Annotated in this window: 48 protein-coding genes (1 of these 48 running past the window's edge); 23 read left to right on the top strand and 25 right to left on the bottom strand. The window is 68.6% G+C overall.

The window, feature by feature from the left end:
- Positions 1–404: the 3' portion of a PP2C family protein-serine/threonine phosphatase gene (locus Q9G87_RS07260; protein WP_305915424.1), read on the top strand. The gene continues 703 nt to the left of window position 1, outside the view; only the last 404 of its 1,107 coding nucleotides appear in the window; the start codon falls outside the window, past its left edge; the stop codon is at positions 402–404.
- Here the strand turns inward: Q9G87_RS07260 and Q9G87_RS07255 are convergent.
- The 4 genes from Q9G87_RS07255 to Q9G87_RS07240 are packed head-to-tail and all read right to left on the bottom strand — an operon-like array spanning position 394 to position 4,643.
- A complete protein-coding gene (locus Q9G87_RS07255) occupies positions 394–1,260 on the bottom strand; it encodes a carbohydrate ABC transporter permease (RefSeq protein ID WP_305915423.1) in 867 nt (288 codons plus the stop codon). The two genes, Q9G87_RS07260 and Q9G87_RS07255, sit on opposite strands and share 11 nt — an antisense overlap.
- Positions 1,257–2,138: a carbohydrate ABC transporter permease gene (locus Q9G87_RS07250; RefSeq protein ID WP_305915422.1), complete on the bottom strand. Its 882-nt coding sequence runs from the start codon at positions 2,136–2,138 to the stop codon at positions 1,257–1,259. Before Q9G87_RS07250 ends, Q9G87_RS07255 begins: the two co-directional genes overlap by 4 nt.
- Positions 2,135–3,379: an ABC transporter substrate-binding protein gene (locus Q9G87_RS07245; RefSeq protein ID WP_305915421.1), complete on the bottom strand. Its 1,245-nt coding sequence runs from the start codon at positions 3,377–3,379 to the stop codon at positions 2,135–2,137. The genes Q9G87_RS07250 and Q9G87_RS07245 overlap by 4 nt, the downstream gene beginning before the upstream one ends.
- A 1-nt stretch (position 3,380) precedes the next feature.
- Entirely contained in the window at positions 3,381–4,643 is a 1,263-nt protein-coding gene (locus Q9G87_RS07240) for a Gfo/Idh/MocA family protein (protein WP_371825743.1), read from the bottom strand.
- 80 nt (positions 4,644–4,723) lie between these two features.
- Here Q9G87_RS07240 and Q9G87_RS07235 point away from each other — a divergent pair, with 80 nt between their 5' ends.
- A complete protein-coding gene (locus Q9G87_RS07235) occupies positions 4,724–5,875 on the top strand; it encodes an ROK family transcriptional regulator (protein ID WP_305915419.1) in 1,152 nt (383 codons plus the stop codon).
- Positions 5,876–5,922: 47 nt separating this feature from the next.
- Here the strand turns inward: Q9G87_RS07235 and Q9G87_RS07230 are convergent, their stop codons facing one another.
- The 3 genes from Q9G87_RS07230 to Q9G87_RS07220 all read right to left on the bottom strand — a co-directional run bounded on the left by Q9G87_RS07230 (position 5,923) and on the right by Q9G87_RS07220 (position 10,862).
- On the bottom strand, positions 5,923–8,847 hold the full coding sequence (locus Q9G87_RS07230) for a glycoside hydrolase domain-containing protein (protein ID WP_305915418.1): 2,925 nt from the start codon (positions 8,845–8,847) through the stop codon (positions 5,923–5,925).
- Positions 8,848–8,997: 150 nt separating this feature from the next.
- Complete coding sequence (locus Q9G87_RS07225; protein WP_305915417.1) at positions 8,998–9,816, bottom strand: ABC transporter permease; 819 nt, start codon at positions 9,814–9,816, stop codon at positions 8,998–9,000.
- A gap of 20 nt (positions 9,817–9,836) precedes the next feature.
- Positions 9,837–10,862: an ABC transporter substrate-binding protein gene (locus Q9G87_RS07220; RefSeq protein ID WP_305915416.1), complete on the bottom strand. Its 1,026-nt coding sequence runs from the start codon at positions 10,860–10,862 to the stop codon at positions 9,837–9,839.
- Positions 10,863–11,113: 251 nt separating this feature from the next.
- On the opposite strand from Q9G87_RS07220, the gene Q9G87_RS07215 reads away from it, so the two are divergent.
- Together Q9G87_RS07215 and Q9G87_RS07210 are read left to right on the top strand one after the other, a co-directional pair.
- Positions 11,114–11,899, top strand: coding sequence for an ABC transporter ATP-binding protein (locus Q9G87_RS07215; RefSeq protein ID WP_371825742.1), 786 nt, complete (start codon positions 11,114–11,116; stop codon positions 11,897–11,899).
- Between the two features lie 2 nt (positions 11,900–11,901).
- Complete coding sequence (locus Q9G87_RS07210; protein ID WP_305915728.1) at positions 11,902–12,873, top strand: LLM class F420-dependent oxidoreductase; 972 nt, start codon at positions 11,902–11,904, stop codon at positions 12,871–12,873.
- 5 nt (positions 12,874–12,878) lie between these two features.
- Here Q9G87_RS07210 and Q9G87_RS07205 read toward each other — a convergent pair whose 3' ends face one another.
- From Q9G87_RS07205 to Q9G87_RS07175, 7 genes are all read right to left on the bottom strand, one after another.
- Positions 12,879–14,036 carry an alkaline phosphatase PhoX gene (locus Q9G87_RS07205; protein ID WP_305915414.1) on the bottom strand — a complete coding sequence of 386 codons (1,158 nt, stop codon included), beginning with the start codon at positions 14,034–14,036 and terminating at the stop codon, positions 12,879–12,881.
- Between the two features lie 184 nt (positions 14,037–14,220).
- Positions 14,221–14,877 carry a YqjF family protein gene (locus Q9G87_RS07200; protein WP_305915413.1) on the bottom strand — a complete coding sequence of 219 codons (657 nt, stop codon included), beginning with the start codon at positions 14,875–14,877 and terminating at the stop codon, positions 14,221–14,223.
- A 62-nt stretch (positions 14,878–14,939) separates the two neighbouring features.
- Entirely contained in the window at positions 14,940–15,233 is a 294-nt protein-coding gene (locus Q9G87_RS07195; protein ID WP_305915412.1) for a Fe-S cluster assembly protein HesB, read from the bottom strand.
- 156 nt (positions 15,234–15,389) lie between these two features.
- Positions 15,390–17,102 (bottom strand): RICIN domain-containing protein, encoded by a 1,713-nt coding sequence (locus Q9G87_RS07190; protein WP_305915411.1) that lies wholly within the window; start codon positions 17,100–17,102, stop codon positions 15,390–15,392.
- A gap of 316 nt (positions 17,103–17,418) precedes the next feature.
- The gene (locus Q9G87_RS07185; RefSeq protein WP_305915410.1) at positions 17,419–19,134 is read right to left on the bottom strand and encodes an ABC transporter ATP-binding protein; all 1,716 of its coding nucleotides are present in this window, start codon (positions 19,132–19,134) and stop codon (positions 17,419–17,421) included.
- Entirely contained in the window at positions 19,131–20,921 is a 1,791-nt protein-coding gene (locus tag Q9G87_RS07180) for an ABC transporter ATP-binding protein (protein ID WP_305915409.1), read from the bottom strand. Before Q9G87_RS07180 ends, Q9G87_RS07185 begins: the two co-directional genes overlap by 4 nt.
- A gap of 8 nt (positions 20,922–20,929) precedes the next feature.
- Positions 20,930–21,826: an alpha/beta hydrolase gene (locus Q9G87_RS07175; RefSeq protein WP_305915408.1), complete on the bottom strand. Its 897-nt coding sequence runs from the start codon at positions 21,824–21,826 to the stop codon at positions 20,930–20,932.
- Positions 21,827–21,922: 96 nt separating this feature from the next.
- Between Q9G87_RS07175 and Q9G87_RS07170 the strand changes: the two genes are divergently transcribed.
- The gene (locus Q9G87_RS07170; RefSeq protein WP_305915407.1) at positions 21,923–22,957 is read left to right on the top strand and encodes a PucR family transcriptional regulator; all 1,035 of its coding nucleotides are present in this window, start codon (positions 21,923–21,925) and stop codon (positions 22,955–22,957) included.
- A 291-nt stretch (positions 22,958–23,248) separates the two neighbouring features.
- On the opposite strand, the gene Q9G87_RS07165 is transcribed toward Q9G87_RS07170, so the two are convergent.
- From Q9G87_RS07165 to Q9G87_RS07130, 8 genes are all read right to left on the bottom strand, one after another.
- On the bottom strand, positions 23,249–24,577 hold the full coding sequence (locus tag Q9G87_RS07165; protein ID WP_305915406.1) for a nucleotide pyrophosphatase/phosphodiesterase family protein: 1,329 nt from the start codon (positions 24,575–24,577) through the stop codon (positions 23,249–23,251).
- Positions 24,577–25,674 (bottom strand): metabolite traffic protein EboE, encoded by a 1,098-nt coding sequence (gene eboE / locus Q9G87_RS07160; protein WP_305915405.1) that lies wholly within the window; start codon positions 25,672–25,674, stop codon positions 24,577–24,579. Before eboE ends, Q9G87_RS07165 begins: the two co-directional genes overlap by 1 nt.
- Positions 25,674–26,516 (bottom strand): TatD family hydrolase, encoded by an 843-nt coding sequence (locus Q9G87_RS07155; RefSeq protein ID WP_305915404.1) that lies wholly within the window; start codon positions 26,514–26,516, stop codon positions 25,674–25,676. The genes eboE and Q9G87_RS07155 overlap by 1 nt, the downstream gene beginning before the upstream one ends.
- A 2-nt stretch (positions 26,517–26,518) precedes the next feature.
- Positions 26,519–27,001, bottom strand: coding sequence for an EboA domain-containing protein (locus tag Q9G87_RS07150; RefSeq protein ID WP_305915403.1), 483 nt, complete (start codon positions 26,999–27,001; stop codon positions 26,519–26,521).
- Positions 26,952–27,809 (bottom strand): sugar phosphate isomerase/epimerase family protein, encoded by an 858-nt coding sequence (locus Q9G87_RS07145; RefSeq protein ID WP_305915402.1) that lies wholly within the window; start codon positions 27,807–27,809, stop codon positions 26,952–26,954. Before Q9G87_RS07145 ends, Q9G87_RS07150 begins: the two co-directional genes overlap by 50 nt.
- Positions 27,806–28,822: an SCO3242 family prenyltransferase gene (locus tag Q9G87_RS07140; protein ID WP_305915401.1), complete on the bottom strand. Its 1,017-nt coding sequence runs from the start codon at positions 28,820–28,822 to the stop codon at positions 27,806–27,808. Before Q9G87_RS07140 ends, Q9G87_RS07145 begins: the two co-directional genes overlap by 4 nt.
- Entirely contained in the window at positions 28,819–29,928 is a 1,110-nt protein-coding gene (locus Q9G87_RS07135) for an inositol-3-phosphate synthase (RefSeq protein ID WP_305915400.1), read from the bottom strand. The genes Q9G87_RS07140 and Q9G87_RS07135 overlap by 4 nt, the downstream gene beginning before the upstream one ends.
- Before the next feature lie 99 nt (positions 29,929–30,027).
- Positions 30,028–31,170 (bottom strand): ROK family protein, encoded by a 1,143-nt coding sequence (locus Q9G87_RS07130; RefSeq protein WP_305915399.1) that lies wholly within the window; start codon positions 31,168–31,170, stop codon positions 30,028–30,030.
- Positions 31,171–31,257: 87 nt separating this feature from the next.
- Here Q9G87_RS07130 and Q9G87_RS07125 point away from each other — a divergent pair, with 87 nt between their 5' ends.
- Genes Q9G87_RS07125 through Q9G87_RS07100 form a run of 6 tightly spaced genes read left to right on the top strand, consistent with a single transcriptional unit; the run spans position 31,258 to position 41,273 of the window.
- Positions 31,258–32,736: a sugar ABC transporter ATP-binding protein gene (locus Q9G87_RS07125; protein ID WP_305915398.1), complete on the top strand. Its 1,479-nt coding sequence runs from the start codon at positions 31,258–31,260 to the stop codon at positions 32,734–32,736.
- A complete protein-coding gene (locus Q9G87_RS07120; RefSeq protein ID WP_305915397.1) occupies positions 32,733–33,755 on the top strand; it encodes an ABC transporter permease in 1,023 nt (340 codons plus the stop codon). The genes Q9G87_RS07125 and Q9G87_RS07120 overlap by 4 nt, the downstream gene beginning before the upstream one ends.
- Positions 33,752–34,690, top strand: a complete 939-nt coding sequence (locus Q9G87_RS07115) for an ABC transporter permease (protein ID WP_305915396.1) — start codon at positions 33,752–33,754, stop codon at positions 34,688–34,690. Before Q9G87_RS07120 ends, Q9G87_RS07115 begins: the two co-directional genes overlap by 4 nt.
- A complete protein-coding gene (locus Q9G87_RS07110; protein ID WP_305915395.1) occupies positions 34,677–35,879 on the top strand; it encodes an ABC transporter substrate-binding protein in 1,203 nt (400 codons plus the stop codon). The genes Q9G87_RS07115 and Q9G87_RS07110 overlap by 14 nt, the downstream gene beginning before the upstream one ends.
- Entirely contained in the window at positions 35,876–36,691 is an 816-nt protein-coding gene (locus tag Q9G87_RS07105) for a sugar phosphate isomerase/epimerase family protein (RefSeq protein ID WP_305915394.1), read from the top strand. Before Q9G87_RS07110 ends, Q9G87_RS07105 begins: the two co-directional genes overlap by 4 nt.
- A gap of 19 nt (positions 36,692–36,710) precedes the next feature.
- Positions 36,711–41,273, top strand: a complete 4,563-nt coding sequence (locus tag Q9G87_RS07100) for a ThuA domain-containing protein (RefSeq protein WP_305915393.1) — start codon at positions 36,711–36,713, stop codon at positions 41,271–41,273.
- Positions 41,274–41,374: 101 nt separating this feature from the next.
- Here Q9G87_RS07100 and Q9G87_RS07095 read toward each other — a convergent pair whose 3' ends face one another.
- Entirely contained in the window at positions 41,375–42,037 is a 663-nt protein-coding gene (locus Q9G87_RS07095) for a DUF2637 domain-containing protein (protein ID WP_305915392.1), read from the bottom strand.
- Between the two features lie 287 nt (positions 42,038–42,324).
- Here Q9G87_RS07095 and Q9G87_RS07090 point away from each other — a divergent pair, with 287 nt between their 5' ends.
- The 4 genes from Q9G87_RS07090 to Q9G87_RS07075 are packed head-to-tail and all read left to right on the top strand — an operon-like array spanning position 42,325 to position 46,067.
- Entirely contained in the window at positions 42,325–44,661 is a 2,337-nt protein-coding gene (locus Q9G87_RS07090; protein WP_305915391.1) for a sensor histidine kinase, read from the top strand.
- Complete coding sequence (locus tag Q9G87_RS07085) at positions 44,661–45,092, top strand: roadblock/LC7 domain-containing protein (RefSeq protein WP_305915727.1); 432 nt, start codon at positions 44,661–44,663, stop codon at positions 45,090–45,092. The genes Q9G87_RS07090 and Q9G87_RS07085 overlap by 1 nt, the downstream gene beginning before the upstream one ends.
- Positions 45,089–45,487 (top strand): DUF742 domain-containing protein, encoded by a 399-nt coding sequence (locus Q9G87_RS07080; RefSeq protein ID WP_305915390.1) that lies wholly within the window; start codon positions 45,089–45,091, stop codon positions 45,485–45,487. The genes Q9G87_RS07085 and Q9G87_RS07080 overlap by 4 nt, the downstream gene beginning before the upstream one ends.
- The gene (locus Q9G87_RS07075; RefSeq protein ID WP_305915389.1) at positions 45,468–46,067 is read left to right on the top strand and encodes a GTP-binding protein; all 600 of its coding nucleotides are present in this window, start codon (positions 45,468–45,470) and stop codon (positions 46,065–46,067) included. Before Q9G87_RS07080 ends, Q9G87_RS07075 begins: the two co-directional genes overlap by 20 nt.
- A gap of 57 nt (positions 46,068–46,124) precedes the next feature.
- Here Q9G87_RS07075 and Q9G87_RS07070 read toward each other — a convergent pair whose 3' ends face one another.
- Complete coding sequence (locus Q9G87_RS07070; protein WP_305915388.1) at positions 46,125–47,078, bottom strand: DUF1838 family protein; 954 nt, start codon at positions 47,076–47,078, stop codon at positions 46,125–46,127.
- A 366-nt stretch (positions 47,079–47,444) separates the two neighbouring features.
- Here Q9G87_RS07070 and Q9G87_RS07065 point away from each other — a divergent pair, with 366 nt between their 5' ends.
- Positions 47,445–48,809, top strand: a complete 1,365-nt coding sequence (locus tag Q9G87_RS07065; protein ID WP_305915387.1) for a cellulase family glycosylhydrolase — start codon at positions 47,445–47,447, stop codon at positions 48,807–48,809.
- 51 nt (positions 48,810–48,860) lie between these two features.
- Positions 48,861–50,921 (top strand): cellulase family glycosylhydrolase, encoded by a 2,061-nt coding sequence (locus tag Q9G87_RS07060; protein WP_305915386.1) that lies wholly within the window; start codon positions 48,861–48,863, stop codon positions 50,919–50,921.
- 61 nt (positions 50,922–50,982) lie between these two features.
- On the opposite strand, the gene Q9G87_RS07055 is transcribed toward Q9G87_RS07060, so the two are convergent.
- Entirely contained in the window at positions 50,983–51,228 is a 246-nt protein-coding gene (locus Q9G87_RS07055; RefSeq protein WP_305915385.1) for a hypothetical protein, read from the bottom strand.
- A 181-nt stretch (positions 51,229–51,409) separates the two neighbouring features.
- On the opposite strand from Q9G87_RS07055, the gene Q9G87_RS07050 reads away from it, so the two are divergent.
- The 6 genes from Q9G87_RS07050 to Q9G87_RS07025 all read left to right on the top strand — a co-directional run bounded on the left by Q9G87_RS07050 (position 51,410) and on the right by Q9G87_RS07025 (position 57,628).
- Positions 51,410–52,381, top strand: a complete 972-nt coding sequence (locus tag Q9G87_RS07050; protein WP_305915384.1) for a LacI family DNA-binding transcriptional regulator — start codon at positions 51,410–51,412, stop codon at positions 52,379–52,381.
- Positions 52,378–53,397, top strand: coding sequence for a LacI family DNA-binding transcriptional regulator (locus tag Q9G87_RS07045; RefSeq protein ID WP_305915383.1), 1,020 nt, complete (start codon positions 52,378–52,380; stop codon positions 53,395–53,397). Before Q9G87_RS07050 ends, Q9G87_RS07045 begins: the two co-directional genes overlap by 4 nt.
- Before the next feature lie 136 nt (positions 53,398–53,533).
- A complete protein-coding gene (locus Q9G87_RS07040) occupies positions 53,534–55,132 on the top strand; it encodes a type 2 periplasmic-binding domain-containing protein (protein ID WP_305915382.1) in 1,599 nt (532 codons plus the stop codon).
- Entirely contained in the window at positions 55,132–56,100 is a 969-nt protein-coding gene (locus Q9G87_RS07035) for an ABC transporter permease (protein ID WP_305915381.1), read from the top strand. The genes Q9G87_RS07040 and Q9G87_RS07035 overlap by 1 nt, the downstream gene beginning before the upstream one ends.
- Entirely contained in the window at positions 56,097–57,020 is a 924-nt protein-coding gene (locus Q9G87_RS07030) for a carbohydrate ABC transporter permease (RefSeq protein WP_305915380.1), read from the top strand. Before Q9G87_RS07035 ends, Q9G87_RS07030 begins: the two co-directional genes overlap by 4 nt.
- On the top strand, positions 57,020–57,628 hold the full coding sequence (locus tag Q9G87_RS07025; RefSeq protein WP_305915379.1) for a YesL family protein: 609 nt from the start codon (positions 57,020–57,022) through the stop codon (positions 57,626–57,628). Before Q9G87_RS07030 ends, Q9G87_RS07025 begins: the two co-directional genes overlap by 1 nt.
- Positions 57,629–57,671: the final 43 nt, after the last annotated feature.

The following is a 57,671-nucleotide window of genomic DNA, read 5'->3' as shown; positions in this document are numbered from 1 at the left end:
ACATCGGGCAGGCGTTGGGGGTGGAGGCGGTCAACTGCGGGCACATCGCGCCGTACGTCATCCACGACGGCGACGCCTACCAGGCGGAGCTCGGCGAGCCGGCCGTCCCCCTCGGCCTGGCGGGGCTGGTGGCCGGGCCGCCCCGCGGCACGCGGTTCTCCTTTCCCGAAGGGGCGACGCTGCTGCTGTGCACGGACGGCGTCACCGAGGCCCGCGATCGCGGCGGCGCGTTCTATCCGCTGGAGGAGCGCCTGCGCGGGTGGGCCCTTGCGCCGCCGGCGGCCGACCTCGCCGAGACGCTGGACGCCGACCTGCGGCACTTCACGGGGGCGGCCCCGCGCGATGACGTCGCGATCCTCACGGTGAGCAGGGCTTCGAACCGCACGCGGCGGGTCATCTGCTGATGCCGGCCGTCATGCCGTCGACGATGCGGCGGCCCAGCCAGACGTAGAGCACGATCATGGGGTAGACCAGGATCACGATGCCCGCGAACATGCCGCCCCAGTCAGAGCTGTATTGCATGCTGCTGTACAAACCGAGGAGGGCGGCAGGCAGGTTGCGTTCCTCGGGGAGGGGGGCGATCAGCAGGGCGAGCAGAGTCTCGTTCCACAGGCCCATGACGTTGAGCACCAGCACGGTGGTCAGGCCCGGCCTGGCCACGGGCATGATGACCTGGACGAACGCGCGGAGTGGGCCGGCGCCGTCGATCTCGGCCGCCTCCTCGATCTCGTGCGGCAGCGAGCGCATATACCCGGTGAGCACGAACACCGCGAAGGGCACCGACAGCGCCACCTGGAAGACCAGCAAGGTGATGCGGTTGTCCCACCAGCCGGTGACCCAGTCCTCCATGAACGTGTAGACCGACAGCTTGACCACGACGATCGGCACCAGGATCGTCTGCAGCGGGATGCTCAGCCCCATCGCGAAATAGCTGATCGTGGGGCCGGCGACACGCCGGCTCGAGCGTGCCAGCACATAGGCGGCGGGGGCGGACACCGCCACGATCAACACGGCGCCGAACCCGGTCAGCATCACGCTGTTCAAGGCCGCGGCGGAGAATTCGGCCGCCTGCCACGCCGAGCTGAAGTTGTCCCATCGCGGGGTCTCCGGCAGCGCGAAGGGATTCAGCCACACGTCCCGCGAGTCCTTCAGCGACTGCATGCCCACCCACCCGATCAGGGCGAGGTTGAAGGCCACCCAGGCCCACAGCGCGACGGCCGTTGCCCGGGGCAGCAGAATGTCCCCGATCAGACGTCTCATGACAGCTCCACTCGCTCACGCCTGGTGATGCGCCGGGTCAGCACGATCAGCACGGCCGTTACGAGCAGCGTCATCACGCCCATGGCCGCCGCGCTTCCGAGGTCCGGCAGGCCGGCGCCCTTCACCACGATGTACTGCTGCACCGCGATCGTCCGGGCGGGGATCGGCGGTGCGGCGGCGGTGCCCGCGGTGGTGAAGGCCAGCACGATGTCGAAGATCTTCAGGCTGCCGACCACCCAGAGCACGGCGGAAACGGCGAAGACGTCCCAGGTCAACGGCAAGGTGATGTGCCAGAACTGCTCCCATTTGGTGGCCCCGATGAGCTGGGCGTCCTCGTACACGTGCGCCGGGATGGCGTCGGCGGCCGACATCATCAGCGCGACGTAGAAGCCGGTGCTCGACCAGACCAGCCCACCCACGATGCAGCGCAGCACCATCTCGGGGCCGAGCCAGGGCTGCGGGTCCAGGCCGAACCACTCGAGCACGGTGTTGACCGCGCCCTCCGGGTTGAGCAGGAAGCCCACCGCCGCGCCGATTGCGATGATCGAGATGACCATCGGCAGGAAGACGACGGCCCGGATGAAGGCCCGCCCCTTGAGCTGCCTGAGCACGACCATGGCGAGAAAGGTGAAGCCGAAGATCAGGGCGCCGCCGACGATGGCCATCACGAAGGTATTGGTGAAGGCCGTGGCGAAGACCTCGTTGTGCAGCAGCGCCACGTAGTTGTCCAGCCCGCGCCAGGTCATCTCCGAGCCGGGTCCCGACCATTTGGTGAGACTGACCCAGATCCCGAACAGCGAGGGCGCGACGAACAGCAGGGTGTAGACGAGGAGAGCGGGCAGTAGGAAGGGCCAGAAGGCCCGTTCGTAGGTCTTCACCCGTTCGCCAGGTGCTCGGCCGTGTGCTTCTTGCCCTCGCGGACGAACGTGGTCGCGTCGATCTTGCCGGAGAGCAGCTTGTCGCTCAGCGGCAGGAACATGTCGCCCCACCAGGTCTTGTCGGCACCCGCGTAGTCGTAGCTCAGGTGCGTCTCCTTGGCCTCCAGCACCGCCTTCTGCACGTCGGCCATGTGCGCGGGCGCGGGCACGTCACCACGCGAGGGGATGTTCAGCGCCACCGTGGAGATCTGCTCCATGTACTTCTTCTGCAGTGCGAACGCCAGGAACTTCTTGGCCGTCTCGACGTTCTTGCCCTTGGCGTTCACGCCCCAGCCGAGGGTTCCCACCTCGATGGATCTCTTGCCGCCTGCGGGGATCTGGAACGAGGCGACCTTGAAGCCGGGAGCCAGCTGGGGCTGGACCTCGCTGGCCAGCCAGGTGCCGTTGAGGTTCAGGTCGTAGGTGCCCTGCGCCCAGGCGTTCTGCGCGGCGGGGAACTTGGTCGCCATGAAGTCCCGCTGGAAGTAGCCGCCCTGGGCGAGCTGCTCGACCTTCTTCGCCGTGTCGAGCACCTGAGGCTTGTCCCAGTTGGCGGGATCCTTGGCCAGCTCGGCGAGGCTCCCTGCGCCGTTGGCGCCCACCAGCAGGGCGTAGAACCAGTAAACGTTGTAGAAGGCGATGGTGCCGTCCTGGCCGATCGGGGTACGGCCGGCCTTCTTGGACTCATCGAGGAAGGCGATGAACTCCTCCCAGGTCTGCGGGTTCAGCCCGGGGTGCTTGGCCGCGTCGTACCAGACGGCGGTGGAGATGATCGTGTGCGGAAGGTAGGCCAGGCCGTTCTTGCCGGAGGAGGCCCGCCGTACCGGCTCGGGGAGCACCTCCTTGACCGTCTTGCCCTCGCCGGGGACCTGCGCGTTCTCCAGGTCGTCCAGCGGGCCGATGATCTGCTGGGCGGTCAGGGTGTCGATGTCGCCGGTGGTGGTGTCGAACAGGTCGGGGCCTTGGCCCGAGGCCATCTCGGCGTTGAGGTTCTCGTTGCCGGTGCGGCCGACGAACTTCAGGTCGACCTTGGTGCCGGTCTCCTTGGCGAAATCGTCGAGGATCGTCTTGATGATCTTCGCCTGGGGCTCCGCCGCGCCCCAGGACGAGCGGTAGGACAGGGACTGCTGGGCGGGTTCGCCGCTGTTCTTCTTGCCGCAGGCGGCCAGGCCGAGGGCACCGATCAGGAGGAGAGCCGTCATTTTACGCATGGTGGGGGGCCTTTCCTATCGAGACGACGGTTCGGGTGTGCCTGGCTTGTTCCGCGGCCCAGACCACCCGGTGCGTGGCGAGGCTGGCTTGTGCATCGGTCGAGACCAAGCCCGGATTGTTGTCGCGGACGGCGGCGACGAACGCCTCCAGCAGCGCTCCGTCACCTCCTCCGTGCCCGGAGGCGGCCGAGGCGTCCGCTCCGGCGAGGGCGTCGATCACCGACACCTCATCGGTAAGGAAGTCGTGGACGCGGAGCGTCTCGCCGTCGCACTCGATGGAGCCGTGCGTGCCGAAGATCCTCGTCTTCCTGTGCTCGAGCGCGCCGAACGCGGTCATGGTACAGGTGGCGCTCGTGCCGTCGGCGAACTCCATGATCACGACCTGGCTGTCGACCACGTCGTTGTCGCAGGCGTAGACGCATCTGCCGTACGGGCCTTCACGCAGCGCCGTGAGCACGCCCTCCTCGGTGAAATCGCGGGTGATCGCGCCGAGCGGCCAGATGTGCCGGTCCGGATCGGCGAGGCACTCCATGTACAACTGCCTGGCCGAGTAGGGGCAGGTGGGTTCGATCGAGCAGTCCAGGCACCGGTCGGCAGCCCCTGCCGGCCTGCTCTCCTTGGTGAAGTGGACGAGCTTGCCGAAGGAGGAGACCCGCTCGGGCATCTCACCCTTGATGTGCACGATCCAATCGAGGTCATGGCAGGCCTTCGCGAGTAGCATCGGGGCCGACTCGGCCTCGTTTCGCCAGTTCCCCCGCACGAAGGAGTGTGCCTGGTGCCACCAGCCGACCTGCTCCAGGTGCTGGATGTTCATGATCTGGCCGATCCTGCCCTCGTCCAGGAGCTCCTTGAGCCTCCTGGTGTAGGGCGCGTAGCGCAGCACATGGCAGACCGCCAGGATCACGCCGTTGCGGTCGGCGGCCTCGGCGATGGCCGCGGCGTCCTCCTCCGTCGGCGCCATCGGCTTCTCCAGCAGGATGTGGTAACCCAGCTCGGCCGCTCGTACGGCGGGCTGGAGGTGCAGGCGGTCCTGCGTGGCCACGATCACCGCGTCGGCCAGCCGCTCGCCGGCCAGCAGGTCCCGCCAGTCGGCGAAGGCGCGCTCGACGGGGATGCCGTGCTCGGCCGCGAAGTCGGACCGCCTGTCCTGGTCAGGCTCGGCCACGGCAACGACCTCGGCGAGCCCGCCTTCGCGGGCCAGCCTGGCGTAACCGCTGCCTCGCAGGCCCGCCCCAATCACGGCAAGAGTGACCATCAACATCCCCCTACGCGTAGTACATTACTAATGAAGGATGTTTTTATTTCTCTCTGCCAGCATCTGTCAAGGGGGCCAGCGTGACAATCCGTGGTGGCGACACCTCGCGGCTTCGCCGGATCAATCTCGTGACGACGCTCCGCACGGTGCGCTCACAGGGGCCGCTCGGGCTGACCGACCTCGCCAAGCGGGCCGCCCTCTCCAGACCGACCGTCGAGGGCCTGGTCGAGGAGCTGCTGGCGGCGGGCTGGCTCAGGGAGCTGCCACCGGAGAGCGGCCAGATGGGGCGGCCGGCCAGGTTGTTCGCCTTCCACGCGACGGGCGGCCACGTGCTCGGGATCGACATCGGCTCCTACACGCTCAGGGCCAGCGTCGCCGATCTGGAGGGCACGGTCGTGGCCGCGCACGACGAGCAGATCGCCTCCACCGCCGGCCGCGCCGAGCGCCTGGAGGGACTCAGGACAGCGATCGCGGCCGCGCTGGAGGCCGGCGGGCTGACCGCCGACGGCATCGCCGCTGTTTGCGTGGGCACCACCGGCGTGGTGACCCCTGAGGGCGTGGTGAAGCTGTCGGTCGGCCTGCCCGAGTGGACCGGCGTCGATCTGGCGGGCGAGCTGCGCGCCGACTTCGACTGCCCCGTGCTGGTGGAGAACGACTGCAACCTCGCCGCGCTCGCCGAGCGTTGGCGCGGCCAGGCAGGCAGCGTCGACGACTTGGTGTTCGTGCTGGCCGGCGTGCGCACCGGTGCGGGCATCCTGGTCAACGGCAAGCTGCACAAAGGCGCCAGGGGCGGCGCGGGCGAGATCGGCGCGCTGCCGCTGCTCGGCTGGCACCGCGCGCCCGTCCATCTCACCGGCTTCCAGGGCCTGCCGCCCGGCACGCCGGCACGGGACGCCGCCGCCCAGGTCTTCGCCGCGGCTAGATCCGGCGAGCCCGCCGCGCAGTGGGCGGTCGAGCAATACGCGCGCGACCTGGCGGAAGGCATCGCCGCCCTGGTGCTGACCGTGGATCCCGAACTGGTGGTGCTCGGTGGTGGCGTCTCGCGCTCGGGCGACGTCCTGCTTGGGCCGGTGCGGCGGCATCTGGACCCGTTCTGCCTCGAACCTCCCGCGGTGGCGATCTCCGATCTGGGGGAGCAGGCTGTGGTCCTGGGTGCGATACGGCGCGCGCTCGATCGCGTCGACGCCCGCCTCTACGACTTCGACGCTCCGCTCCCGAAGCCGTCCTCTTGACGATGAGGGCCCGTCGCCTGACCCGGGCGACGGGCCCTCATCGGCGGCTACCTGGTCTGGGTGCTGGTCACCGAACGCAACGCCGGCAGGTTGTAGAGCTCCAGCTCATAGACGGCATACATGCTCCAGCGGGTGTAGTTCGCATCGTTGATCTTCAACCGCAGCTTCCTGACGCCTTGCAGGTCGGGAAGATCGGCGACCGAATACTCCATGACTCCGTCGTCATCGTCGTGCGTCCACCGGAACGCGACGCCCCGCGCGGCGGTCGTCCAGTCGCTGCCGTTGGCCGAGACCTCGACGTCGACGTCGGTCAGGCCCTGCGGAATGCCACCACGGGTCGCGACCACGAGCGTGTTGAACGCCTTCGGCTCGTCCCAGTCCAGCACGATCTCGTGCGGGAACGGGTTCGCGTCGGTGTAGCCCTGCTTGGCGGCGAACATCGTGCCGTAGTCGCCGTCGGCCATCTTCTGCGGGCCGTATTGCACGCCGCCATCGCCATCTCGGGCCGCCGACGCCGACACCGCCGAAGAGCTGCGGGCGATGTTGGCCTCCGCCGTGTTCACCGCGCCCTTCACGAGCGTGAGCTCATAGGCCTTCGAGGTCTTGCCATCGCTTGCCAACGTGCGGATCTCGACCTTGTTCTTGCCGTTCGCCACGTTGACGTCGACGGTCGCCCCGTTGGCGACGGCGCTGCCATCGACGGTGATCGTGCCGCCGGCGTCGGTCAGCGTCGGGGTCAGGGCGACGGTGCTCGCCCCCTGGTTGACGAGCAGCGCATAGTCACCGCGATGCCCCTCGAAGGTGAATTCCGCGACGTTGGTGAGCTTCAGGTCCTTCAACGTCGCGTCGAAGTGCTGCTGCCCAGGCGCGAGATGCACGCGGAATCCGTCGAACCGCACCTCTTTGTTCTCGAGGTTGGTGATCTCGATCCGGTGCTTGCCCGGTGTCAGCCCGGTCTTTCGATAGGCGGTGACGCGGTCGTAGGGGACCGCCTCGTAGAGATCGATCACCGTCGCCGGCCCACCGTCGACCGACACGGACGCCTTTCCGGTCGTCGTGTTCTTCTCGAAGAACGCGTCGATACCGGTGCCCTCGAACTCGTAGGTCGCCTTGTCGCCGGCCGTCTTGCTGAGGTGGACGCTGCCGAGGTAGGCGGACTGCCGCTGCCGCGGCGCCCAGCCGGCTGAGTAGCCGATGCTGCCATCGGTGCTGTCGAGCAGGAAGGTGTCCGGGACGTCCTGCCCCTCATAGGGGCTTGTCGGCTGGGGAATCGCGCCGGCAATCTCGCCGGCGGCCGCCCGCACGAGGTAGCTGTGCAGAGTGTCGAGATAGGCCGGGTCGAGCGTGTAGCGCCGCGGGTCCTCCGGGCTGATCGCGCTGTCGACGATCTGCTGCGCCACGACCGGGTTGCGCTTGCGCAGGATGTTGAGGAGCTCGTAGTCCTCGAGACCATCGCGATGTGCCTCGAGCCGCAGGCTGCTCTTCACCGTCATGTTCGCCCTGTCGGGATAGACGATGTAGGAGTCGCCCTTCCAGGGGCCCACGTACCACGCGTTCCACGCCCAGTGCAGATGACCCTGCACGCCCTCGCGCTCGAGGTCCCAGAACAGCATGCGGCCGGTCATCGTCGGCTGCGTCCAGAACCGGTTGAGCCACGGGGGAGTGTTGACCTCACACGTGTAGACCCACAGGTCCTGACCCGCGGCCTGCTGTGCCTTGTAGCCGGCCTTCTTGTGCTCGAATGCCGGGGTCAGCGGAACCCAGGTGTCGACATAGGGCTTGGTCCTGTCGTCGAGCAGGATGCCGTCGGGGTCGGCGTCCATGGTGCGGAAATCGGCGCCGATATCGGCATTGATCTGCTGAATCTTGCGCGCGACGTAGGTCCAGAGGTTGCGCTGGTCGGCGGTGATGGGCTCGTCGCGAATGTGCTGATACCACGTCAGACCGTTCGTCCAGCCCTTGCTCTTCAGGTGCTCGTGCAGCGCGGTCAGGTAGTTCGTCAGGAAGGCGTCGGTGACCGGCAGACTGTCCGGCAGCTTGGTGTTCCAGCTGTCGCTGGGCTTTTCGTTGTCCGGCATCTTGTTCAGCGCGTGAATGAGATGCTGGTTCGCGAAGTTGGTGATCCCGTGCCGCTTGAACGCCTCGACGTAGCGGTCGAAGTTCGTCCAGTCGATCTCGTCCGGGATTCCCTTGACGAATTCCGACAGCTCCGTGCCGGTGGACTGCAGGAACAGGTCCGTGCGGAGCCAGACCATGTTGGTGCGATATTCGGCGAGCTTGCGTGCGAACTCGTCCATGAGGTCGAACCACGCGTCGCTGTAGGTGTCGACGCCGTAGTAATACTTGCCGACGTCGTAGGCCTGGGCGGTCGCGGCACCGTTCCAGCTGAAGCCGTCCCAGGTGAAACCGTTCGTCATCGTCCAGTGGTAGTTGGTGAACGGTGACTTGTCGATCGTGGGGATCTCGACGTTGTGCACGCTGAGCTGGATCGGGACCGAGTAGTCCCCCCGGCTCGTCTCGACCGTCGCCGTGCCGCGATAGGTGCCGGGCGCCGTGCCGCGTGGCACGAAGCCGGTCACGAAGACGGGCTGAGTCTGGCCGGCCTCGACCCAGGTCGCCTGGTCGTTGGACAGCGGGTCCGGCATGGGCGACTCGGGATAGAGCAGGTTGCCCTCACGGTCGGGGAAGAACGGGTTCGCCGCGACTTTGCCGTCGTCCTTGTAGGTAACGAAGCGGTAGCTCAGGTTGGCCCTCGCGATCCGCTGCTTGCCGCCTGCGGTCAGGTCGCCGAAGCGGACGCGCTCGACGCGCAGCCGTTCTTTCGCGCGCACGGCGATCTGCGCGCTCTCGTATTCACCGCGGGCGGCCACGAGGTTGATGGAGGTGTTCCGGCTCTGGGGGACCGTCGTCGTGCGATAGACGGTCTTTTGCGGACTCTCGACCCATAGCTGCGCAGCGTTCGGACCGGCCATGGCCGCCGGCGTGAAGGGTGCGAAGGGTGCGAGCAGCAGAGTAACGCAGAGTAAGGGGATGGCTCGGTATCGCATGGCCACTTATCATGGATTCTTGTTTAAGTCTGGTCAAGGGTGTGCCGCCTGGCGGTTCACATGGAGGGCAGGGCGTCAGCGCTCCGACGTGGTCTCCCGCACCCAGGGCAACGCCAGGCGCTCGACCAGCACAAGGGCGGAGTAGAGCGCGACGCTCATCGCGGCCAGCAGGGTGATCGCCGCCCAGGCGGTGGCGCTGTCGGCGATGCCGCTGTACTGGACGATCTGGTAGCCGAGGCCGCCCTCGCCGGCCTGGAACTCGCCGATCACAGCGCCGATCGCGGCCAGCGGCATGGCGACCTTCAGCCCGACGAAGATGTGCGGCAGCGCGGCCGGAAACCGTACTTTGCGGAAGGTCTGCCAGCGGGAGGCGTCCAGGGATCGGGCCAGCTCGGCGAGTTCGGCGGGCGTCGAGGTCAGGCCGGTCGCGGTGGAGAGCACGATCGGGAAGAAGGAGAGGAGGAAGACCATGGTCAGGATCGGCCGCTGCCCCCAGCCGAGCGAGACGACCAGCAGCGGCCCGAGCGCGATCTTCGGCACCGCGTTGATCGCCACCAGCAGGGGCGAGAACATCCGCTCGGCCGCCCGCGAGGCGGCCAGGAGCAGCCCGATCAGCACGCCGGCGACCACGGAGATGAGGAAGCCGGCCACCGTCTCCAGCGTCGTCATGGCCAGCCCGCTGATCAGCTCCGCCGACTTCACCTGGAAAGCGGTCAGGACCTCGGAGGGTGGTGGCAGCACCGCCGGATGGACGAGGGGGAACGCCGAGGTGACCAGCCACCAGCCGCCGATCGCGACCGCGAGCCCGAGAGCGGGCCACCCCACCGCCGTGACCGCCGCGCTCCCGTGGGGAACGACACGTCTCGCGAGTGGGGTGTCGCCCGCCTCGGCCATGTCACGTGCTCCTCGTCCGGTCAGGGCTTCGGCGTCAGGTCTGCGCTGATGAGCTGGTCGGGGGTCAGCCCGGCCGGCATGGCGTCGGCGTCCTGGAGAAGCTTGATACTGCCGGCGACCCGGTTCGTATCGATCGTGCCGACCACGTTGGCGGCGCCGTCCGGCCGGACGAAGGCACTCATCAGGGTGAGTTCGGCGGCGGCGGGAGCGGGCGCCGAGGCCGGTACGTTCTTCTGCAGGATTTGTCCGGCCTCGTCCGGGTTGTCGATGCTGTGGACGAGCCCCTTCATCAAGGCCCCGATGAAACGCTTGGCCAGGTCCGGCTGCTCCTGGGCAATCTTGGTCGTAGTGATCAACACATTGCCGTAGAGATCACTCATCACCTCGCTGTAGGGAAGCACGACCGCCTGCTTGCCCTTGGCCACCGACTCCACCGTCGGCTCGCCCACGACGAACTGGCCGATGCCCGCCACGGTGCCGCTGGCCAGCAGGCCGATGAGGTTCGCGGGTGCGCCGTTGACCCAGGTGACCTTCGTCGCGTCGACGCCGGCCAGCTTGGCGTAGGTGGGGAAGAGGTTGCGCACCACCGATCCCGGGCTGTCGGCCAGTGTCTTGCCCTCCAGGTCCTTCGGCTTGGCGATCCCGTTGCCTTGGAGGCTGATGAGCGCGGCCATGGTGCGCTGCTGGATTCCGGCCACCACGACGACGCTCTTGGCGCCGCCGTTGCCGCGCGCCAGCAGGAGGCCGGTGAGATCGACCGGGGTGAACATCGCCGCTCCGGCCTCGATCTTCGCAATGTTGTCGCCCGTACCGCCTCCGGGCTTGATGTCCACGTCAAGGCCGGCCTCGCGGAAGAACCCCTTGTCCTTCGCTACCCAGGCGTACGCGTCCCGCCCGAAGTTGCCGAACGAGGTCAGATAAGTCACCTTTTCTAGTGGTTTATTGCTAGAAGGCGATGTCTGCTGTTGACTGTCGGGATTGCTGCAAGCAATGAGGAATGTGCAGGTCAAGGTGAGTGTGGCGACAGTACGGGTGAGCCTGCTCATGCACCGCTTCCTTTCATCCGACGCCGATCGGCCTGCGAAGGGACGTTCGGGGCTGGAGCCGGGAGACCATGGGTGAGGTGATGTCGCTTGGCAGCTGTCGCGGACAGCGTACGAGATGCCTGAGCCTCAGATGGAAATCGCGGTGAATAATACAACAAATGGCATCTAAGCCATAAGACTTCCATTTCCTGTCAATCCGTATACTCTGGTTCGACTGGATTAAAACCGCAGTCAGATGGAGAGCTGCGCGCATGATTGAGCTGGCTGGGGTTTCCCGCAGTTTCAGTGGACGATCCGGGATCGTGGAGGCGCTGCGCGGCATCGACCTGACCGTGGCCGAGGGCGAGTTCGTCGCTCTGGTCGGCCGATCGGGATGCGGTAAATCTACACTTCTGAGGCTTGTCGCCGGTTTATTGCCGCCGACCGAAGGCGAGATCACGGTCGCTGGCGTGGAGGTTACCAAGGCGCGGCGCGACATCGCGATGCTCTTCCAGCGGCCGGCGCTGCTGCCCTGGCGGTCGGTCATCGACAACGTGCTGCTCCCGGTGGAGATCTTCGGCTGGCGCCGGGCGGCGCATCGTGAGCGCGCCCTGCGACTTCTGGAGATGGCCGGGCTGGCCGGCTTCGAGAAGCGCCTGCCGCACGAGCTGTCCGGCGGCATGCAGCAGCGGGTCGCCCTCTGCCGGTCGCTGGTCGGCAACCCCCGGGTGATGCTGATGGACGAGCCCTTCTCCGCGCTCGACGCGATCACCCGTGAGGAACTGTCGGTGGAGTTGCAGCGCGTGCACATGGAGAACGCGCTGACCATCGTCTTCGTCACCCACTCCATCGATGAGGCGGTGCTCCTGGCCGACCGGGTGGTGGTTCTCACCCCGCGTCCGGGACGAATCCGGGAGGTGGTCGACATCCGCATCCCGCGCCCCCGGACCCTGGGCCGCAACGCCCATTTCGAAGAGGTCGCACGATGCAGCGCCGATCTGCACGAGCTGCTGGTGGGGTGGGGCACGTCCGCGGTGGCCCGGGAGAGGGGACAGTGAGCATGCGCGTGTGCGTCTTCACCGAGCCGCATCGCGGCGCCACCTACGACGATCAGCTGCGGATGGCGCGGCTGGCCGAGGACGGCGGCTTCGAGGGCTTCCTGCGCGCCGACCACTACCGGTCCATGGAGCTCGAGGGCGGCCTGCCCGGCCCCACGGACGCCTGGGTGACTCTGGCCGGCCTGGCCAGGGAGACCTCCCGGATCCGGCTGGGCACGCTGGTCTCCTCGGCGACCTTCCGGCTGCCCGGGCCCCTCGCGATGATCGTCGCGCAGGTGGACCAGATGAGCGGCGGCCGGGTGGAGTTCGGCATCGGCACGGGCTGGTACGAGCGGGAGCACATCGCCTACGGCATCCCGTTCCCCCCGGTCGGTGAGCGCTTCGACCGGCTGGAGGAGCAGCTCGCCATCATCACGGGGCTGTGGGCCACGCCGCCCGGCGGCCGGTTCAGCCACCACGGCAAGAACTACCGGCTCAGCGACGCCCCTGCCCTGCCCAGGCCGGCGCAGCGGCCCTGGCCGCCGATCATAATCGGCGGCCGTGGACCGAAGCGCACCCCGCGGCTCGCCGCCCGCTACGCGGACGAGTTCAACCTGCCGTTCAGGAACGTGCCGGAGACCGCAGAGGCGTTCGAGCGCGTCGTCGAGGCGCAGGAGCGGATCGGCCGGCCTCGCGACGGCCGTGCTCCGCTGGTGCTCTCCGCCGGGATCGTCGTCGCGATCGGGCGCACCGACGCGGAGGCCCGGCGCCGGGCGGCCCCGTTGCACGTGCCGAGCGCGCTGCCGCCGGAGGATCCGGTGATCGGCTCACCCTCCCAGCTCGTCGACCGGATCGGCGAGTTCGCCGCGATCGGCGCCACCCGCGTGCATCTGCGCCTGCTCGACTTCGCTGATCTCGATCACCTGGATTTGATCGCAGCGGAGGTGCTGCCGCAACTCGACAGCGGGCGTGACGCTGCCCGAACGTACGGCTGATCGGCTCAAGTGCGGAACGGGCCGGTCACGCAGTAGGTGATTCCGCCGGACGACGATCCCGAGGTGCCGCGCTGGGAGGAGAAGTAGAGCCGGTTGCCGGCGGGGTTGAAGGCCGGCCCGGTGATCTCCGACGAGCTCTGGCCGTTGATCCGCAGGAACGGGGAGATCGTGTCATCGGGAGTGATCAGGCAGATCTCCATGTTGCCGCCGTCCTCGGCCACATAAAGGTCGCCGAAGGAGGAGCCGGTGACGTTGTCGACGCCGGTGAGCGGCGGCGTCCCCGGGCTGACGAGGCTGTCGTCGTAGGCAAGTTCGTAGGTGTTGCTGGTCAGGTTGACCTGCCACACCCGGTTGTCGCCCTTTGTGGTGAACCAGACCGTGTCGTTGGCGTAGTGGCAGCCCTCGCCGCCGTTGAAGGACTTCGAACGCGACACCTGGCTGCGCGTGGCCGTCGGCGAGCCGTCGGGGTCGGGGACATCCGCCCAGGTGAAGGAGCCTGAGGTGGCGGAGCCCGCCATCAGGACCTGCAGGGTGCCCGATGACAGGTCGCCCCAGGTCGTGGGGACGAAGCGGTAGAAACGTCCGTTGGTTTCGTCTTCGGTCAGGTAGATCACTCGTCGGACCGGGTCGGCGGCGGCCGCCTCGTGCTTGAAGCGGCCCATGGCCGGGCGTCGCACGGCGGCGCCGCCGAAGGGGTAGGTCTCGTAGACGAAGCCCCGGCTGACCTCCTCGCACGACAACCACGTGTTCCAGGGGGTCTTGCCGCCCGCGCAGTTCGTCCGGGTGCCGGACAGGATCCGGTAGGCCGAGGTGACGGCACCGGCGGCGTCGAAGCGGATGGCCGAGGCGCCGCCGCCCGGGTTGATCTCGGAGTTGGACACGTAGATCCAGCCGCTGCCGTCGGCGAAGCACGCGCCTCCGTCTGGGGCGTTGTGCCAGGTGTACGACGTGCCGGCGACGGCCCGGCCGGAGCGGGCGATGACTTGGCTGGTGAAGCCGGCGGGCAGGCGAATGCCGTTGGCATCCGCGGTTTCCAAGGGGCCGTAAGGGCCGGGGGCGTTCTGAGCCGGCGCGGCGAGAGCCGCTCCCTGCCAGAGACTGCCGGAGAAGGCGATCGTGCTCGCACCGAGGACCGAGGCGCGCAGGAAATGACGACGTTCCATCACCAAACCTCCCTGAGGCGGGTGGAGCCTCGCCGACGGTAAGTCGGGCACATGGACGGCGTCATGTCAGGAAAGTTAACAGCAACGGTGAGCTGCACCACATTCCCGTACGGCCCGCGCGTGTCGCAGCGGCCTGGAGGTGCCCAACGGCCTTACGGCGACCCGCTCACCCGCCCGCACTCGGTCACCAGGTCCACATGCCCACCCGTGCCGGCACTCCTGGAGAGGCGTGCAGGAGTGGAGCCCCTTCTGGGGCGGGCAGTCCCGCGACCTGCACCAGATCTTCCTTCAGGCTGATCAGGCGAGCCTGGCACAACGGCCACGCAGGGTGCTCCACCTGCGCGGCTGCCAGCCGGCCGGCCACGAGGGTGAACAGCAGGAATCTGGCGGTCAGGAAGTGCGCGAGCTCGTCGCGTTCGCTCTCCGCCAGCGGCGCGCCCGCCTCCACCTCCACGTCGCATCGCGCGCCGGACGGTCCCGGCCAGCGTCGCCGGCAGCGGTATACGGTACGACCGTCCTTGGCGTCCACCGACATGTCCGACCAGAAGTACGGCAGCCAATAGCCACTACGACCGGCAAGGGCGGCCGGCAGGAGTCCGGCGTCCAAGGACAGGAACCAGATCCCGGAGCGGCCACGAGCGTCGCGTACGTACGTCCGCAGGTTGGTCTCCGGGAATCGGGACAGCCACGGCAACGCGGGGACGCCGGGGACCCGTACCCCTTGCATGAGAAAGGGTGTGAGCCCCACCCACGCCGCCCGGTCGAAGATCTCGACCGTGAGGCCGTCCGGCAACAGGGCCTGCACCCGTGCGGGCGGATAGCGCCAGTGGATGAAGGTCATCTCTGACCATTGGTGATACATCACCGGCCAGGTGACGTGGGGTGACGGTGGCGCTCGCACGGTCACGTCGTTTGGTCGATGATCCGGAAGGTCGGCTGGTGCTCCTGCGTCATCTCCGCGTCGAGGGTCTTGTCGTCCAGGAATGAGGCCGCGGTCGGTTCGAGATATACCCGGACGCCCTCGGATTCGAGTATTTGATCGTCGGGGTGTGGTCCGCCCGAGATCGACAGTTCGAGAGACCTGCCGGGCCCGTCGACGGACAACGATGCGATGCGCAGGCCGGTTTCTGGCGGCGTTTCCGGTTGTGATGTCAGATCGCGGATTGCTGCGACCGCGTCCGCGGTCAGCGTGAGCACGGTGACTCCTCGGTCGGCGAAGCTGTCAGTGGTCGTGGAGAGGTTGCCCTGTCGCTTGCCCTGAACCCCTTGCCCGCGCCAAGAAGCCATAACCCCAAATGTGGTCAAATACCTCCGCCGCGGCGGGTTGCCGCGGCGGTCAGGCGGTTGAGTCCGTCAGGGGGTTACCGGGGTGCCGCCGAAGGTCACGACGAGGCGGCCGTCGGAGGCGAAGGACCAGCCCAGGGTGCCGGTGTAGGAGGAGCACCGGGACCCGTTCGAGCCGGACCAGAACTGGTTCGTGCTGTCGGCGTCACCAACGATCTTGTCGTTGGTTCCGCTGCTGCTGCGACACGAGGTGTTGGTGCGGAACACCGAGGTGCCGGCCTCGAACGTGAAGTTGCGCTCGGTGTTGTCGATGCTGACGTTGTTCGCTATCGACATGGTGCCGGGGTTGCGGTTGTAGGTGAACCCGTGCTTGCCGTTGCGGTAGGCGATGGTGCGCCGGACGACGTGGTTGACGCCGATATCCTCGCCACCGAGCTTGAAGCCGTTGCGGTCGCCGTTGCCGGCCTGGCTGCCGTCGCTGAGGGTGCCGTTGTTGTAGGCCAGGGAGTCCTCGATGGTCACCGCGCCGATGGCTCCCGTGTCCGTCTTGGTGTAGAGGTCCCAGCCGTCGTCGATGTTGTTGCGGGCCACCGCGTAGCGGAAGACGTTCCCGGAGCCGACGGTGAGCTTGGCGGCGAAGCCGTCGGCGTCCTCGCCGTCGGAGTCGGCGTTGTCGTGCGACAACGCGCTCAGGACGAGGTTGTTGGACGGCCACTGATCACGGGGGGTGTCGGAGACGGTCCGCGACAGCTGCAGGCCCGTGTCGCGGTTGAACCGTGTCACCGTGCGCTCGAAGATGTTGTTGCTGCCTCCGACGAAGATGCCGTTGTCACCGGCACGCTCGACGGTGATGCCGTAGACGTGCCAGAACGACCCGTTCACGGCAAGCCCGCGGTTGGCCGGGTCCTCGCTCTGGGCGGAGAAGTTCAGCACCGGAGTCTCACCCGGGTAGGCGGACAGTTTCTTGCGGGCGCTGGAGGTGCCGTTGTTGCCCGGCGCGATGGTGACCGTCTGCGAGAAGGCGTACGTCCCGCCGCGCAGGTAGATCGTCCCGCCGGGAGCGATGCGGGTGATCGCCGAGGTGAGCGTCGTCGGGTTCGCCTGCGTCCCTGCTGCGCTGTCGGTGCCGTTGGGGGCCACATACAGCGTGCCGGCGGACGGGGTCGGCGTGCCGCCGCCGGTGGGGGTGACGGTCGGGGTCGGGGTCGGGGTGGGGGTGGGTGTGGGGCTGGTGGTCGGGCCACCGCCGCTGCCCGCGGGCCGCAGTGTCCACTGCTTGGTGATCGCCGAGTCGCAGGAGTTCTGTTGTAACAGGGCGCCGGCGGCGGTGGAGTTGTCCTTGACGTTGAGGCACTTGCCGCCGTTGGTGTTGACCACGCGGTAGTGGGATCCGGAGACGGTGAGCTGCCAGGTCTGTGAGGCGGCGCCCGTGCACGTTTCCTGCTGTACGGCCTTGCCGGCGCTGGTGGAGGCGTCGCGGACGCCGAGGCACTTGCCGCTGTGCTCGGCCTTGATCTGATAGTTGGCGCCGGAGGCGGTGATCGTGAAGATCTGTCCGGCGGTCTCGGCGCAGGAGCTCTGCACGAGTTGCACGCCGTCGCCGGTGCTGGGTCCGGGTACGGCGGCGCACAGGGCGCTACCGGCGTTGACCAGCATGTAGTTGCCGTTGGATGGGGCTGCCGAGGCCGGTGCGTTGAGCACGGTCAGCAGGCCACCCGTGGTGACGAGCCCGGCGGTCAGCACGACCGTCAGCCTTCTGCCGAGATGTTCTCTTCTGCGCACGTCCAGCTCCATTCGTATGAGTGCTGTGGAGGTGTCGGTTCAGGGCATGGCAAAGCAGAGCCCGCTTCTGCAGTTCTTCAGCTCGCCAGGCCCAGCCCGCAGGGGGTGGCTATGTGGATGTGCTGTCACGCGTGTCGTTCTCTGCGCGTTGCGCTCAACAACCGGTTGCAGACACAGTGGCGTTACATGAACGAAACGTCAATACATCTAGGTAAAACTGCAAACGACGCGACCCATTTTGCCTGGTCGCGTCGTTAATCCTGCAACAACCGATTGCAAAAAACCGGCCTGGCGCTTGTCAGGCCGGGTTAGTACGTCATTCACTCGCCGCCGGTGTCAGGGACATGGTCCAGAAATCGGCGTAGCGGCCGTCGCGGCGCAGCAGCTCGTCGTGGCTGCCTTCCTCCACGATCCGGCCGTCGTCCAGGAAGACGATGCGATCGGCGCGTTGAACGGTCCGCACCCGATGCGCGACCATCACCACCGTCCGGCCCGCCATCAGGCGCTCGATGCCCTCGTGGACGGCCGCCTCGTTCACCGGGTCGAGCGCGGAGGTCACCTCGTCCAGCAGCACGATGGGCGCGTTCTTCAGCAGCGCTCGCGCGATCGAGACACGCTGGCGCTCACCACCCGACAGCAGTGCGCCGCCCTCGCCGACCTTGCTCGCCCATCCGCCGGGCAGCCGTTCGATCACCTCGTCCAGTCTCGCTGCGGTCGCTGCCGCCCGCACCTCGGCCTCGTCGGCATCGGGACGGCCGAGCCGTACGTTCTCCTCGATCGTGCCGTCGAACAGGTAGACGTCCTGGAAGACGATGGCGAACTGCGCCATCAACACCTCGATGTCGATGGCCCGCACGTCCACACCGCCCACGCGTACCGCGCCCGCGTCCACGTCGTAGAACCGCGCGAGCAACTGCAGCAGTGTGCTCTTGCCGGCGCCCGAGGGTCCGACGACGGCGAGCCGCCGTCCCTCGGGCACGGACAACGACACGTCGTCGATCACGGTGCGGTCGCCGTGCTGGAAGGTGACGGACTCGAACTCCAGGTGGTGGCGTTCGGGCTGGATCGGCTCGCGGGGTTCCGGCAGCGGCTCGGTGCGCAAGACCGTGTCGAGTCTGGCCAGCTCGGCGCGGGCGCTGCGGAGTTGGCCGCCGATATCCGTCAGCGACAGCAGCGGGTCGGCGCAGCGGGCGGCCAGCACCAAGATGGTCAACACTTCTGCCGCACCGATGGTCCCGCCGAGCGCGAGGTAGGCGCCCAGGACCAGCACCACGGTGAACATCACCTGCACCGTGAGGGTCAGGCCCACGACGCCGGGCAGCGCCTTCAGCACGCTACGCCGGGAGGCACGCCGGAGACCCCGCAGCGAGTCGTCGAGGACCTTGAAGCGTTCGACGGTCCGGCCGCCGGCTCGCAGCACCGGCTGGGCCTGGAGGTACTCGATGACACGCCCGGTGGCCTCCTTGTCGCGTTCGTGGCGCTCGGCATCAGTGGCGGCCGTCGAGCGTCCCGTCCAGATCTGGACGGCCGCCACGATCGGTGCGGCGGCCAACGCGGCCAGGCCCAGCTGCCAGTTGAAGGCGAGCATCACGGCCACGATCGTCAGGGGTGTCACAGAGGCGGAGATCAACGGTGTCAGCAGATGCGCGATCACGCTCATCGCCCGCAGGAGGCCGCGGCTGGCCAGGACGGACACCTCCCCGACCCGGCCGGTGTCGTACCAGCCGAGGGGCAGCCGGGCCAGGTGATCGCCGAGCCGGTGGTACATGCCACGCAACATCGTGGTCCCGACGCGGAAACCGGACAGATCGCTGAGGTAGCGCAGCACCGCGTAGGCCGCGATCGCCGCCCCGAACGCGATCAGCCACGGCACGGCGTCGGCGGGCGTGCTGCCCAGCAGTGCCCGCAGCACCGGAACCAGCAGCGCGTAGGACAAGCCCTCGGCTATCGCGGTCGTCGTCATCAGGGCCACGGTGCGGCGCACCGGCTGGGCGTAGTGGTGTCCCAGCACGCGTAGCAGCATGCGAATCATCGGGGCTCATCTCCTCGGGATCGCCAGAACGCGGCGAACGTTCCGTTCTGTGCCAGCAGCTCGGCGGGCCTGCCGCGCTCGACGATCGACCCGTTCTCCAGAACCACGACGGTGTCGGCGTCGGCGACCGTCTCCAGCCGATGGGCGATGACCAGGATCGTCCGATCGCCCTTCAGCGTCGCCAGGGCCCGGCGCACCGCCTGTTCGGTCTGCGGGTCGGCGAAGGAGGTCGCCTCATCGAGCACCAGAACGGGCGCGTCGGCGAGCAGGGCGCGGGCGAGCGAGATCCGCTGGGCCTCGCCACCCGACAGTCCGGCCTCTTCACCGATCACCGTGTCGTATCCGCGCGGCAGCTCGAGAATCCGATCATGAATGCCCGCCAGGCGGGCGGCGCGCACCACGTCATCGCGGTCGGCCTGCGGCACCGCCAGCGCGATGTTGTCCGCGACCGAGGCGCGCAGCAGGCGTACGTCCTGGAAGACGAAGGAGACCATCCGGTAGAGCTCCCGGCTGCCGATCTCGCGCAGATCGACGCCGCCCAGGACGACCGAGCCGTGGGTCGGGTCGAAGAACCGAGGCAGCAGCTGGACCAGGGTGGACTTGCCGCTTCCCGACGGCCCGACGAGCGCGGTGACCGTGCCCGGCTCGAGCACCAGGTCGATCCCGCGCAGAACCTCGTGATCGTCTTCATAACCGAATCGGACGCCACACAGTTCCACCCGATGCCCTTGTGGGGCGAGCGGGTGCGCGGGCTCCGGTAGCGACGGGATTGCGAGCACGTCCCGGATCCGGCCGAGCGCGCGCCGGGCGGCCTGCAGGTCGTCGAAGCCGTGGCCCAGAGCCGCCACCGGCGCGGTCAGGCCCAGTCCGAGCAGCAGGAAGGGCAGCAGGTCGACCGAGGCCAGGCCACCGTTCGCGATCAGAGCCGCACCGCCGATCAGCACGACCAGCAGCACGAACGGTGGCGACAGCGCCAGCTGCATCCCAGCGGCGAACCCGGACAGACCGCGCGCCCAGCGGAGAAAGGTGTCGGCGAAATCGTCCGCGGCCGTACGGAATTTGCGGTGGGCGCGTTCGGATCCCCCGAACGCCTTGACCACCGAGATGCCTTGCACGAACTCGACCACGGAACTGGCGATGCGTCCCATGGCCGCATCGAACTCCTCCTGCTCGCGCAGCCGGGCCGGGGCCATCATCAGCGGGACCAGCGCTATGGCCAGCGTCACCGGGATCAGCGTGATCAACGTCAGCCGCCAGTCGATGGTGAACAAGTAGATCAGCGACACCAGCGGCACCACGAACGCGGAGACGAGCTCGCCGGGGGTGTGGGCGATGAACGGGTGCACCGCACTCACATCCTCTCCCACCACCTTGGCCAGCTCGCCGGTCCGGCGCCGGGAGAACCAGCCGATCGGCACCCGCCCCAGCCGCGCGGCCAGCTGCCGGCGAAACGCCAGTTGCACCTGGCCGTCGACCATGTGCCCGATCCCGGACGAGGCGGCGGTGACCAGCAGGCGGACGAACAAGCCTGCCGCGCCCGCGACCACCACGATCCAGACGTGACCATGATCGATCGGGCCGGGCGACAACAGAGCGCGACCTAATTCGACGACCGCCAGCAGCGGCGCCAGACCCGCCACAGCACCGATCACCTGCAGGATCACCACGGCGGCGAAACTCCACAGATGCGGGCGCAGCAGACCTGCCATGCTCGGTCCCGCCGCCGCATCGGCATCCGGTGGTGGTGCGGGCTGCTCCCTTGCCTGGGCAAGCTCGGTGACGGTCATCGCTCTCCTCACTCGGCCAGGGCACGGCGCAGGGCGGCGCCGAGTTCGGCGATCTGCCGCTGCGACACCTCGGCGGACAGGATCGCCTGTGACCCGTGGAAGGTGCCGGGCCACTGGTGCAGCTCGACCGACACGCCTGCCTGCAGCAGGCGCAGCGCGTAGGCGATCTCTTCGTCGCGGTTCGGACAGAACTCCGCGGTGGCGATGTAGGCAGGGGGCAGACCGGACAGATCGCCGGCCCGAGCTGGGGCGGCGTACGGCGAGGCGGGCGCGGAACCCAGGTAGTGCCGCCACGATGCGGTGACTTTGTCGCGATTCATCCAGGGCGTATCGGTGAAGTGCCGCCGCGACCACGTCTCCTGCCGGTCGTCGAGCGCGGGCTGATTGAGCAGCTGGAAGCAGATGGGCGGTCCCTGCGCATCGCGTGCCCGCAACGCCACCGCGGCCGCGAGGTTCGCGCCGGCGCTGTGACCTCCGACCGCGATGCGGGCGGGGTCGATGCCGAGCTCGGCGGCATGCTCGGCCGTCCAGGTCAGCACGGCGTAGACGTCGTCCAGGGCGGCCGGGAACGGATGCTCGGGGGCCAGACGGTAGCCCACCGAGATCACCACCGCGCCGGAGCCGTCCGCGACCCGGGTGGCCCACGGGTGCTCGGTGTCCAGGTCACCCATGACAAATCCGCCGCCGTGCAGCCAGATGATGGCGCCCTGCGCGCCCTGCGGGCGATAAATCCGCACCGCGACCTCCGGATCGGCGGGCACCGTGCGCTCCTCGATCTCCATGTCCGCGGTGTCCGGCACCGGCGCCGCGGCGGCCAGCGCGGCGAAGTTCTTGCGCTCGGTGACCGGATCGGTCAGGTCGGCCTTGGGGAACAACGGGATGAATGCTTCCAGTTCGGGATCCATGTCAGCCATCCTCACAGTGGCCACCCTCCGAGATCAGCCGCCATCCGTCGGGCATCCCGCCTGGATCATGCACCGATCGTCGCCTACCCTCCTGTCATGGAGGTACTGGCCGAACGGCTGTCGCAACTGGATTCGCAAGCCGGAGGGGCGATCCGGGTGGTCATGTTCTACGACACGCTGATGCGCCGGCGGGTGGACCTCCCGGCGCTCGCCCGGGCCTCGGCGGGCCTGGCCGAGTGCGTGGCCGGGATTCGGCTCCACGGCACGGGCCGGACGATCCGCATGTCACCCGACGGCAGGCAGGTGTCCGCCCCGCCGCCACCCGCGTCCACCACGGTGCCGATCACCCTCGACGGCGAGGAGATCGGCACGGTGTGGCTGGAACGTCCCGGCACGCCAGGTTCCCTCGACGAACTGCTGCTGGACCGGCTCGCCATCGCCGCCACGGCGGTCGTCGACAAGTACGGCCCGGCCCGCACCACCATGGCCGACCCCGCCCTCGTCGAACTCGTGATCAGCTCCGACAGCGACGAGGCGGCCAAAGCCCGGGCGTTACGGCTCCTGGGCTTTGCCGCCGACCTGCCGGTCCGGGTCGTCGCCGTACGGTCGCAGGTTCCGCTCGACCAGGTCGGCGGCCTGGTCTGCCCGGCCAGGCCGGTGAAGGCGGCACCGCTCGCCGACGTGGGCGTCATCCTGGCCACCACCCTGGACCCGGCCCGGTTTCCCACGGGCGTCCGCGCGGGCATCGGCGCCGCCGACAGCCCCGACCGGTCCTGGCGGGAAGCCCGCACCGCCCTCCGCTTCGCCACCCCACGCCAGCCGGTCGTTCACTACGACGACCTGGGCGCGCTGGCCCTGCTGGCCGAGATACCCCAGGACGCTTCGCGCGACAACACCGACGTGGCCGCGGTCGCGCGACTGGCCGGCAACCCGGAAGACCTGGAGACCCTGGACGCCTACTGCGCCACCGGCTCCCTACGGCAGGCGGCCGACCGGCTCCACCTGCACCACAGCAGCGTCGCCCGCCGACTCGAACAGCTCGGCAAGACCCTGGGCATCGAGCTCACCGAGCCCACCGGACTGATACGGGTCAGGCTCGCCCTTACCGCATGGCGGCTGCTCGACGACTGAGGAAGGTCCGGCTTCGCCGGGTTCGCTCCTTCCGACGACCCTAGGGCGCCTGCTCGCCGACCCGCCCGCGCAGGCCGGGGTCATGTTGTTGAGTGCGGCACGTGGACGCACTTCTTCCCGCCCTGCGAGCGTCCTCTCTTCCTGGACCTGCTCGAGGAGAGCCCGGCACAGCAGCCGGCCGAACCGGAGCCTGGGTGGCCGAGCAGGCTGCCGGGACGGCTGAGCCGCAGCCCTGGCGCTCGAGCACGCAGCTATGCGTTGAGTGTGGCCGGCGGCTGAGGCGCCGGCCGTTCAGGCGTCGTTCAGCAGGCCGATGAGGAGGTCCTTCACGGCGGTGGACTCGTAGGCGTCGCGGTCGAAGGGGCCGAGAAGGATCGGGCCATCGGCCGGGGAGTCGGGGAGGCGGCCGTGGCTGCCACGGACGGGGGACGGGTCGAGAGGGATCACCGACATCGTGTAGCGGAAGCCAAGGAGCTTCCTGGCCAGCGCCATTCCCGCACGCACCTTGACGAAGGGGTCGGAGGGGTCCATGAAGAGTTCGGCGGGGTCATAGCCGGGCTTGCGGTGGATGTCCACCAGGCGGGCGAAGTCGGGGGCGCGGTCGTCGGAGAGCCAGTAGTAATACGTGAACCAGGCGTCCGGCTCCGCCACCGCGACCAGCTCGCCGGCCCGCTTGTGGTCCAGACCGTACTTCGCCTGGCCGGTCCGGTCGAGGAGCTCGTCGACGCCGGGAAGCTCGGCGATGACCGCCCGGGTTCGCTCCAGGTCGGCCGGGTCGCGGACGTAGACGTGGGCGAGCTGGTGGTCGGCCACGGCGAAGGCGCGCGACGCCCACGGGTCGAGGTATTCCATGCCGGCCTGGGTGTAGACCTCCAGGAGCCCGGCTGACCGCAGGGCCCGGTTGATGTTCACCGGCCTGGCGGCCGGGGTGATGCCGTACTCGGAGACGATCACGATGGTCGCGTCCTCGGCGAGCAGCGGGGTCAGGGCGGCGTCCACCTGCTGGGCGGCCGCCACCGCCTCCGGGCCCGCGGGGCCGTAGCGCTGCAGGTCGTAGTCGAGGTGGGGGACGTAGACCATGAGCAGGTCGGGGCGTTCCGCGTGCAGGATGTGGCGCGCGGCGCCGACGATCCAGCGGGTGGAGGCGATCCCGGCCGTCGGACCCCAGTAGTTGAACAGGGGGAAGGTGCCGAGCTCGGCCTCCAAGGCGTCGTGGAGGGACGGCGGGCGGGTGTAGCAGTCGGGGGACTTGCGGCCGTCGGCGTGGTAGATCGGGCGCGGCGTGATGAGGATGTCGCTGGCCGCGCCCATGGCGTACCACCAGCAGACGTTGGCCGTGCGCGCGCCCGGCACCGCGCTCCATAACTGCTCCCCTTGGATCAGCGCGTTGTGCTGGCGCCACAGGAAGATCTCGCCGAGGTCCCTGAAGTACCAGCCGTTGCCCACGATGCCGTGCTCGCGCGGCATCGTGCCCGTCAGCAGCGTGGCCTGCATGGAGCAGGTCACCGCGGGCAGGACCGGGCGCAGCGAGGCGGCGTTGCCGACCTTGGCGACGTTGGGCATGTGGGCCAGCAGGGCCGGGGTCAGTCCGACCACGTTGATCACGACGAGGGGCGCCATCACAGCTCCTTCAGGCCGAGCTCGGCCAGCCGGCCGCGCGTCCAGTCGAGTTCGGCCGCGATGCCCTCGGCCGCGTCGGACGGGCCTCCCGGCATGACCGTCCAGGTGTACGTCTCGACCTCGACGTGCCGCGTGAGCGCGGTGTCTCCCCCGAGGAGGGTACGCAGCAGCCCGCGCAGGTAGGGAGCCGTGGTCGTCAACGGCGGCGGGAGCTCGGCGTGCAGCGGCATGTGGAAGTGGACGCGCCACGTCTCGCCCGGGGGCAGCGCCCCGCCCATCGCCTCGCCCAGGTCGTCGGTGAAGCCCGAGGCCGAGCGGGTCTGGTGGAGGAAACGATGCTCGTCGTAGGCGGCGAGCGCGCTCTGCGTGTACGGCGCAGCCTCCAACGCGCAGGAGGCCTGCAGCTTGACGATCGGGAGGGTGAGGTCGGGAGGGTCTTCGAAGCCGACCGCCGCGTGGCAGGCATCCAGGCAGAGGCCGAGCAGGTCCAGGTGCGGCAGGAGGGCGGTGGCCTGCGGGGTGGTCTCCACGATGCAGCCCGGCTCCGGTTCGAAGCCGACCCGGATGGTCTTGCCGGAGCGCGAGGAGAGCGCGTGCAGCTCATCACTCAGGGTCGCGATATTTCGGGAAACGGCCTCCGCCTTGGTGCGGGTCCAGTCCGTACGCCACGCCAGCGGGAGGGTCGAGATCGTGCCCTCCGCGACGTCGGCCGGCAGCAGCTGGGCAAGGATCTCCGCCAGGTCGAGCGTGTACCGCAACCGTGACGGCGACGCCCAGTCGGGCTCGTACACCCGATATTTCACGACCTCCTGCTGGAAGCCCCGGTAGGGGAAACCGTTGAGCGTCACGACCTCGAGACCGAGCCGCTCGAGGGCGGCGCGCAGCCGTACCAGCTCGGAGGGGTCGGCGAGCAGCGCCGACGCGACGTCGCGCGACAGCCACAACCCCAGCCCGAGGCGGTCCACGCCGAGCAGCGAGCGGACTCGGGAGCACGCGCCGGCGAGCTGGTCGTGAATGCCGGGCAGGGTCTCTGCGGGGTGGACGTTGGTGCAGTAGGCGAGGTGGACGGTCGAGCCGTCCGGGTGGCGGAAGCGCATCAGCCGCCCCGCTTGATCGTGTTGCCGGCGTAGTCGGCGGCGTCGGTGACCGCGTCGGAGAGCTTGCCGCTCTGGCCGTAGAAGGCGACCGGGTTGCGCCACAGCACCTGGTCCACGTCGTCGTCGGTGAACCCGGCCCCGAGCATCCGCGTGGCGACCTCGCGGGTCTTGAGCGGGTCGCTCTTGCCCCAGTCGGCAGCGGAGTTCACCAACACGCGGTCGGTGCCGTACGTGCGGAGGATCGCCACCATCCGATCGGGATCCATCTTCGTATCCGGATATATCGAGAAACCCATCCAGCAACCGGACTCGGCGACCATGCCGACGGTCATCTCGTTGAGATGATCGACGACGACCAGCTCGGGGGCCAGGCCGGCCGCGCGGACGACGTCGAGGGAGCGGCGGGTGCCCGCGGCCTTGTCACGGTGCGGGGTGTGCACCAGCACCGGCAGCTCCGCCTCGACCGCGAGCTGCAGTTGCGCCTCGAAGGCTTTGTCCTCCGCCGGGGTCATCGAGTCGTAGCCGACCTCGCCGACCGCGACGACCGAGTCCTTCAGCAGGTAGCGGGGGAGCTCGGTGAGCACCTCGGCGCAGCGCGGGTCGTTGGCCTCCTTCGGGTTGAGCGCCAGGGCGCAGTGGTGGCGGATGCCGTACTGCGCCGACCGGTACGGCTCCCAGCCGAGCAGCCCGTCGAAGTAGTCGAGGAAGCTGCCCACGTTCGTCCGCGGCTGCCCCAGCCAGAAGGCGGGCTCGACCAGCGCCCGCACGCCGGCGTCGCGCATCCGCTCATAGTCGTCGGTGGTGCGTGAGGTCATGTGGATGTGGGGGTCGAAGATTCGCATCGTCAGAGCCTTTCGAGCACGTCCTGGGGCACCTGTCGTCCGGCCGCCTGCCGTTCGGCCGCGTAGTCGCCGAGCATCCTGGCGAGCTCGGCGTCATAGCGCTGGTCGAGCTCGGATATCGAGGCCAGCGGGATCGACATGAACACGCACTTGAGCACGGCCTGCCGGAAGGCGTGATCATCCAGCCACCGCGAAGAGGCGAGCGCCGCCTCCACCAGCCGCGCGTCGCTGGTCCGCAACGCGTCCTCCACCAGCGGCAACGCGTCGAAGCCGAGCTCCAGCCCGGGCAACGCGCGCAGGATCGCGAGCCGTTCGCCCGCATCCCCGCGCCGATACAGCTCCGCGACTGTGCGCGCGTCCGCACTGGCCAGCAGCCGCGCCCGTGCCTGCGCGCCGCCTCGCCGTTCGGCCTGCGGGAAGAGCCGGTATATCGCCTCAGGGTCCTGTTCGATGTCCTGTACGGCTTGCGCCGTCCAGTCGCTCATGTGTCCTCCGGAGAAACTCGATCGATCGGCGGGCCACGTCCGGCGCGGCGTGGCCGTGCCGGGCGAGCTCGACCGCGACCAGCCCGTCGTAGCCGCCGAGCGCGTCCAGCGCCGCGGGGAAGTCGACCGTGCCCGTCCCGAACTCCAGGTGCTCGTGGACGCCTCGGCGCATGTCCTCGATCTGGACGTGCACGAGGTACGGCAGCGCCCGCCGCACGCACTCCGCCACCGTCATGGGCTCCAGGCAGTGGCAGTGGCCGATGTCCAGGGTGAGCCCGAACCTGGGGTGCCCGTCCAGCAGACCGCGCAGCCTTTCGTAGGCGTCGAGGGTGTCGATGAACATGCCGGGCTCCGGTTCGAACGCGAGCATGACGCCCTGCCGGTCGGCCGCGTCGAGCAGCGTCGCGCACCCGCGGACGAGCCGCTCCCACGCCTCGTCCACCGAGACGTCCGGCAGGGCGCCGCTCCACAGATGAACGATCGGCGCCCCGAGGTCCACCGCCACGCTCATGGCGCGGGTCAGGAAGTCGATCCTGCGCTCGGCGCTGTCGCTGAGCAGCGTGGGGTGGTGCTTCCGCCACGGGTCCAGCGTGTAGCGGCCACCCGTTTCGACGACGGCTTCCAGGCCGAGACTCGCCAGCAGTTTGCCCGTCGCGGCCACCTCCGCGGCCAGGCCCGGAGCGTAGGGGTCGAGATGGCCGTGGTCCAGCGTGATCGCCGCGCCCCGGTAGCCGAGGCCGGCCAGGACCTCGAGCGCCTCCGGGAGGCGGTGGTCGCCGAACCCGTTCGTACAGTAGGCCCACTTCATGAGGTGGCCATCCGCGCCGACAACCACCGGCCCACGGGGTGCGCGGCCAGCAGCGCTCCCGCCTGCTTCCTGCGGCCCCGGCTCGCCACCGCGGTGGCCTGCAGGGGGAGGAGGGCGAGGATGCCGAGCCGTACGGCCTGCCTGACCAGATCCGGTCCGGGCGCCGCACGCAGCCGGGCTACGGCGGTGGCGGTGAGCGCCGCGTAGCCCGCGAGCAGCGCGACCGCCGTCACCCGGTCCGCGGCCGTCGCGTGCTCCCCGGACAACGCGACCGCCGTCACCCGGTCCGCGGCCGTCGCGTGCTCCCCGGACAACGCGACTGTCGGCACTCGGTTCGGGACTTCGCCCATCCACGGTCCCATCGCCTTGGTGCGCAGCGCGGGGAGGCAGGCGGCCGCGGCGAGACCGGTGGCGGCAGCGGTCGTGGCGAGCGCCCCTCTCACGGTGGCGGGGGTCGCCCCCTTCACCTCGGCGCGTCCCAGAATGCTGATCCCGTAGGTGTGCGCGCCCACAGCCAGCGCCACGGGCAGCGCGCTCGCCCAGCCTCTTGCACCCGTTCCGGCAGCACCGCTCCGGCCGGCCGCGCCGAGGAGCACGTCCAGTGCACGGCAGGTGGCCATCGCGGCCGGACCGGCGGCCGTGTGCTTGAGTCTCAGGTCGTAGGCCCAGACGGCGCCGGCGAGCAGGCCTGCCGTTGCCAGCGCGCGACGGCCGCCGCTCAGCGCGGCCACGGCCAGGCCCGCACCGGTCAGCCCGGCGGCCATCGCCAGCGCCCGGCCTTCGGCCACGCGTCCGGACGGGATGGGGCGCTCGGGGCGGTCGAGTGCGTCGGCCTCGCGGTCCGCCCAGTCGTTGAGCGCCATGCCGGACCAGTACAGCAGGGTCGAGGCCACCCCCAATCCGGGAGCCCACCGAACCCCGGCGGCCGCCGCACCCGCCATGGTGTCGCCAGGCACCGACACGGCGGCGGGTGCTCTGACGAGCTCCAGCAGTGCCCGCGCGCCGTCGTTCACGCCAGGTCCCGGGCGAAGGCGCGCAAACGTTCATACTGGGCGGGTAACCGGTGTTCGTCGCTGCCCAAGGGGTCCTTGAAGAAGTAGGCCAGGTCCGGCAGGAGGCCGGTGCGCCCCTTCTCTTGCGCGCGGGCGACCAGCCGAGCCAGGTCCAGCACGAGCGGTGCCGCCAGCGCGGAGTCGCAGCCCTGCCAGGTGAACTGCAAGGCCATCCGCACCCCGAGGAACCCCTCGAAAGAGACGTGGTCCCACGCCGTCTTCCACTCGCCGAAGTCGGGGACGAAGTCGATGTGGGTTTGGCCGTCGACCTCCTGGCCCAGGACGCCCGCCACGGCCCGGCCCTTGGAGATCTCCTTGCTGGACCTGGCGGCCGGGTCGGCGAGCGTGGCGCCGTCGCCGCCGCCCAGCAGGTTGAGACCCGACCAGGACCGCACCCGCAGCGCCCGCCCGGCGAACATCGGCGCGAGCGCGCTCTTGACGAGGGTCTCGCCGGTTTTGCCGTCACGGCCGGCGTACGGTACGCCCCGCGCGACGGCCAGCTCGGCGAGGGCCGGGAGGGCCGGTCCGGTGGACGGGGTGAATTCGACATAGCCGCAACCGGCGCTGAAAGCCGCGTACGCGTAGCGCGAGCTGGGCGGCAACAGGTCGAGATCCAGCGACTCCAGGCTCCCGAAGCCGGGGTGCCAGGCGACGGGCGGCTCCGTCGAGGAGACGTTGACGACCACGACCCGGTCCAGGCCGTGCCGCTCGCGGAACCCCGCCAGATCCTCGATCAGCCGGTCGATCGGAGCGTTGCCCGGCCTGATCTCCGCGTCCGTCTCGTCGAGATCGCGCGCCAGCAGGGTGGGGAAGGAGGCGGGAAGCACACCGGCCTCGCTGAGCCGTTCGGCGCGCTTGCGTAACGAGGTCTCGACGATGTCATGGCCGCCGAACACGAGGTCACCGATCGCGGGCAGGCCGGTCGCGTCGCCTGGAGAGAAGTCCGTCGTCTCGGTGACGCACCCTTGCGCGGTCGCCAGACCTGCCTTGATGGCGGCGGCCCCGGTGACGACCGTGGTCGCCACCGAACCGCGGGCGCCGATGAGCCATACCCCGACCCCAGCCACAGGACCTCCATCATTCGCCGATGATCACATATAAGTCCTGAAATTTAGGGATGTAAAGGGTCAATTTTGTCGATCAAGGCGCAGACATACGCCGATGAGTTAGCTGAAGTCGACGACCCGGTCCACCGCGGCCGGTGTGAGCACGTGCTCGATCACCATCGTGGCCGCGCCGCTCACGCCCGCCCGGTCCCCCAGCGAGCTGGCCCGGATGTCGAGTCGCTGCGTGGCCAGCGGCAGTGACCGACCGTACACGACCTCGCGTACTCCGGCCAGTAGGTGCTCGCCGGCCTCCGCCAGGTCACCGCCGATCACGATCGTGGTGGGGTTGAAGAAGTTGACGATCGAGGCCAGGACCAGGCCGATCTCGCGGCCGCTCTCCCGTACAAGCTTGATGGCCTCGATGGTGCCGCCGCGCACGAGCCGTACGACGTCACGGGTGCCCTCCACCTGCAACTGCGCCGCGAGGGCTCCGCCGCCGGCGATGGCCTCCAGGCAGCCGATGTTGCCGCAGCGGCACAGCGCCTGGTCGGCGGAGGGCACGCGGACGTGGCCGATGTCGCCCGCGGCGCCCTGCGCACCGCGGTGCAGACGGCGCTCGCTGATGATGCCGCAGCCGATGCCGGTGCCTACCTTGACGAAGATCATGTGCTCCACGTTGGGAGCGGTGGCGCGGTGCTCGCCGAGCGCCATGATGTTCACGTCGTTGTCGACCAGGACGGGCGCGTTGATCTTGCCGTGGAGCCATTCGAGGACGGGGAAACCGTCCCAGCCGGGCATGAGCGGCGGGTTGATGGGGCGGCCGCTCGTGTGCTCGACCGGACCGGGCAGTCCCAGGCCGATGCCTCCGATGTCGCTGATATCGCGATCGGTCAGCAGGCCGGCGGCGGTATCCAGGAGCCAGGTCAGGCAGCGCTCGGGACCGCTGTCGATCGGCACGTCCGCGGTCTGTTCGGCGAGCACCGCGCCGCTGAGGTCCGTGAGCGCCACCCGCGCATGCGTCACGCCCAGGTCGGCGGCGAGCACGAGCCGGGCCCGCGGGTTGAACGCGAACGCCGTCGCGGGCCGTCCGCCCGACGAGATCGCCTCCTCGACGGGCAGAATCCAGCGCTGGTCCAGCAGCGCATCCAGCCGCTGGGAGAGCGTCGACCTGGCCAGGCCGGTGAGCTGGACCAGCTCGGCACGGGTGCGGGCCTGGCCGTCACGCAGGATCGAGAGCAGGGCTCCCGGCGATTCATGGGTCAACGCAGCCCCTTCCGCTGAGCATTAAGTCCAAGATTACTCCAGCTTTTGATTGACCGTCGGCGGAAGTCCGATCTACGATCTCGCAACATGGAGGATATAGGCCGGAAATCGGCCGAAAACTCCCGGCTGCTGCGAATGACCGGCATCGGGAAGAGCTTCCTCGGCGTCCGGGTGCTCACAGGCGTCGACCTTGACGCGGCGCCCGGCGAGGTACACGCGGTCGTGGGCGAGAACGGGGCGGGCAAGTCCACGCTCATGAAGATCCTCGCCGGGGTGCACGCTCCCGACGAGGGCACGATCGAGATCGATGGCCGGCGGGTGTCGTTCGGCCATCCGCTGGAGGCGCAGCGGGCCGGAGTCGCGATCATCTATCAGGAGTTCAACCTGCTGCCCGAGCGCAGCGTGGCCGAGAACGTCTTCCTCGGTCGCGAGCCCTCCCGCCGCGGCCTCGTCGACGCGGCCGCCATGGTCAAGGAGACCGAGCGGCTCCTGGCGGAGCTGGGCGAGGACTCCTTCGGCCCCCGCGACCCCGTCAAAAGGCTGTCCGTCGCGCAGCAGCAGGTGGTCGAGATCGTCAAGGCGCTCTCGCTGGACGCCAAGATCGTGGTGATGGACGAGCCCACGGCCGCGCTCGCCGAGCATGAGGTGGAGTTGCTGTATCGGCTGGTGCGGCGATTACAGGAGCGTGGTCTCGCGGTCCTCTACATCTCCCACCGTCTGCGCGAGGTCTTCGACCTGGCCTCCCGGGTGACCGTGCTGAAAGACGGCGCCCGCGTCGCCTGCGTGGACACCGCCGCCACCGCTCCGGACGAGCTCATCCGCCTGATGGTCGGCCGTGATCTCGGCACCTACTTTCCGCCCCGCTCCTCTGCCGCGGGAGAGGTCCGGCTCAGCGTCACGGGCGGCGGCAACGCTCGCTTACACGACATCTCCCTTGAATTACGCGCCGGCGAGATCGTCGGCCTCGCCGGACTGCAGGGCTCCGGGCGTACCGAACTCGTCAAGGCCCTGTTCGGCGCCGAACCCTTCACCACCGGCACCATGACCCCCCTACGCCCCCGCTCCGTACGCGAGGGCGTCGCCGCCGGGCTCGGCCTGGTCACCGAGGACCGCAAGGCCGAGGGCCTTGCCCTCCGTCAGTCCGTCCGCGACAACGCGCTGCTCGTGGCCCGCGCCGCCGGCCGACGGGTCCCCGCCCTGACCGCTCTCCTGGAGCGGGTACGGCTGTCGCCGCCGCGCCAGGAGCAGGAAGTCCAGTACCTGTCGGGCGGCAACCAGCAAAAGGTCGTCCTGGCCAAGTGGCTCGTCATGGCACCGGACGTCCTCCTCTTCGACGAACCCACCCGCGGCGTCGACGTCGGCGCGAAGGCGGCCATTCACGACCTGATGCGCTCGGTGGCCGAGGAGGGGACCGCGATCCTGATGATCTCTTCTGAACTGCCCGAACTGATCGGCATGAGCGACCGCATCCTCGTCCTGCGCGACGGCCGCCTGGCCGGCGAACTCCCCGCCGGGGCTTCGGAGGAAGCCATCATGCACCTGGCCGCGGGGGAGGAGGCCTCGTGAACGCGCCGGGACCCCGGGTGGCCGAGACCCGCACCTCGCCGGGCCGCAACGGCGCGACCGGGAACGGAGGAGCCCGGCGTTCGTGGACGGCGCTCAACCCGACGAAGGTCGTCTACCTCGCGCTCGTAGCCGTCATCGCGATCGGGTGGCTGTTGGTGGCCATCGACGGCGGGAACTTCCTCACCCTGGAAACCATCGTCGGCATCCAGCAGCGATCCGCGGCCCTCGGCATCGTGGCGGTCGGTCAGACGCTGGCGATCCTGGCCGGATCGCTCGACCTCTCGGTGGCCTACCTCATCAGTCTCAGCTCCCTGGTGGCGGCCGAGATCATGGAAGCGGGCAGCGTCCCGGGAGGCGTGGCGGCCGTCATCGGGATCAGCGCGCTCGTCGGCCTCGTCAACGGGCTGGTGATCACCAAGCTCAAGGTGCACGCCTTCATCGCCACCCTCGGCGTGGCGCTGATCATCAAGGGCGTCCTCGACCACCTCTACGACGGCCCGGCGGGCAAGGTCCCCGAGTCGTTCCAGCATCTCGGCTACGACCGCATCGGTCCCATCCCCGTCTCGGCCCTGCTCTGGGCGGCGGTGGCCGGCGCCGCGTGGTTCCTGCTGTCCAGGAGCAGGTACGGCTACCGCGTCTACGCGGTGGGCGGCGACGTCGAGGTGGCCAGGCTCTCGGGCGTCAGAACGGATCGCGTGGTCATCGTCACGCACGTGCTCTGCTCCTTGTGCGCGGGCATCGCCGGGTTGCTGCTCGCCAGCAGGCTCGGCGCCGGCGTCCCCACGGTCGGCACCGACGGCGGCTACGACCTGGAGTCCATCGCGGCGGTCGTCCTCGGCGGAACCGCGCTGGCGGGCGGGAAGGGCGGGGTCGCGGGCACGGTCGGCGGTGTCCTCCTCCTGGCGGTGCTGGACAGCATCTTCAACCAGCTCGAGGTCAACTCCTTCTTCAAGGACGTCGTCCGGGGCGTCGTCATCGTGGCCGCCGTCGCGATCTATGCCAGGAGGCGGAAGTCATGAAGCGCACCCTGCCGATCTTCGCCGTCCTGCTGGTCCTGCTGGCGGCCATCGCGCTGGCCAATCCCTTCTTCCTGGAACCCGCCGGGTTCCTGGCGTTCGTCAAGCGGGCCGCGCCGCTGGTGATCCTGGCGGCGGGCCAGTACTTCGTGATCGTGTCCGGCGAGTTCGACCTGTCGGTGGGCTCGCTGGTCACGGCCGAGGTCGTCATCGCCGCCCGCCTGATCGACGGGAACGAGGCGGCCACCTGGCCGGTGCTCGCCCTGCTGATCGGGTTCGGCCTGCTCGTGGGCCTGGTCAACGGCGTGGTGACGACGCTGCTGCGGGTGCCGTCGTTCATCACCACGCTCGGCATGCTGCTCATCCTGACCGGTGCGGTCTTCCTGTGGACGGGCGGCGCGCCCAGGGGAGCGCTGTCGCAGGCGTTCCGCGTCTTCGGCCGCGACACGCTGTGGGCCGTCCTCATCCTGCTCGCGGTGGGCGTGGCCGCGGTCCTGCTCATGCGCGCCGACTTCGGCCGCACGCTCATCGCCACCGGCGACAACGAGCGGGCGGCCGCCCTGTCGGGAGTCAGGGTCAACGGGGTCAGGATCCTCGCGTTCGTGATCTCCGGACTGGCCGCGGCCATTGCCGGGATCCTGCTCGGTGGGTTCGCCGGCGTCTCCGCCCAGGTCGGGCAGGGCCTGGAGTTCTCGGCGATCACCGCCGTCGTCCTCGGCGGCGTGGTCCTCGGCGGCGGACGCGGCTCGGTCGTGGCCGCCATGGCCGGCGCGTTCACCCTGGAGGCGCTGTTCACGCTGCTCAACCTGTACGGGATCTCGGGGGCACTGGAGTTCACCGTGCAGGGCGTCATCATCATCGCCGCTGTCGCCGCGGGAGCCGTTCGACTGCCGTGGAAGTTCACCCCCCGAAAAGGAGACGCCCATGTCGCGTCATAAAGCCATAGTCGCGGTGTTCGCGCTACTCGTCATCGCGGGATGCACCAGCGACAAGCCGACCGCCACCGTCACCCAGTCGTCGTCCGCGGCCCCGAGCAGCCAAGCGCCGGCCGCGGGGACCGGGGAGCAGTCGAAGTTCTTCGTCCAGGCCGACTACGACGCGCAGCTCGCCATGCGGTCGCAGACGCCTGAGGGTCCCTCGGACAAGCCGTGGGAGCAGGCGATCGCGCCGCAAATGATCGACACCGCGAAGTACAAGAAGGACGGGCCGTACAACCTGTGCTTCTCCAACGCGGCCGTCAACAACCCGTGGCGGCAGGTCGGCTGGAAGACCATGCAGGCCGAGGTGGCCGAGCACAAGGAGATCGCCAAGCTGACCGCGCTGGATGCGGAGGGCAAGGACGACAAGCAGATCTCGGACATCGCCGAGTTGCAGGCCAAGGGCTGCGACGCGCTGATCATCTCGCCGAACACCACCGCCACCCTCACCCCGGCGGTGAAGGGCGCCTGCGACAAGCTGCCGGTGATCGTGTTCGACCGCGGCGTCGAGACCGACTGCCCGGTGACGTTCATCAAGCCGATCGGCGGGTACGCCTTCGGCGCTGACGCCGCCGAGTTCCTCGTCGAGAAGGTGCCGGCGGGCGGCAAGATCCTGGCGCTGCGCATCCTGCCGGGCGTGGACGTGCTGGAGACCCGCTGGTCGGCGGCGAAAGTGACGTTCGACAAGAGCCAGCTCCAGGTCGTGGGTGTGGAGTTCACCGACGGCGACGCGGCCAAGACCAAGAGCATCGTCAGCGACTACATCCAGCGGCACGGCAAGATCGACGGCGTCTGGATGGACGCGGGCGCCACCGCCGTCGCCGCGATCGAGGCGTTCGAGGACGCCGGCCAGCCGGTCCCGCCGATCAACGGCGAGGACCAGCAGGACTTCCTGCAGAAGTGGAAGGACGGCAACCTCACCGCCATCGCGCCCACCTACCCGACCTACCAGTGGCGCACGCCGATCATCGCCGCGCTGAAGATCCTCAAGGGCGAGCAGGTGCCCAAGACCTGGAACCTGCCGCAGCCGAAGATCACCGCGGAGAACCTGACCACCTACCTCAAGCCCAACATGCCGCCGCTGCACTACGCGCTCTGCGGCTGCGAGACCCTGCCCGGCTTCCCGGAGAAGTGGGGCGGCAAGAAGTGAACATCGGGGTCAACACCTGGGTGTGGACCTCGCCTCTGACCGACGGTGACCTGGAGAGGCTCGCTCCCCAGGTCGCCGCCTGGGGGTTCGACGTCATCGAGCTGCCGGTCGAGCAGCCGGGCGACTGGGACCCGGCGCGGGCCGCCGACCTCCTCGCCGAGCACGGGCTCAAGGCCACGGTGGTGCTGGTCATGCCGCCAGGGCGGGAGCTCGTCGCCTCCGACACGGTCAAGGAGACCCAGGACTACCTCCGTCACTGCATGGACGTGGCGGTCACCGTGGGCTCGCCGGTCATCGCGGGCCCCGCCTACACCTCGGTCGGCCGGACCTGGCGCATGTCGCCCGGCGAGCGCCGCGCCGCCTACACCGAGCTGCGGGAGAACCTGAAACCGCTGGTCGACCACGCCGACGTGCGGATCGCGGTCGAGCCGCTCAACCGCTATGAGACCAGCCTGATCAACACCGTCGAGCAGGCCCTGGACGCCCTTCCACCGGGCGTCGATCTGGCTCTCGACATCTACCACATGAACATCGAGGAGAAGGATCCGGCGGCGGCCGTACGGAGCGCCGCCGGCCGGATCGCGCACGTCCAGGTCTGCGGCACCGACCGCGGCACCCCGGGCCAGGACCGCTTCGACTGGCCCGCCTTCACCCAGGCCCTGCACGACGTCCGGTACGCGGGGCCGCTCGTCATCGAATCCTTCACCGCCCACAACCAGACCATCGCCACCGCCGCCTCCATCTGGCGGCCGCTCGCTCCCAGCCAAGACGCTCTAGCCATCGACGGACTGACCTTCCTCAGAACACTCTGAAAATCACCGGAGATCCGCCATGCGTCGGTTCCTTGCTGCCCTCATTCTGCTCCTCTTACCTGCGAGCCCCGCTCTCGCCACCACCTCCCAGCAGGCTGCCTTCCGCGCCCTGCTCTTCACGAAAGCCGTCGGCTACGTCCACGACTCCATCCCCGCCGGCATCCAGATGATCAAGGATCTCGGCGCCGCCAATGACTTCGAGGTCGTCCAGACCGACGACTCCAGCGTCTTCAACGACGCCAACCTCGCCACCTTCGACGCGGTGATCATGCTGCAGAACTCCGGCATGGTGTGGGAGAACGACGCCCAGCGGCAGGCCGTGCAGAACTACGTCCGCTCTGGCAAGGGCATCGTCGGCATCCACAACGCCCTCGACATGGGCATCGAGAACGAGTTCCCCTGGTGGGACGAGCTGATCAACGGCGGCGCGCACATGCCCGCCCACTCGCCGGGCGTGCTGCAGGGCACCGCCAAGGTGACCGACCGGGTGCACCCGTCGACCAAGAACCTGCCGCTGCGCTGGCAGCGCCCCGAGGAGTGGTACAACTTCTCGCCCAACCCGCGCGGCAACGTGCACGTCCTGGTCGCCGCCGACGAGACCACCTACGACCCAGGGTCGGCGAAGATGGGGCCCGACCACCCGATCTCCTGGTGCCGCAAGGCCGAAGGCGGCAAGGTGTGGGCCACCGCCATGGGCCACGACAGCGCCGCCTACGCCGAGCCGCTCTTCCGCGAGCACGTCCTCGGCGGCGTCCAGTGGGCGGCGGGCGCCGTCGAGGGCGACTGCGGCGGCACCGTCACCAGCAGCTTCGAGAAGGTGACGCTCGACGACAACACCGCCGACCCGATGGAGCTGGACGTCGCCCCGGACGGGCGGGTCTTCTACGTGCAGCGCAAGGGCGAGATCAAGATCTACAAGCCGGACACGCACGCCACCGTCACCGCCGCCACGCTGAGCGTCTACACCGGTGGCGAGGACGGCCTGGTCGGCATGGAGCTCGACCCGAAGTTCGCGGAGAACGGGTGGATCTACGTCTACTGGTCGCCGGAGAGCAGCGAGACGGACGTCAACCGGCTCTCCCGCTTCACCGTCAGCGGTGACACGATCGATCTGGCGACCGAGAAGAAGATCCTCGAGGTGCCCGCGTACCGGCAGCGCACCTACCCCGAGCCCGGCCACACCGGCGGCGCGGTGGAGTTCGGGCCGGACGGCACGCTCTACCTCAGCACCGGTGACGACGTGCCGCCGAACCTGTCGCCCGACTGGCAGGGATACGCGCCGATCGACTGGCGGCCCGGCCAGCAGATGCTCGACGCCGCCCGCACCGCGGGCAACACCAACGACCTACGCGGCAAGATCCTGCGCATCACGCCGACGGCCGACGGCGGCTACACCATCCCGGCCGGGAACCTCTTCCCCGAAGGGACCGCCAAGACCAGGCCCGAGATCTACGCCATGGGCTTCCGCAACCCCTTCCGCTTCACCGTGGACCAGAAGACCGGGTATGTGCACGCCGCCGACTACGGCCCCGACCGCGGCGGGCCCACCACCGACCGCGGCCCGGAGGGGCTGGTCGAGTACAACGTCATCAAGAAGGCCGGCAACTACGGCTGGCCGTTCTGTCACGGCGACAACCAGCCCTACGCGCCCTACAACCCCGACACCAAGGTCGTCGGGCCCAAGTTCAACTGCGCGGCGCCGGTCAACGACTCGCCCAACAACACCGGGCTGACCGAGCTGCCGCCGATCGAACTGCCCGTCATGTGGTACGGCTACGGCGTCTCACCGGCCTTCCCCGAGCTCGGGGAAGGTGGCTCGGCGCCGATGAGCGGGCCGGTGTACCGCTACGACGCGGCCAACCCGTCCACCACGAAGTTCCCCGCCTACTTCGACGGCAAGAACTTCTTCTACGAGTGGTCGCGCCATTACGTGAAGACCATCCACCTCGACGACCAGGACAAGGTCCTCAAGATCGACCCGTTCCTGGGCTCGTTCACCAAGCCGATGGACATGACCTTCGGCCGCGACGGCTCGATGTACCTGCTGGAGTGGGGGAGCTCCTTCGGCGGTGGCAACAACGACTCCGGCCTCTACCGGATCGACTACTCCGCCGGCACCCGGTCCCCGGTCGCCAAGGCCACCGCGTCGAAGACCGACGGACCCGCGCCGCTCACCGTCGAGTTCGACAGCGCGGGCAGCTACGACCCCGACGGCGATCCGTTCGACGTGGCGTGGGACTTCGACGGCGACGGCACGGTCGACTCGACCGCCGCCAAGGCCTCGCACACCTACACGGCCAACGGCCGCTTCACCGCCCAGCTCCGGCTCAAGGACACCACCGGCAAGGAGGGCTTCTCCAACGTCGAGATCACCGTCGGCAACACCAGGCCCGTGGTGACCGTGGAGACGCCGCTGGACGGGACCCTCATCGAGTTCGGGCAGGACGTCCCGTACAAGGTGAAGGTCACCGACGCCGAGGACGGCACGATCGACTGCACCAAGGTCTTCGTCAACCCCGGGCTCGGGCACGACGACCACGAGCACGAGACCGTCGACAAGCCCGGCTGCGAGGGCACCATCTCCACCAGCGACATCGGCGGCCACCCCGCCGGCGCCAACCTCTACTACGTCATCAACGCCCACTACGCCGACCAGGGCGAGAACTCGCTGACCGGGTACGCCAAGGTCGTCCTGCAGCCGAAGCGCAAGCAGGCCGAATACTTCAAGGCCTCCTCCGGCGTCCGCGTCATCGACCAGGCGGGGGCCGAGAGCGGCAAGCGCATCGGCGACATCAGCAACAACGACTGGATCGCCTTCACCCCGATGGACCTCAACGGGATCACCTCGGTCGCCTTCCGGCTGTCCAGCCCGTACGGCGGCGGCTCCATCGAACTGCACGCGGACTCACCCACCGGCGCGCTCCTGGCCACCGCGCCCGTGCACAACACCGGCGGATGGGACACCTACCAGATGACCGCCGCCGTCCCGGTCACGTCGGACGTGCGCACCAAGACGATCTACGCCGTGTTCAAGAACAGCCAGAACAACGCCTTCGACCTGGACGCCCTCCAGTTCACCGGCGAGAGCCAGGGCGGCGGTCTGGAACCCGGCACCTACACCATCACCGCCCAGCACAGCGGCAAGAACGTCACCCCCAAGGACGCCTCCGTCGCCGATGACGCGCCGATCGTGCAGATGACCGCCGGCACGGGAGCCGAGCAGAAGTGGGAGGCCGTGCCGCTGGCGGACGGCGGCTACCAACTCAAGAACCTCAAGAGCGGCAAGTGCCTCGACGTCCCCGGCGGCTCCACCACGCCCGGCACCCAGCTGGTCCAGTGGGCGTGCCACCCGGCCGGGCACGGGCATCTCAACAACCAGCGGTTCTTCCCGGCGGCCACCGGTGAGACCTACAAGATCACGGCGGCGGCGAGCGGTCTCTGCCTCGACATCAGCGGGGTCTCCCAGGACGACGGCGCCGCGGTCGTCCAGTGGACGTGCACCAACACCGACAACGAGAGGTTCCGCTTCTCTCCGGTGGCGGGCGCCGACAAGACGCCGCCGGTGACCACCGCCAAGGCGGCCGAGCCGAACGGCGGCGACGGCTGGTACAAGAGCGGCCCGGTCGAGGTCACGCTGACCGCCAAGGACGACGCCAGCGAGGTGGCCGCCACCGAATACAGCCTCGACGGCGGCGCCTGGACGCCCTACAGCGAGCCGATCCTCGTCAGCGGGGACGGCACGCGCAAGCTCGACTACCGATCCCGGGACGGCGCGGGCAACGTGGAGGAGGCACGCACGCTCACGCTGAAACTCGACACCACCGCTCCCACGACGACCGCGTCGTTCGCCCCGCCCAACTCCAGCGGGTGGAACAACGCCGACGTGCCCGTGGTCCTGGCCGCCACCGACGCCGGCTCCGGCGTCGCCCGCGTCGAGTACTCCCTCGACCAGGGGGCCTGGCAACCGTACACGGACAAGCCCGTCGTCGTGAGCGGCGACGGCAGCCACGAGGTCCGCTACCGGGCCGTCGACGTCGCCGGAACGTCCGAGCAGGAGAAGGCCGCCACGCTGAAGATCGACGGGACGCGCCCCACCCTCATGGTCTCCGGCGTCTCCGACGGCGAGGTCTACGGCGACTCGCAGGACCTGCGCATCACCTGGCAGGCGGTCGACTCCACCTCAGGGGTACGCAGCACGTCGGGCACCATCGACGGGACCGCTTACCCGGCGGACTCGGTGCTCCCGCTGTTCACCCAGACGCTGGCCGGGCACACGGTCTCGGTCACGGCACACGACAACGCGGACAACGCCATGACGACGGACGTCCGCTTCTCGGTGACCACGTCACTCCGGGACATGCAGAACCTCATCGACCGCTTCCGCGCCACCTCCTGGATCTCCGCCGCCGAGCAGACGGCGCTGACCAAGGAGCTGACCCGCGCCAGAAAGGCGGAGGCCGCCGGCGATGACGCCAGGGCCATCCGCCACCTCACCACCTTCAAGACGATCGCGGTACAGCGGGCCGACGTCCGTCAGGTCCTCACCCGCGATGCCGACAAGATGATCGCCATCCTCTCCTAGGAACGCGATCTGTGAGAGCTGAGTGCGGCCCGGGGCCGGCGCCGGCGAGGTCTTCGCCCTCCGCGCCGCTCCGGCCGCACTCAGCGGCGTCTCCAAGGTCTTCAGGCGCGGCTGTGGCCGTTGAGTGCTTCGCGGCGGTATTTGCGCCCGGTGGTCTCATGGACGCCGAGCGCACGGGCGAGCGCGGCCCCGGTCATGTTCGGATCCTGAGCGAGCAGGGCCGCCACCTGGGCTCGCCGGTCACCGTCCTCCGGGACCGCGTCTGCCGGCGCGTCCTGGCCGCTCTGTGGCGTGGCGTGCACCACCGGTTCCGGCTGCGGCGCCCGGTCTGAGGCCAAGCTCGGCGCGGTGGGCTCGGCGCGCGCTCGCTCCGGCTGCCCGGGGTCGCGCGCCCGGTCGGCGAGCTCGCGACCCGAGCGGACCACCCACATGATCAGCTCATACGAGATCACCAACGCGATGGCCGGCCACGCGGCCAGCGCCGCGGCCAGGGGGCCCCGCTCGATCCCGTGCAGGATATTCGCCGCCAGCGTCGCGGCGACTCCGAGCGCCAGCGCCCAGCGGGCCAGTGCCGGCACCGCCAGGCGGTAGCGGGCACACCACAGCAGCACCATCGAGGAGGCGTAGATCATGCCGTCCACCGTCGCCGGGACCAGATGCGCCGACAGCTCGTCCTCGGCGCCGTACTTCTCGATCACCGCCACGGCATGCCAGTACGACACCCACGCGGCCACCGCCGCGACCGCCAGCACCACGGCCGTCATCGACGCACGAATCAGCCGATCTCCACCCCGAGGGGCCTGCTTGCCCGCATTCACTCCAGAAATGGTGCCATGCCGATGTCTCACTTTGTGCCCATCAGTCACTTCTGTCGCACGCGATCGCCGCAACCGCCGGTGAATCAGGGGCTTTCGAGTCAACTGCCGTATAGCTACTATCAGGCACCAATCGCCTACTTTGGCGATTTTCGTCATGGACTCACCGATCGGCGGAGGAGAGTGTCCTGCACGTGGCTGGATTGGGCAGGGGCGGGCGACGACGGACGGAGACCATGGACGACGGGGATGGGTCAGCGGGGAGCGGGCCGCGGCGACCTGCCGGTGCCCGCCGGCTGTCGTTGCGTACCGTGCTGCTCATTGTCGTGTTCGTGCCGAGCCTGACCTTCACCCCACTGCTGGCTTCGGGCATGTTCCAGCTGTCCAGTCAGTGGCGGGCGGAGAAGGCCCAGATGGATCTGGCCACCAAGACCGTCGGCGGACCGGCGGCCAACCTGTTCTTCAGCCTTGACAAGGAGCGGCGGCTCACCGCGGAGGTGCAGGCCAACCCCGGTAACGCCGCCCGTGACAAGCTGGCCAAGCAGCGCGCGGCGACCGACCAGGCCGTGAACGCCTTCCGTCCTCTGGCGGCCCTGAACCCCGCCAACGGACAGGAAGGGCTCACCGACGCCATCGCCGCGACCGTGAACGATCTCGGCCGCCTCGGCGAGCAGCGCCGGGTGGTGGACGCCGGTTGGTCCAGCGAGCAGAAGGCGTTCGACTACTACAGCGAAGTCCTCGAGTCGGACCTCAGCGTGCTGACCGCCCTCAGCAACACCGACGAGGGCCAGGTGAACAGCAAGGCGCAGACACTGGTCGACCTTTACTGGGTCGTCGACACCATCGGCCGCGAAGACGCCATTCTGGCTCGCGGCTGGGAGACGGGGCGCCTGACGAGGGACGAGTACGGCCTTGTCGCCGACGCCATCGGCACCAGGAAGCACCTCATGCAGTTCCGTGTGGTTCCCGCTCTCACCGGCAACGAGTCCCCGTACGGAAAGCTGACGGCCGGCAAGGCCTGGGGGGCCATGACCGCTCTGGAAGGGCGGTTGATCGCCTCCGGGAGCGGCTCCGAGGGCGACCAGGTGCCACTCCGCGACGACGGCGCGGAGTGGCGCTCCGCGGTGGACACGGTCACCGCGCAACTGCGGCAACTCCTCAACGTGCGATTCGAGAATGTCCGCACGATCGGCTACGACCACGCCGACATGCTCTTCACGGTCTTCATCAGCATCTCCACCGTGGGCGTGCTCGCCTTGTGCCTGGTGTTCTTCACCAGCTGGCGCCTCACCGCCATTCTCCGCCGGCGCATCCTCCACCTGCGCCACGCCGCCCACGAACTCCAGAAGCGGCTGCCCAACGTGGTCGCCCGGCTGGAGCGCGGCGAGGACGTCAACGTGGACGCGGAAGTGCGCATGGTCCAGCCCACCCCCGACGAACTCGGCGAGCTCGGGCAGGCCCTCAACATGGCCAGCCGCAGCGCTGTCCTCACCGCCGTGCGGCAGGCCCAGCAACATCGTGGCTTCCAGCGCATGCTTCAGCGCATCGCCCGCCGTACCCAGATCCTCATCGGCCTTCAACTGAAGAAGCTGGACGAACTGGAGCGTCAGCACGAGGACCCCGAGGTGCTGGAGGGCCTGTTCGACCTGGACCACCTCACTGCCCGGCTGCGCCGCTACGAGGAGAACCTGGTGATCCTCGGGGGCGGGCAGCCGCAGCGCCGCTGGCGCAAGCCGGTGCACCTGCTCGATGTCCTGCGCGCCGCCCAAGGCGAGGTTCAGGACTACCGCCGGATCACGACCGACGTCGAGGGCGAACCCTGGATAGCCGAGCGCGCGGTGGGACCGCTGGTCCATGTCCTGGCGGAGCTCATGGAGAACGCGACCGCCTTCTCCAAGCCGCCGACCCCTGTCGAGGTGCGGGCCGCGCCGGTCAGCCGGGGCGTCGCCGTGGAGATCGAGGACCGCGGCCTCGGCATGGAACCGGAGCAGTACGCAGCCGCCAACGCCCTGCTGCAGTCGCCGCCACAACTCGATGTGATGACCCACGCCGATGATGTGCGTCTCGGCCTGTACGTGGTCGCCCGGCTCTCCGCGAGCCTGGGCCTCCGGATCGAGCTGCGGTCGTCGGCCTTCGGCGGCACCCGAGTCATCGTGCTGATCCCGGAAGCGCTGGTGGTGGACCGCCCCCGCACCGTACCCGAGCCGGCGGCGCCCCCCGAGGCGGAGGTTCCGCAGGACGCCACCGATTCGCCACCTCGCTCGCAGGAAGGCGCGGACGGTCCCCGCCCGCCTCACCAGGACGGTCAGTTGCCGACGCGGCCCAGGGGACACGCGCCGCTGCCCCAGCGGGTGCGCCAGGCCAGTCTGGCCGCCGAGCTCAAAGTCCCGGCGGACAGGGATGAACGCATCGACCAGGAGACCTGGGCCGTACGTGATCAGCCCAGCCGATCCAGCGCTACGATCGGCGCGTTCCAGAGGCAGTCTCGCCGGCTCCGAGCCGGTGACGACGCCTCACAGCCCCGGCTGAGCGGATCTCCTGAGCCCGTTTCCCCTACGACGGAAGAGCGATGATGACGCAGCGAACCACCGCCACCAACATTGACCTGGACTGGCTCCTGGACGCCCTGGTCGATCGGGTCGCGGGCACCCGGCACGCCATCCTGCTGACCGACGACGGCCTGGTGATGAGCCGCTCCCGGACCGTCGAACGCGCGGATGCCGAACGCCTCGCCGCCATCGCCACCGGCCAGCAGAGTCTGGCTCGCGGGGTCGGGCAGCTCTTCAGCGGCGGGCCGGTCCACCAGGTCATCATCGAGATGGCCGACCTGTGGCTGTTCGTCACCGCCGCGGGCCGGGGCACCCACCTGGCCGTGGTCGCGTCTCAGGAGGTCGACGCCGAGCTGATGAGCATCGCGATGCACACCCTGATCCAGCAGGTCGGCCAGAAGCTGGGCACCGACACGCGGACCCCGCACAGCCGTGACGTGGGGGGACACGGATGAAGCACTGGACGGAGGGCTTCGATGACGATGACGCCGACGGGCCCCTCGTCCGTCCTTATACGATCACCGGCGGACGCACCGCTCCCGAGCGGGACGACCTGACGCTGATCACCCTGGTGACGGCGATTGCCGAGCTCTCGTCGGAAACCAGACGCCGCCTGAGACGAATGCAGCCGGAGCATCGCACCATCTGTGCTCTGTGCGAGCGGCCCCTGGCGGTGGCCGAGGTCGCCTCCGCGCTGAACCTCCCCGTGTCGGTGACCAAGATCCTCATCGGGGATCTGATCGAGACCGGCCAGTTGCGGGCGCGGCCACCCCTGGCTTTCGCACAGGGAGGCGGCTTTCCCGATAGAGCAATCCTTGAGGCGGTGAGGGATGGGTTACGCAAACTCTGACCACGGAGACGCTGCCGCCCTGGCGGTGAAGATCCTGGTCGCCGGCGGTTTCGGCGTCGGGAAGACGACCCTGGTCGGCGCGGTGAGCGAAGTCGCTCCGCTGCGTACGGAGGAGTATCTGACCCATGCCAGCGTCGGCGTCGACGACCTGGAAGGGGTGAGCGGCAAGTCCACCACCACGGTGGCACTGGACTTCGGGCGCATCACCATCAACAGCGAACTCGTCCTCTACCTGTTCGGCACCCCCGGGCAGGAACGCTTCTGGTTCATGTGGAACGATCTTGTCCACGGAGCGATGGGCGCGGTCGTCCTGGTCGACACCCGCCGGCTCGAGGTGAGCTTCGCGTCGATCGACTTCTTCGAGGGCCGCGGCATCCCCTTCGTCGTCGGCGTCAACTGCTTCCACGGCATCCGGGACCGGACGCAGGAGGAGATCCGAAGGGCACTCGATCTCGATCCGCAGGTGCCACTGGTGCTCTGTGACGCCCGCGACCGGACGGCGGCACGCGATGTGCTGCTGGCACTCATCGACCACCTCATGGCCGCCCAGTCCCACGCCACACCGCACCCCGCGGCCTGACCGGGCCCGGCCGGACCGAGCAGCGGCTCGGTCCGGCCGGTCACCGGTCGCGGACGTTCACGGGCGGCCGTTGGCGGCGCACCAGCCTGCCCAGGTGGTGGCACCCTTGCCGAGCTGCTTGTTGTAGAAGGACGTCCAGGAGTTCTCGCTCGGTCCCGGCGCGCTGGGGGCGGCCGTGTACAGCGGGTGGTTCGCCTCGACCTCGGCCCGCAGCCATGGCTCGATGTCGGCGTAGGAGCCCAGTGACCAGCTGCGGGCGTGGTAGGTGAGCTGGCCGCGCACGTCGGTCTCCGCCAGGCACATGAACGGCGTCCACGGGCTGGTCCGCGCCCAGCTGATCTTCGTCTTCATCGCGCCGAACGGCACGCCGGCCCCGGTGCGGGCGGCCACCTCGCGGTCATCGACGGAGAAGTCGAACATCTCCTGCGCGGCGTACACGCCGCCCGTCAGGCCGAACCGCTCGCCGAGCGTGGTGCCGAAGTTCGCCCGCACGGGGATGTCGCTGGTCCACACGGTCTCGTCGTGCAATTGCTGCAGCGGCGGACCCGTGAAGGACGAAGTGATCGTGAACGGGCCGAAGTTGACCGCGTCGTTGTTGATGGGGACGACCGGGTAGGTCTTGCCGTCGATCGGGTTCTTCCACTCGCGCAGGACGCGCCGCGGATCCGCCGGGTCGGTGTAGAAGACGATTTCCCGGGAGAGCTGGTAGAGCTGGTTCGTGTCGGGGACGCGGTACAGCCGCCGGATGTTGTAACCCTCGATGTTGAAGAGTTTCTGGCCGTGCCGCATCGCCGGGTCCAGGCTGTTGCCCTCGATGTTCGCGTACACCGAGCCGGAGATCCGGAACACCATGTCTTTCCCGTCCGGACGCCCGAACGTCTGGAGGGAGAGTTTGCCGCTCTTGTCGGTGACCGTCGCGTAGACCGGCCCGGGATGCGTGGGACTGAAGGATCTGTCGTCCGCAGCGGCCGGAATACCGGTACTGATGAAGAGGACAACAGGGGCAAGCAACCCCGTAAGAACTCGTTTGACCACGTACGCCCTCCGGGCGGAGAAGGAAGCGAAAAGCCCAATATTGTGATCATGCCGAGCGAAGCGTTGTCCAGTCGGGTGCGGGTGTGGAATTTTCATGGTTCAGGCCGGGTTCGGGGAGCTGCCGCGGGGACCCTTGATGCTGAGGTTTTTGTGGATTCGCCCAGCTCTGCAGATGCTTAACCGTTAAGGGGTTGGGCCAGGCATTGATGGGCCGAGGCAGGACGGTCTGGTAGTCGCTGTACGGGTGTGGCAGCTCTGCGTACATTCTGGGTGCGTTTCAGCGGGCTCTCAGCTGCCCGCGCCGTTGCCGACCGTCGCGACATCAGCGAGGAGAGATTCGACATGAGATCCATGCCGTGGCTTGCCGCGGTCGGTGCGGCGCTCGTCGCCTTAGCCGTAGCGCTGTGCACCGTCATGTTCACCGGCATTCCGCCCGCGCATGCGGCCGTGGGGCTCCACGTCAGCGGCACGGACATCGTCGAGGCCAACGGCCAGAAGCTCGTCATGCGCGGGGTCAACCATCCACACGTCTGGTACACGAGCCGGACCAGCTCGTTCGCCGACATCAAGGCGCTCGGGGCCAACACCGTGCGCGTGGTCCTGGGCAGCGGCAAGCGCTGGGGCCCGTCCACCGACGTCGCCAATGTGATCTCCTTGTGCAAGCAGAACCGGCTGATCTGTGTCCTGGAGGTGCACGACACCACCGGGTACGGCGAGGAGGGCGCGGCAGCCTCGCTCGACGAGGCGGTCGACTACTGGATCAGCCAGAAGAGCGCCCTGGTCGGCCAGGAGAACTACGTCGTCATCAACATCGGCAACGAGCCGATCGGCAACACCAACGCCGGCCAGTGGACCAGCGCGACCACCGCCGCCATCCAGAAGATGCGCAGCAACGGCTTCGAGCACCTGCTCATGGTCGACGGGCCGAACTGGGGTCAGGACTGGCAGTACGTCATGCGCGACAACGCCCAGACGATCCTGAACGCGGACAGCAAGCACAACACCGTACTGTCCATCCACATGTACGCCGTGTTCAACAGCGCCGCGGCGATCACCGACTACCTCAACCGGTTCCGGGACAACGGGTGGCCGCTGGTCATCGGTGAGTTCGGCTGGCGGTTCGCCGCCAACGAGGTGGACCACGAAACGCTGCTGTCCGAGGCGGTGTCGCGGGGCCTCGGCTACCTCGGCTGGTCCTGGAGCGGCAACACGGACCCGATCCTGGACATGGCGGCCGGCTTCGACCCCAACCAGCTCACCACCTGGGGCCAGCGGATCTTCAACGGCGCCAACGGCATCAAGGCCACGGCGAAGGAGGCCACCATCTACGGCGGCGCCGCGCCGACCGTCACCCCGACCGTGACCCCGACGAGCACGCCCACGCCATCGGGCTCGTGCCGGGTGGAGTACGTGATGAACACCTGGAACACCGGCTTCACGACCAGCGTCACGATCACGAACACCGGCAGCTCGGCGATCAACGGCTGGCGGCTGGTGTTCACCCTGCCCGGCGGGCAGACCATCACCAACGGCTGGAGCGCGTCGTACACGCCGGCCAGCGGCCAGGTCACCGCCACCAACGCCGGCTGGAACGGCAACCTCGCGCCAGGCGGCTCCACCACCATCGGCTTCCAGGCCACCCACACCGGCGACACCACCGAACCCCCCTCCTTCACCCTCAACGCAGCCGCCTGCCAGGTGGCATAACCCGCTCATCACTGCGCTCCCACAGGGGGCTCCTTCCACGGAGGCATGAAGGTGAAGACATTACGTTTGTGGGTTCTGCCCGCAGTGGCCGCGCTGCTGGCGGCGATCGGGGTGGCCGTCACCTCGCCCGCTGCCCACGCGGTGGTCGCCTGTTCCGTGACCTATGCGAAGGCATGGGACAACGGCAGCGGGTTCGGCGCCAACATCACGATCAACAACCTCGGCGACCCGGTCAGCCCGTGGACGCTGCGCTACACCTGGCCCGGCAATCAGCAGGTCACCCAGGGCTGGGGCGGAACCTGGACGCAATCCGGCCAGACCGTGACCGTGACCGCGCCGTCGTATGCCCCGGGCCTCGGAACGGGAGCCGGCGTCACCATCGGCTTCAACGGCAGCTACAGCGGCGCCAACACCGACCCCTCCGCTTTCACCGTCAACGGCGTGGCCTGCGGCGGCACCGGCGGCACCCCGACGGCCACCCCGACGGCCACGCCCACGACGACTCCGACGTCGACGCCCGGCAACGCGCAGGCTGTCGTGGCCGCGATGCAGCCCGGCTGGAACCTGGGCAACTCCCTCGATGCCACCGGCGCGGACGAGACCTCATGGGGCAACCCGCGGATCACGCAGGCGCTGCTCCGCAACGTCAGGGCGCAGGGCTTCAACAGCATCCGGATCCCGGTGACCTGGGGTCAGCACCAGGGTGGAGCGCCCAACTACACCATCGACGCGACGTACATGAACCGGGTGAAAGAGGTTGTCGACTGGGCCCTCGCCGAGGGTTTCTACGTGATGATCAATATCCATCACGATTCGTGGCAGTGGATCCAGAACATGCCGGGCGACCGGACCAACGTCCTGGCTCGCTACAACGCGATCTGGACCCAGATCGCCGGCACGTTCCGGAGCTCCTCTCCCAAGCTGCTGTTCGAGAGCGTCAACGAGCCGACGTTCACCGGCAGCTCCGGGGACGCCCAGAACGCGACGCTCCTCAACGAACTCAATACGTCCTTCCGCACCATCGTGCGCCAGTCGGGCGGCAACAACGCGACGCGGCTGCTCGTCCTGCCGACCCTGCACACGTCGGCCGACCAGGCCAGGGTCGACGAGCTGGTCAGCACGTTCAACGCGATGAACGACCCCAACCTCATCGCGACGGTCCACTTCTACGGATACTGGCCGTTCAGCGTCAACGTCGCCGGCGGCACCCGCTTCGACGCCACCGTGCAGCAGGACCTGACCGGCGCCTTCGACCGGGTGCACAACGCCTTCACGGCCCGCGGCATCCCCGTGATCATCGGCGAGTACGGCCTTCTGGGCTTCGACCGGCACACCGGTACGATCCAACAGGGCGAGAAACTGAAGTTCTTCGAGTTCCTCGGCCACTACGCACGTAGCAAGCAGATCACCACCATGCTGTGGGACAACGGCCAGCACTTCAACCGGACCTCGTACCAGTGGGCCGATCCCGAGCTGTTCGCCCAGATCAAGTCCAGCTGGACGACGCGCTCGGGTACGGCCTCGTCGGATCAGGTGTTCAACGCGAAGGCGTCCCCCATCACGAGCAAGACGCTCACGCTGAACCTGAACGGCACCTCGTTCGCAGGGATCCGCCAGGGCAGCACGGACCTCGTGCGCGGCACCGATTACACCGTCTCGGGCGACCAGCTCACGTTCACGGCGTCCGCGCTCACCCGCCTGACGGGTTCCCGGGCCTATGGCGTCAACGCGACGCTGTCGGCTCGGTTCTCCCAGGGGGTCCCGTGGCGGATCGACATCATCACCTATGACACGCCGACAGTGCAGAACTCGACCGGAACGACGAGCTCCTTCGCCATCCCCACCACCTTCAAGGGTGACCAGCTCGCCACCATGGAGGCCAAGTACGCCGACGGCTCCAACGCCGGCCCCCACAACTGGACGTCGTTCAAGGAGTTCGACGTCACCTTCGCGCCCGACTACAGCGCCAACACCATCACACTGAGACCGGCCTTCTTCGCCGAGGTCAATGACGGCTCACGAGTCACGCTCACCCTCCACTTCTGGAGCGGCGCGACCGTGACCTACTACGTCACCAAGTCGGGAACCGCGGTCACCGGCACCACGAGCTGATCGAGCGGGCTTCCGCCCAGCGGGCCACGGTTATGAGGAGCGGATCGTGGCCCGCGCAAGCTCATCGAGAGCGCAGAACCGCCAGGTCAGCCCCAGTAGTCGCGTTCAGGCAGCCGCTCTTGGGGTTGGCGTACATGCCGTAGGCGACCGTGCCCGCCGAAATGGCCTTCATGACACCGGGAGCGGAGGAGCACGCCGGGCAGGCGTTCGGCCTCCACCACGGGTCCGCTCCGGCGGCCACCAGGGCACGCGCGTTCTCGGGCCGGTCGTTGAAGACCGCCTCGCAGAGCGCCGTGCGGCCTCGCACTCGGCGTCGACGTCATCGACCCGGCAGGCAAGCTCGGCGACCACCTCCGGCGAGCCGCGCTCCGCCGCGGCGTGCAGCGGCCGCTCGAAGGCGTATGCCCCATGGTGGGGATCGGCGGCAAAGCGTCCGCGGTGGTCTTAACGGAATGCTGAGAGCTGCTCACGTGACCTACGCTGTACGCATGCGCGTGACGATGCGGGAGGTGGCGGATCGGGCCGGCGTCTCGATCAAGACAGTCTCGCGCGTGGTCAATGGCGAACCGCACATCCGTCCGGAGAAGGTGCGCCGGGTGCATGCGGCGATCGACGAGCTCGGCTGGGTTCCGAATCGGACCGCCCGGGCGCTCAGGACCGGGCTGATCGGGGTCGTGGGCATCGCCGTCACCGAGCTGCGCCGCCCGTATCTCGCGGGTCTCGTCGAGGCGCTCGTCACAGAGGCGGATCGGTGCGGACTGCTCGCCGTCGTCGAGCCGACGCACGGCGATCCGGTCCGGCTGGAGGCGGTCCTCGCCGCTCGGGGGAAGACGTTCGACGGCGTGGTGTGCATCGGCCCGGGAGCACTGGTCAGCGATGGGTTGGACGATCGCCCCGTAGTCGTCGTGCAAGGCGGCGCGGCTAAAGTGGACAGTGTCGATGAGGACGTCACGGAGGCGGCGGCACTGGTGGCTCGCCACCTCGCCGTGATGGGCCGGTCGCGCCCGGCTCTGCTCGGAGCGGATCAGCCTCGGATGCGCGCGGCGCTCGCCGAGTCCTGCATCGACCCCGCTGCCGTACCGTGGGTGGATCTCGGAGAGGTGGCCGACCGGCGCGCCGGCGCGCGAGCCGCCGGGCACGTGCTGGAGTGGCATCCGGACGTCGACGCGCTGGTGTGTGCCAACGACGAAGTGGCGCTCGGGGCGCTCGCGACGCTTGTCAAGCACGGAGTGGATGTTCCGGGACAGGTGGCGGCCGTCGGCTACGGCAACCTGGAGGACGGACGGTTCTCGACCCCGTCGCTCACCACCATCGACCCCGGGCCGGCCCGCTTGGCACGCAGCGCACTGGAATTGCTCACCGATCGCCTCGCCGGCACGGCACCGCGACAGCCTCGCGCGGTCGTGTCGCCGGTCGAGTTGGTGCGCCGTGAGTCCACGCTCGGCCGGGGTCCCCGATGAGGCGCCCGACGCTCGCGGATGTCGCGGCGCGGGCCGAGGTCTCGGCCAAGACCGTGTCCAACGTCCTCCTCGGACGCCCGCATGTCTCGGCCGCTACCCGGGCCAAGGTTCAGGCCGCGATCGCGGAGGTCGGCTACGACGTGGGACATGCCACGAGCCAGGCCGGACGTGGGCTCGCCTCCGGCCGCACCGGCCGGATCGCCGTCGTCGTGCCGAACCTCCACCAGCCCTACTTCGCGGAGACCGCCGAGCGTCTCATCCTCGCCCTGGCCGAGCGCGGGTTCACCAGCACGCTGCGGATCGCCCCCGACAGGGCCGGCGAACGCGACGCGGTCCTCGGCGTGACGACCGCCGACGTCGACGGCGTCATCATCTGCCCGCACCACCTGTCCGACGAGTTACTGGCCGGTGCCGCCCTGCGGCGTCCGGCGGTGGCCCTCGGCGGCGCTCCGATCAAAACGCTTGATTGTGTGTTGATGGGGGAATACGCGGGGTTCGTGGCGATCACTCGGCATCTGCTCGCCACCGGCCGGCGTCGGCTCGCGTTCGTCTGGAACGGTCCGGCTGGTGTCGTCCCGACCGGCGACAGGTACGCCGGGTTCGCCGCCGCCCTGGAGGAGTATGGCGTCGAGCCTGAACCGTCGCTCGTCGCCAACAGCTCGGACTGGGACCGCAGGGCCTCGGGTTACGAGGCGATGGCAGGGCTGCTGCGGCGCTCCGGCCCCAGGTTCGACGCCGCGGTGTGTGTCAACGACACGATAGCGGTGGGCGTGCTGAAGTCCCTGCACGCGCACGGGATCCGCGTCCCCGAGGATGTCGCGGTCACCGGCTTCGACGACACGGACGAAGGTGAGTTCACCGTTCCGTCGCTGTCGACGGTGAGCCCCGACCAGGGCGAGATGGTGGCCGCCGCCCTCCACCTGCTCATCGAGCGCCTCGACGGTTACGACGGCGCGGCCCGGCAGGTGCACACCGGTATGCACTTGGTGCTCCGCGACTCGTCCGCACCGGCCTGATCCACCCTTCGACACCTTGACTCGCCGGTCCTCGTCGCCTCGATTGTCTTGTCATTGACAACGCTGAATGGCCGCACCTAACATCGCTGAAACATTTCAGCGAGGTCACTCCCTCCGTCCCCCCAAGGAGGACCACATGGCCACTCCACCCGCTATGTCCCGCCGGGCCTTCGTCGTCGCTGCCGGGCTCACCGCACTCGCCGGCTGCTCCGGCAAGAACTCCTCGAGCGATCCGAACACACTGCGGATCTTGGTCAACAAGCATGCGTTGACCAAGCCGATGAACACGATGGAGTGGACCAAGCAGCTGGAGAAGATCGCCGGTGTGAAGATCCAGTGGCAGGAGATCTCGGCCGACTGGGACCAGAAGAAGTCCACCATGCTGGCGGCCGGCGACGTGCCGGACCTGATCGTCGGCACCAACGCGATCACCAATGCCGACATGGGCACGTACCGGACGCTGTTCGAGAACGTGGCCGACGACCTGGACGCGTTGCCCAACGTGAAGGCCTTGTTCGCGGCGAAGCCGGAGCTGAAGTCGATGGCCACGCTGACCACCGGCGAGGTCTACGCGATCCCGGGCTACAAGCGGTTCTGGCCGAAGACCGTCACGCACCAGTACATCAACAAGCAGTGGCTCGACAACCTCGGCTTGGAGATGCCGACCACCTGGGATGAGCTCTACACCGTGCTCGTCGCGTTCAAGGAACAGGACGCCAACGGGAACGGTGACAAGAACGACGAGATCCCGATGGACTGGTCGCCGGTCGGCACGGACGGCTTCGGGTACTTCCAGCCCAGTGTGCTGCTCGGCAGCCTCGGCCTGCCGATCGCGGGCGGCGGTGGCCAGGGCTATTTCCTCGAGGACGGCAAGGTCGGCAATTTCCTCGTCGACGACCGCTACAAGCGGGTGGTCCAGTTCCTCCACCGCTGCTACGCCGCGGGCCTGATCAGCAAGAACGTCATGACGCAGGACTACTCGGCGTACCAGGCGGTCGGCCGCGGTTCCGGAGACGTGGCCAAAGTCGGCTTCAGCTGGGGCTGGACGGCCAGCGACCGGTTCGGCGCCCAGCTGGCCGACCAGTACGTCGCGATGCCGCCGCTGCTCGCGGAGGCCGGCCAGACGACGCCGGTGGCCTGGACGTACGACTCCAACAACGAGAACTTCCCATCGAACCAGATCGTCATGTCCGCGAAGGCGAGCAACAAGCAAGCGGCGCTCAAGGTCATCAACGCCTTCTATGACAAGGAGATGTCGCTGCAAGTGCTGTTCGGCGATCTCGGCCGGTACGTCAAGAAGATCAGCGACAACGAGTACGAGGTGCTCCCGCCGGCCGATCCCAAGACCGACCCGTCGACCTGGAAGTGGACGGTCACCATCGCGGACGCGGGGCCGACCTGGATCCGGGACGACATCGAGCTGAAGCTGCCGGCCGACCTGGACGAGGCCGTCGAGCAGACGAAGCCGCTGGAGAAGGCGCTGGCGAACATGGATCCGGCCAAGGACGTCTATCCGTTCCAGTTCATCCAGATGACGCCTGAGGACACGAATCAGCTGGCGCTGAACAACACCACGATCTCCAACTCCACGATGCCGAAGTTCGCCGAGTGGATCACCAAGGGCGGCATCGAGGATCAGTGGGACAAGTACGTTCAGCAGATCCAGAACGCCGGCCTCCAGAAGAACATCGACATCTACCAGCGTTACTACGACGAGTACATGAAGACGCGCTGATGACGGAGACTCTTGTCGCAGCCCGCAAGCCGGTGGCGGTGGCGGTGGCCCAGAGGCGATCCCGTCTGGGCCTCGGCCGGCATGTGAGCAGGTACTGGCAACTATGGCTCATGGTCCTGCCGGCCGTGGGGTTCGTCGGCCTGTTCATGTACGTGCCGATGTACGGCATCCAGCTGGCCTTCCGCGAGTTCGACTTCACGGCGGGTCTCACCGGCGGGCAATGGGCCGGCCTGAAGTACTTCCAGCAGTTCTTCGACAGCCCGATGTTCTGGACGTTGCTGCGGAACACGTTCGTCATCAGCATTACCACGCTGGTGGTCGGGTTCGTGGCACCGATCGTGCTGGCGCTGATGATCAACCAGATCGCCGGCGGCCGGCGCAAGAGGCTCATGCAGACGGCGACGTACCTGCCGCACTTCATCTCGATCGTCGTCATCGTCGGCATGCTGCAGGCGTTCCTCAACCCGTCCACCGGACTGCTCACTCAGGTCTTGGCCGTCTTCGGCCTCGACGGAGTGAACCTCCTAGGCGACACGTCGGTCTTCGTGCCGGTGTACGTGATCTCCGACGTGTGGCAGCACTGCGGGTGGAACAGCATTATCTACCTCGCCGCGCTGTCGCGTGTCGACCCTCAGCTGTACGAGGCGGCCAAGGTGGACGGCGCGAATCGGCTGCAGCTCATCCGGCACGTCGACGTCCCCAGCATCGTGCCGACCATGGTGGTCCTGCTCATCCTCACCATGGGCGGTGTGCTGAACACCGGGTTCGAGAAGGTGTGGCTGATGCAGAACACCCTGAACCTGCCGGTGTCCGAGGTCATCGCGACGTATGTCTACAAGATCGGCATCCTCAGCACGCAGTTCAGCTACGCCACCGCGATCGGCCTGTTCAACACGGTCATCAACTTCGTGTTCCTGATCGCCGCGAACGCGATCGCCCGCCGCGTATCGAACTGGAGCCTGTGGTGAGCGCGACCCACGTGCAGAGCAAGGGATTCCTCCGCAACAAGACACCGGGCGACGTCGTCTTCATGCTCGTCTTCGGCCTGTTGTGCGTGGCGATCCTCTTCGCCGTCGTCTACCCGGTCTACTTCGTGATGATCGCTTCGGTGAGCAACCCGTCCCTCATCTCCACCGGCGAGGTGTGGTTGTGGCCGAAAGAGGTGAACTTCTTCGGGTATCAGCAGATCTTCGACGACGATCGGATCTGGACGGGCTATGGCAACACGTTGCTCTACAGCGTGGTCGGAACCGCGCTGAACCTCGTCGTGACCCTCCCGGCGGCGTACGCGTTGTCGCGGCCGGAGTTTCGCCCGCGGCGGGTCCTCATGCTGTTCTTCGTGTTCACGCTGTTCTTCAACGGTGGTCTGATCCCGACGTATCTGCTCTATCGCGATCTCGGCCTGCTGGACAACTGGCTCGTGTTCATCCTGCCGCCCGCGGTGAACGTCTACAACCTCATCATCGCCCGCGCGTTCTTCGAGCACTCGCTGCCGAAGGAGCTGTTCGAGGCGGCGATGATCGACGGGGTTTCCTATCTGCAGTATTTCGCCAGGGTCGCGCTGCCACTGTCCAAGGCGATCATCTCGGTCATCGGCCTGTACTACCTGGTCCAGCACTGGAACGATTTCTTCACCGGCCTGGTGTTCGTCCGCGACAACAGCCTGCAGCCGCTGCAGATCGTGCTGCGTGACATCCTGCTGTCCAATCAGGCGTTCGCCGGTGGCGCCGGAACCGGCGGAGGCAGCGGCGTCGGCTATGACCAGCAGTATGCCGACCAGATCAAGTACGGTGTGATCGTCGTCTCCAGTCTCCCGGTCCTGGTGCTCTATCCGTTCCTTCAGCGCTACTTCGAGAAGGGCGTGCTCATCGGGTCGGTGAAAGGCTGATGAAACGCGTCCTCACCTGGCACACGAGGGCGGGCGAGGTGGGCCTGCTGCTGCTCAAGCTGCACCTGCTGTGGGTGTTCTGGAGCCTGGCCGGTGGCATCGTGCTCGGTGTCTTCCCGGCGACCGCCGCCGTGTACGGCGTCATCCGCCGCGAGCTCCTCGGGTCCACCCGGCCTGGTGAATTCCGCCGGCTCTGGCGGCAGGAGTTCCGCACCGCCAACGTGGTGGGGTACGTCTTCACGGCGGCCTGGGCGGTGCTCCTGGTGGACCGGCGACTCCTCGAAACCGCCGACCTCGGTGTCGTCGAGCCGTTGCTCGGCGCGGCCCTCTGGCTGATCACCCTGTTCGTGTCGGGTATGAGTGCGAACGTGTGGATCCTGGCCGCCCACTTCGCCGAAGGACCGTTGGCGCTCGTCCGCCGCAGCGCGATCCTAGTCCTCGCCCGCCCGGTGCAGGCGATGGTGACACTGCTCGCGGTCGGCGTGATCCTGTGCGTGTACTACGTCGTCCCGGGGCTGGTTCCCGTCTTCGGCGTGGCACTGCCCGCTTTCGTCTCTTTCGCCTACGTCTGGGGCACCACGGTCCTCCCTACCGCTCCGGCCTCGTGACAGGCTGCGGAGATCAGCCTTTTGGACAACCTCGATGGGAGCC

It is taken from the genome of Nonomuraea turcica (assembly GCF_030718205.1).
Lineage (GTDB): Bacteria > Actinomycetota > Actinomycetes > Streptosporangiales > Streptosporangiaceae > Nonomuraea.
This window is presented reverse-complemented; position numbering and strand designations above follow the sequence as displayed.

What these genes read in the sequence shown, in the direction of transcription:
- Q9G87_RS07165 (WP_305915406.1), bottom strand. Translation starts at nt 24,577, where the DNA reads ATGGCGCCCCTCGTCGTGATCAACGTGGTCGGACTGACCCCGGCCCTG.
- Q9G87_RS07225 (WP_305915417.1), bottom strand. Translation starts at nt 9,816, where the DNA reads ATGGCCGAGGCGGGCGACACCCCACTCGCGAGACGTGTCGTTCCCCAC.
- Q9G87_RS07095 (WP_305915392.1), bottom strand. Translation starts at nt 42,037, where the DNA reads ATGACGGCCGTGGTGCTGGCGGTCGCGGCGGTGGCCGCGTGGGTGTCG.
- Q9G87_RS07245 (WP_305915421.1), bottom strand. Translation starts at nt 3,379, where the DNA reads ATGACGGCTCTCCTCCTGATCGGTGCCCTCGGCCTGGCCGCCTGCGGC.
- Q9G87_RS07035 (WP_305915381.1), top strand. Translation starts at nt 55,132, where the DNA reads ATGACGGAGACTCTTGTCGCAGCCCGCAAGCCGGTGGCGGTGGCGGTG.
- Q9G87_RS07150 (WP_305915403.1), bottom strand. Translation starts at nt 27,001, where the DNA reads ATGAGCGACTGGACGGCGCAAGCCGTACAGGACATCGAACAGGACCCT.
- Q9G87_RS07170 (WP_305915407.1), top strand. Translation starts at nt 21,923, where the DNA reads ATGGAGGTACTGGCCGAACGGCTGTCGCAACTGGATTCGCAAGCCGGA.
- Q9G87_RS07210 (WP_305915728.1), top strand. Translation starts at nt 11,902, where the DNA reads ATGCGCGTGTGCGTCTTCACCGAGCCGCATCGCGGCGCCACCTACGAC.
- Q9G87_RS07230 (WP_305915418.1), bottom strand. Translation starts at nt 8,847, where the DNA reads ATGGCCGGTCCGAACGCTGCGCAGCTATGGGTCGAGAGTCCGCAAAAG.
- Q9G87_RS07080 (WP_305915390.1), top strand. Translation starts at nt 45,089, where the DNA reads ATGAAGCACTGGACGGAGGGCTTCGATGACGATGACGCCGACGGGCCC.
- Q9G87_RS07045 (WP_305915383.1), top strand. Translation starts at nt 52,378, where the DNA reads ATGAGGCGCCCGACGCTCGCGGATGTCGCGGCGCGGGCCGAGGTCTCG.
- Q9G87_RS07090 (WP_305915391.1), top strand. Translation starts at nt 42,325, where the DNA reads ATGGACGACGGGGATGGGTCAGCGGGGAGCGGGCCGCGGCGACCTGCC.
- Q9G87_RS07075 (WP_305915389.1), top strand. Translation starts at nt 45,468, where the DNA reads ATGGGTTACGCAAACTCTGACCACGGAGACGCTGCCGCCCTGGCGGTG.
- Q9G87_RS07100 (WP_305915393.1), top strand. Translation starts at nt 36,711, where the DNA reads ATGCGTCGGTTCCTTGCTGCCCTCATTCTGCTCCTCTTACCTGCGAGC.
- Q9G87_RS07240 (WP_371825743.1), bottom strand. Translation starts at nt 4,643, where the DNA reads ATGGTCACTCTTGCCGTGATTGGGGCGGGCCTGCGAGGCAGCGGTTAC.
- Q9G87_RS07110 (WP_305915395.1), top strand. Translation starts at nt 34,677, where the DNA reads ATGTCGCGTCATAAAGCCATAGTCGCGGTGTTCGCGCTACTCGTCATC.
- Q9G87_RS07175 (WP_305915408.1), bottom strand. Translation starts at nt 21,826, where the DNA reads ATGGATCCCGAACTGGAAGCATTCATCCCGTTGTTCCCCAAGGCCGAC.
- Q9G87_RS07050 (WP_305915384.1), top strand. Translation starts at nt 51,410, where the DNA reads ATGCGCGTGACGATGCGGGAGGTGGCGGATCGGGCCGGCGTCTCGATC.
- eboE (WP_305915405.1), bottom strand. Translation starts at nt 25,674, where the DNA reads ATGCGCTTCCGCCACCCGGACGGCTCGACCGTCCACCTCGCCTACTGC.
- Q9G87_RS07215 (WP_371825742.1), top strand. Translation starts at nt 11,114, where the DNA reads ATGATTGAGCTGGCTGGGGTTTCCCGCAGTTTCAGTGGACGATCCGGG.
- Q9G87_RS07205 (WP_305915414.1), bottom strand. Translation starts at nt 14,036, where the DNA reads ATGGAACGTCGTCATTTCCTGCGCGCCTCGGTCCTCGGTGCGAGCACG.
- Q9G87_RS07220 (WP_305915416.1), bottom strand. Translation starts at nt 10,862, where the DNA reads ATGAGCAGGCTCACCCGTACTGTCGCCACACTCACCTTGACCTGCACA.
- Q9G87_RS07145 (WP_305915402.1), bottom strand. Translation starts at nt 27,809, where the DNA reads ATGAAGTGGGCCTACTGTACGAACGGGTTCGGCGACCACCGCCTCCCG.
- Q9G87_RS07085 (WP_305915727.1), top strand. Translation starts at nt 44,661, where the DNA reads ATGACGCAGCGAACCACCGCCACCAACATTGACCTGGACTGGCTCCTG.
- Q9G87_RS07155 (WP_305915404.1), bottom strand. Translation starts at nt 26,516, where the DNA reads ATGCGAATCTTCGACCCCCACATCCACATGACCTCACGCACCACCGAC.
- Q9G87_RS07025 (WP_305915379.1), top strand. Translation starts at nt 57,020, where the DNA reads ATGAAACGCGTCCTCACCTGGCACACGAGGGCGGGCGAGGTGGGCCTG.
- Q9G87_RS07200 (WP_305915413.1), bottom strand. Translation starts at nt 14,877, where the DNA reads ATGACCTTCATCCACTGGCGCTATCCGCCCGCACGGGTGCAGGCCCTG.
- Q9G87_RS07115 (WP_305915396.1), top strand. Translation starts at nt 33,752, where the DNA reads ATGAAGCGCACCCTGCCGATCTTCGCCGTCCTGCTGGTCCTGCTGGCG.
- Q9G87_RS07255 (WP_305915423.1), bottom strand. Translation starts at nt 1,260, where the DNA reads ATGAGACGTCTGATCGGGGACATTCTGCTGCCCCGGGCAACGGCCGTC.
- Q9G87_RS07185 (WP_305915410.1), bottom strand. Translation starts at nt 19,134, where the DNA reads ATGATTCGCATGCTGCTACGCGTGCTGGGACACCACTACGCCCAGCCG.
- Q9G87_RS07065 (WP_305915387.1), top strand. Translation starts at nt 47,445, where the DNA reads ATGAGATCCATGCCGTGGCTTGCCGCGGTCGGTGCGGCGCTCGTCGCC.
- Q9G87_RS07180 (WP_305915409.1), bottom strand. Translation starts at nt 20,921, where the DNA reads ATGACCGTCACCGAGCTTGCCCAGGCAAGGGAGCAGCCCGCACCACCA.
- Q9G87_RS07125 (WP_305915398.1), top strand. Translation starts at nt 31,258, where the DNA reads ATGGAGGATATAGGCCGGAAATCGGCCGAAAACTCCCGGCTGCTGCGA.
- Q9G87_RS07040 (WP_305915382.1), top strand. Translation starts at nt 53,534, where the DNA reads ATGGCCACTCCACCCGCTATGTCCCGCCGGGCCTTCGTCGTCGCTGCC.